The organism is Streptomyces aurantiaciflavus, from assembly GCF_049808595.1.
Classification (GTDB): Bacteria; Actinomycetota; Actinomycetes; order Streptomycetales; family Streptomycetaceae; genus Streptomyces.
In genome coordinates this window covers 172,358-227,901 of sequence record NZ_JBNCAQ010000004.1, presented here as the reverse complement: position 1 = coordinate 227,901, position 55,544 = coordinate 172,358, and the positions used below count along the sequence as shown (strand labels likewise).

Sequence of the window (55,544 nt, the reverse complement as noted above, 5' to 3'; positions counted from 1 at the left end):
GCCGTCCACCTCACCGAGTCCCGCACCTTCGGCAACGGCGTCATCCTGCTGCGTTACGCGGTGCAGGGCTGACGGCACCCCAACCGTCGGCAATCTTGGCTGGATACCTACGGGTTGATGCACCGATCGTCACTACAGCCCCATCGTTTCGTGGATTAAAGTCCGAGCAAAGGGCCCGCGATCTGTTGCGCGTGGCCACCGCTTGCCCAGGCGCGTCACGCGCATCGCAAGCATGGCGGGACGGGGAGCTACGGGAGGGCACGCGCATGGCGTGGGACGAGTGGGAGCAGCTGAAGGCGGACGCGGCTGAGCGCAGTTCGACGCAGATGCGGCTCAATCAATTCCCCGCCGAAGGGGGCGGAGGCGGCGGTGCCCAAGCTGACCTGGTCGTCAACCAGGACGACCTCGGCGCCGTCGGCCATGACGCGCACCGCCTCTACGAGGATCTGCGGGCAGGGGCGGACATCGCCGGCGCCGGCGCCAACAAGGACGGCACAGGGTCCACGGGCCAGGCCGCGGCTGCACTGAAGTCGCACGGCTTTGCAACGGGCAGTGCCCTGGAGACGACGGTCGACATCTGGACGTCGCAGCTCAAGACGGTGCTTCAGGCCTGCGCCCACATCTCTGACCACCTCGACTTCAGTAAGAAGCTGCATGCCCAGGAGGACGCCAAGATCGGGGCTGTGATCCTCGGCAGCGACGGTGGTGCCCTGCCCGTGTCCGAGATCAGCAAGTACTTCAAGTAGGAGCTGGCCGATGGCTCTCACGTACATGGACCTGGTCGAGGTCGACCTCGGCAAGCTCGGCACCGCCGTCTCCGACTGGAAGAAGAGCGTGGACGCGCTCAAGACCGCGGCGGAGAGTGCCCGCGACGGCATGCAGGCCAAGTCGGACAAGGCCCGGTGGGCCGGTGTGAACGCCACGGTGACACGGGAGTTCGTCATCAAGACGGCGAAGGAGATCGCCGACCTGCACACCGAGGCCGACAGCATCCACGCGGTGCTTGTCGACGGCCACACGGAGCTCGTCGCGCTCCAGAAGAAGATCAGGGCCGCCGTCGAGCAGGATGCCCCGAACCTCGGGGTCCGCGTCGAGGACATCGGCGAGGGCAAGGTTCGCTGCTTCTTCCCACACATCCGGGGCGACAGCGACGATCGCACACAGGAACAGCTCGACGCCAAGCAAGAGCTGGAAGGCCGCATCAACCGGCTCGTCGCACACGCCTCCGAGATCGATTCCTCGCTGGCCCGCGCGTTGGGCAAGAGCCACGGGAGTGACAAGCACAACGCAGGTCACAAGTCGTACGAGTCCCTCGACGACGCCCAGGCCGAGCGCGCAGTCGAAATCGCCAAGCTCGGACCGGAGATGAGCGACAAGCAGTACATGGAGCTCAACTCCATCATGAGGTTCAACGCCAGGGACGCGGACTTCTCCACAGACTTCTACAAGTCGCTCGGCGGGCCCAAGGAGGCTTTGGAGTTTTACGGCCGTATGTCGCTGGACGGCACGATGGGGGACGACAAGGAGCGGCTCGCCCTCACCCGGCAGCTCCAGCGGAACTTGGGACTGAGCCTTGCCTCGGCGACCGACCCCGACAACAAGTCTCACCTGCCGGCGAACTGGGCGTCGGAGTTCCGCAAGCTGGGCACGCAGCGGGTCGAGCTCTACCCCGGTGCGGGCATGTCCCCGTACGGCTACCAGCTGCTGGGCGGAATGCTGCGCTACGGCAATTACGACGCGCGGTTCATCAACCCCATCGCCGAGCACATTGTGCAGCTGCACAAGAAGGACCCTTACCGGTTCATGGACAACAAGCCCACGATTCCCGGGTCCGACCTCGACTGGGGCTTCAACCCTTCGGGAAAGAACGGCGCCGGCTACGACCCGCTGACGAGTGTCCTGGAAGGGCTCGGGCACAGTCCCGAGGCCGCGAAGAAGTTCTTCACCGACCCGCCGACCGCTTACAAGGAGGACGGCACGGTCGACACGAGCGCCACGCTTGGTTTTGACTCGTACTTCGATGAGCTGACGAAGAACGACTTCGAGTGGGCTCCTGACAGCCTTGTCCATCCCGGCAGCGACGAGGCGAAGCACGCACGCGAGATGGGGCCCGACGCCCTCGGGCACGCGCTTGAGGCTGCGACGACGGGGGCGGCGTGGGACGCGGATCCACCAGTACTGCATCGTGACGAGCAGACGGCCGATCTCATGCAACGGGTGATCGAGCGCTACAACGTCGCTTCTGAGGGTGGACCGCCGCACGAGGTCATGAAGGACAGCCTCGCCCGTATGGGCGCGGCGTACATCGACGACCTCAACTACTCGATCATGGACTGGGGCGAGACGGGCGACGAGTTGGGTCGTGAACGTATCTTCGGCGAGAGCAGCGACGGTTCGACGCGTCACCCCTTCGGCCAGCAGGAGGCACGGAACTTCATGATGCTGGTTGCTGCGGACGAGGACGGCTACCAGACCCTGTCTGCCGCACACCAGGTCTTCACGGCCAGCGGACTTGCGTCCCTGGAGGACAACCGTGACGACGGAACCGCTTTCGCCCACAACTCGGCAAAGGTGAACGGCATCCTCGACGAGTCCCGGGCGCACCAGATCCGCGAAGACTTCAAGGATGACGAGACCGCCGCCAACCTGGAAATGGCAAAGCAGGGCGAATGGCGAAAATCGCTAATGACTGGTGTGGTCACGGCGGCAGCCGCTGGCGGCACGGCTTTGCTCCTGGGGCCGGCCGCTGGTGTCGTCGCCACCACCGTCGTTCCGATCGTGCTGGAGTCGGGCGCCTCGACGGTCAGCACGGCCTACGGCAACCACACGGCGCAATACCTTCAGGACCACGAGTACAAGAACGACCCCGAGGCACTGAGAGAAGTTCAGGGTCTGGAGGCTGCCGGTGAGCGCGGAGCCTGGGTGCCCGTCTACAACTACGCCGACGCCGTCGGTATGACTCAGGCTGAGAAGCTCGAGCTCAACCGGGAAATCGAGGGTTCGTACTGGGATGGGAAGAATGCCATCTCGAGCGCGGAGAAGGTGTCGTCGTGAAGTTTTCAAGGACGTTCTCGCCCCTCGGAACCGTAGTCGCGGCGGTGGTCGTGCTGTCCGCCTGCTCTGGTTCCGGAGAGGGGGCCAGCAAGGACAGGAACGACGCTCCGATCGGCTGGAGCACGTGCAACGCGCTGTTCGGTGCCGACAGGATCGACGTACTGCAGGACGAGATGGGGGAGGGGACGCTGGAAACCCTGAACTCCTCCAGGCCGGTGGACGAGCTGATGTCCGAGCGGGCAAGTGTCGCAAAGTCGTGGAAGCCCGGCAGTGAACGCCATTACTCCAACAGCGCCCACCCCTGCGATGTGGGCGTCGAAGGAACGAGCGCCAGATTCAACTCCTACGTTCGCTGGTCTGTCGACACTCCTAAAGGCATAAAGGACGGTGTCGCGTCCGTGCCCGGCTGGAAGGCGGCAGGCGGTGATGTCTACGTGGTGCACGAGGATTCCGGATTGCACCTCACTGCCCTGTTCCCCTGCAAGATCAAAGGATCTCATCCGGACCAGGAAGCCGAACTCCCCCTCGAAGTCGAGACCGAGGTCAATAATCTTCCCGACTTCGACACCAAGCTCCTGAGTGAGATGACCGCCCAGCTCGCCCGCAACCTGGCGAAGAAGCTGCCCTGCACGAACAACCCGGAAATTCCGAGCGCACTGTGACGGGCGGCAAGGCACCCACCTTCGAAAACCTCATCGCCGAAGGCGCCGTCTCCTGCGCCACCGCCTCAACACCTCACACCCTTAAACAGGTTGCCCCGCCCACAGGCGCCCGCTAGGAAGACCCCATGACCCGACTCGGCGCCATCTTCCGCCCCCAACTACCCCCCGAGCGCCTGCGCGCCGTCGCCCGGCTCGCCGACTCCACCGGGCTCGACGAGCTGTGGCTGTGGGAGGACTGTTTCCGGGAGGCCGGCATCTCCGCGGCGGCGGCAGCGCTCGCCTGGACCGAGCGGGTGGGGGTCGGTGTCGGCTTGCTGCCGGTCCCGCTGCGCAACGTCGCCCTCACCGCGATGGAGGCGGCCACGCTGCACCGTATGTTCCCTGGCCGCGTCACCCTCGGCGTCGGTCACGGCGTCCAGGACTGGATGGGCCAGGTCGGCGCCCGCGCCGAGTCGCCGCTGACGCTGCTGCGCGAGTACACCCTCGCCCTGCGCGGCCTGCTGGACGGGGAGCGGATCACGACGGAGGGGCGGTACGTGACGCTGGACGACGTCGCCCTCGACTGGCCTCCGGAGGGCGGCGCCGAGGTGCTCGTCGGCGGCATCGGGCCGCGCACCCTGCGACTGTCCGGCGAGGTCGCGGACGGCACCGTGCTCAACGAGGTCTTCTCACCGGACGGTGTGCGCGAGGCACGCCGGGTCATCGAGGAGGGAAGGGCCGCGGCCGGCCGCGACGCAGGCGGCGCCCACAGGATCGTCGTCTACGTCTTCGCCGCCACCGGGCCCGACGGCCCCGCCCGCCTCCAGCGCGAACTGACCGCGACCGGCCTCACCGGCACCCCCGGCCTCGGCGTCGCCGGCGACGCGGCCGAGGTCGCGGACACCGTCCAGCGGTTCGCCGACGCCGGCGCCGACACGGTCGTCCTGCTCCCCACCGCCGACGAGCCCGACATCGAGGGCTTCATACGGTTCGTGGGGGACGACGTACGGTCCCTGGTGAAGTGAGGGGGCAGGCATGAGCGGCCACGACAAGAAGCGGAGCTTCGACGACCTCGTCGCCGAGGGCGTCGCCGTCCCCACCGAGGGGTGGGACTTCTCCTGGTTCGAGGGGCGGGCCACCGAGGCGCGGCCCTCCTGGGGGTACGCCGTTTCCCTGGCCGAGCGCCTGACCACCGCCCGGGCCGCGCTGGATGTGCAGACCGGGGGAGGGGAGGTCCTGGACTTCGCTCTCGGGCGGGCCGCTCCGAAGGCCCCCGGCCTCGCCGTCGCCACCGAGGGCTGGCCGGCGAACGTCGCCAAGGCCACCGCCCTGCTGCGCCCGCGTGGCGTCGCGGTCGTCGCGGCCCCGGAGGACGCGCCGCTGCCCTTCGCGGACGACACCTTCGACCTCGTCTCCAGCCGTCATCCCGTGCGGCCGCTGTGGAGCGAGATCGCCCGGGTCCTGGAGCCGGGCGGCATCTACTTCGCCCAGCACGTCGGGCCGCGCAGCGTCTTCGAACTCGTCGAGTACTTCCTCGGACCGCTGCCGGACGAGGTCAGCGCCGCCCGCCACCCCGACCGCGAACGCGCTGACGCGGAGGCGGCAGGCCTGGAGATCGTCGACCTGAGGGCGGAACGCCTTCGTGTCGAGTTCCATGACATCGCCGCCGTCGTCCACTTCCTGCGCAAGGTGGTGTGGATGGTGCCGGGCTTCACGGTGGCGCGGTACGAGCCACAACTCCGGGCCCTGCACGAGCAGATCGAGTCGGAGGGCCCGTTCGTCGCCCACAGCGCCCGCCACCTCTTCGAGGCCCGCAAGCCGAGCCGACCGGGCTCGCCGTCAACTCCCTGACCTGAATGGGCAGTTCACTAGCGGAAAGCTAGTGGGAAGCTAGTGGGAGGCAGCTGCGGGGTCCCGCGGGCCCATGTCTCCGCACCGGCGACCCGGCCCACAGTCCCGCGCCCCTTCAGGGCCTCCCAGCCTCCCGGAGCCCCACCCGTACGTCCGCCCGTGTCACTCCTTCGGCTCGCACTCCGACACCGGCACCGGCACCGGAACCGGAACCGGAACCTGTGCCGCCTGCGGCACCTGCGTACGGCCCCGAGCATCGCGGCCATCATCTCCGCGGGCGCGCCGGCACCCCCCCTCGGCGGGATTGGCCAGGAACGGTCGCTCCACTCGCCGCGTACTCGCCTCGCGTCGACTGATCCTCCTGATCCTCAAGGTCATGTCGGCGCCGCCAGGAGCACCGCAGGAGCACCGCAAAAGCACTGCAGGAGCGCCGCAGGACGGATCCGCCTTATACGGCCACTCGGGGGAATCGGGCATTCCGTCCCACTCTCCGACAGAACGCCTCGCCATCTCCACGGGGTTTCCACATCGTTATCGCGAACGGCTCGCATCACCCGCCGGCCTCACGTAAGTTCATTGCAGGCAATTCGCGTGAGCAAAGCTGCGCGGGCGTCACCGCGCAGTGGAGGGGGCTGCGCGGTGCCGTCGGCGTCAAGTCGGCGTGTGTCCTGCGGGTAGCCCGTCGGGGGGACGGGTGCCCGGTCGGTCGGCAAGGGGCGAAGTGGCCCGAATGCCTCCGCTTCCACCATCGTGCGGCCCGATTTGCCTGTGAATCCGCTGTCTTTCGGCCATGAATCACCGCAAAACCACGCCCCAGGCGGCCACCAAACCGTCGCCGGGCGACTCCGGAGAGTAATTGTCTCGCGCCAATGCACGCAGCAGCCCTTACGAAGGGTTATGGTGGAAGCCCCCCCTCGGGCCGGTCCGTCTCCCCCCCACGGACCGGCCCGTTTTTTTGTCGGGGTCGGCGCGCTTGAAGTGGGGTGCTCGGGTGACTCGCCCAAGGGGCGTGGTGCTGTCGGCAGGCGGCTCCGCCGCGTGGGCGCGAGCAACTCCCGCAACCCGCACCCGCCACCACACGGGACCAACTTCCGCCTCCCGCGCCCCCGACCCACACCACCCGCACCACCCCCGGAGGGGTAGGCTTGCGGCCCGCGGGGACCGCATCCGCACGGAGGGGCTGACATTCACGTGAACCTGCGCGACAAGCTGCGCGGCCTGTTGGTGAGGCTGTACGCGCGCCGGGTGGAAGGCCACCTGGACCACGCTCAGGTGCCCAAGCACATCGGCGTCATCATGGACGGCAACCGCCGCTGGGCGAAGGCCGCGGGCTCCACCACCGTGCACGGCCACCGGGCCGGCGCCGAGAAGATCGAGGAATTCCTCGGCTGGTGCTCCGAGACGGACGTCGAGGTCGTCACCCTCTGGCTGTTGTCCACGGACAACTTCGACCGCGCCAAGGAGGAGCTGGTCCCGCTCCTCGGCATCATCGAGGACGTCGTCCGCACCCTCGCCGCCGACGGCCGCTGGCGGGTGCACCACGTCGGCACCCTGGACCTCCTCCCGGCCGGCATGCAGCACACGCTGAAGGAGGCCGAGGAGACCACCGCGGACATCGACGGAATACTGGTCAACGTCGCCATCGGGTACGGCGGCCGCCAGGAGATCGCCGACGCCGTGCGCTCGATGCTCGCCGACGCCCAGGACAAGGGCGTGTCGATGGAGGAGCTCGCCGAGTCCGTCGACGTCGACATGATCGGACGGCACCTCTACACCGGCGACCAGCCCGACCCCGACCTCGTGATCCGCACCAGCGGCGAACAGCGGCTGTCCGGATTCATGCTGTGGCAGACAGCCCACTCGGAGTACTACTTCTGCGAGGTCTTCTGGCCGGCCTTCCGCAAGGTCGACTTCCTGCGTGCCCTGCGCGACTACGCGGCCCGGCACCGCCGTTACGGCGGCTGACGCACGGACACCCCGCGTGTCACCACACCCCCGGTGAAACGCTCCCGACTACCCCGTTTGGGGCAGCGGTAACAAGGAGTTCACCGGTGCGCCGTCATATGCCGTGGCATGGCAGCGCTTGTTCGAGGGCATAAGCCAAGCAGGTCGACGCCCGAACCACGGGTGTCGGATCTCAGCGGACGGCACGGGGCCGTCCGCCCGGGAGGCCCTTTGCACCAGCCCGATCGTGCGGTCAGCACGGACGCAGCGGAGGGCCGGTTTTCGGCCCGTGCAGGGCGCCGAATTCCGGTCCAGCTCCACTCCGTCGCTCCCCGACCTCATCCGAGGGGGTACGTCCTTCCGTGGTGACCAGCACAAAGCGCCACAAGCCAGACCGGCGCACCTACGTTCTCGACACCAGCGTCCTGCTGGCCGACCCGAACGCCCTGACCCGCTTCGACGAGCACGAGGTCGTGCTCCCCATCGTCGTGGTCACGGAGCTGGAGGCGAAGCGGCACCATCCCGAACTCGGCTACTTCGCCCGGCAGGCCCTGCGCCTGCTCGACGACTACCGGGTGAAGTACGGCCGCCTCGACGCCCCCATCCCGATCGGGGAACTCGGCGGGACCGTACGTGTCGAGCTCAACCACTCGGACCCCAGCGTTCTGCCGACCGGCTACCGCCTGGGGGACAACGACTCCCGCATCCTCGCGGTCGCCCGCAACCTGCAGGCCGAGGGGTTCGACGTCACCGTCGTGTCGAAGGACCTCCCGCTCAGGATCAAGGCGTCCTCGGTCGGGCTCCTCGCCGAGGAGTACCGTGCCGAGCTCGCCATCACGGACGCCTCCGGCTGGACCGGAATGTCCGAACTGACCCTGTCGGGTGAGCAGGTGGACATCCTCTTCGAGGAAGGACACGTGTACGTCCCGGAGGTCTCCGACCTCCCCGTGCACACCGGCCTGACCATCCAGTCCGAGCGCGGCAAGGCGCTGGGCCGGGTGACGCCCGAGGGCAACGTCCGTCTCGTACGCGGCGATCGCGAGGCCTTCGGCATCAAGGGCCGCAGCGCCGAGCAGCGCATCGCGCTGGACCTGCTGCTCGACCCGGACGTCGGGATCGTGTCCATGGGCGGCCGGGCCGGCACCGGCAAGTCGGCGCTCGCGCTGTGCGCCGGGCTCGAGGCGGTCCTGGAGCGCCGCCAGCACCAGAAGGTGATGGTCTTCCGGCCGCTGTACGCGGTGGGCGGGCAGGAGCTGGGCTATCTGCCGGGCTCCGAGGCCGAGAAGATGAGCCCTTGGGCGCAGGCGGTGTTCGACACGCTGTCGGCGGTCACCAGCCGTGAGGTCATCGAGGAGGTCACCGCCCGCGGCATGCTGGAGGTCCTCCCGCTCACCCACATCCGCGGCCGCTCGCTCCACGACGCGTTCGTGATCGTGGACGAGGCCCAGTCGCTGGAACGGAACGTCCTGCTGACCGTTCTGTCCCGAATCGGCGCCAATTCACGGGTTGTTCTGACCCACGATGTGGCGCAAAGGGACAATTTGCGGGTCGGTCGATACGACGGTGTCGTCGCCGTCGTGGAGAAACTGAAGGGGCATCCGCTCTTCGCGCACGTCACCCTGAACCGGTCCGAGAGGTCCCAGATCGCGGCCCTTGTGACCGAAATGCTGGAGGACGGGCAGATCTGACCGTCCCGACCAAGTTCAGCGGGGTTACGCGGTAGTCGGCGCCGTCCGGCAAAGGCTGTGAGCCTAGCCGGGCGGCGCCTTCCCGTGTGCTCGAACGATGAAATCCCCGGGGTCAAACCGGATGTGAGCTTTCACACGCAACTGGGAATTGCTCTGTGGCGTCGGGTTACGGAATAGTCTCACTCCTGTCAGGCCCCGCATACGACACACCTGTACCCCCAGCGGTACGGCACCACAAAAGCACCACCGCCAACTCCATACCTCCGTCGTATGCCGCCCGAGCACCACGCGGCGCTCCCTTCGCGGGAGTTGCCCACCGGGCCCGCGCTTCCCGTGACCCATCAATGGGGAGGCCAGTGCCAGGGGCACGATTGCGTCCGCCAGGGTCACCGAAGCGGGCGATGCTGGAAGGAAAACCGTGTGAGCCGGATCTCGGTCCGGGGATTCGCAGTGGCCTCGGCCACCGCGGTCACCGCTGTCGGAAGTGTCGTCGGCGTTGCCTCGGGCAGCACCGCACAGACCAACGACGCAGAGACGAAGGCCAGCGACGCGACGCTCCTCGCGGACATCCCCGTCGGCCAGCAGGCCCAGGTGCAGACCGCCTCCCTGACGCAGCAGGCCAGCGCACAGGCGATCGCCGCGGACGAGAGCGCCAAGAAGGACGCCGAGGAAGCGGCCCGCCTGGCCGCCGCCAAGACCGCGGTCGCGAAGAAGGAAGCCGCCGAGAAGGCGGCCAAGGAGGCCAAGGAGCGCGCCGAGGCCAAGGCCGCGGCGAGCCGCAGCGCCTCCGACTTCCCGATCCAGAGCTCCTACAGCATCGCGCAGATCCAGGCGATGGCCTCGCAGATGGTCCCCAGCGGCCAGTTCCAGTGCTTCAGCAACATCGTGGACCACGAGTCCAGCTGGAACTACCACGCGGTCAACGCCTCCTCCGGCGCCTACGGCCTCTTCCAGGCTCTCCCCGCCTCCAAGTACTCCTCCGCGGGTTCCGACTGGCAGACCAACCCGGCCACCCAGATCAAGTGGGGCCTGAACTACATGAACGAGCGGTACGGCAGCCCGTGTGACGCCTGGTCGTTCTGGCAGGCCAACCACTGGTACTGAGCCCCCGCGGCCGAGGCCGCACCTCCTTTCATCTGACGACCCAGTAGTAAGGAAGCCGTGTGAGCCGGATATCGGCCCGGGGATTCGCCGTGGCCTCGGCCACCGCGGTCACCACGGTCGGCGCTGTCATGGGAGTCGCCCAGGCCGGCACCGCCCAGCCCGCAGGTGACGCCGAGGCGACCGCGAACGACTCGAACCTCCTCGCTGACTTACCCGCGGGCCAACAGGCCCAGGTGCAGACCGCCTCGCTGACCCAGCAGGCCGACGCCCAGGCCATCGCCGCGGACGCCACCGCCAGGAAGACCGCGGAGGAAGCGGCCCGCAAGCAGGCGGCCCAGGACGCGGTGGCCAAACAGAAGGAGGCCGCCGACAAGGCGGCGCAGGCCGCCAAGGACCGCCAGGCCGCCAAGGACCGCCAGGAGGCGGAGACCAAGGCCGCCAGCGCCTCGGCCGGCGACGTCGGCAGCTTCCCCCAGCAGTCGTCGTACAGCGTCGCCGAGGTCCAGGCCATGGCACGTCAGATCGTGCCCGCCGGCCAGTTCCAGTGCTTCAGCAACATCGTGGACCACGAGTCCACCTGGAACTACCGGGCGGTCAACCCCTCTTCCGGCGCCTACGGTCTCGTTCAGGCGTACCCCGGCTCGAAGATGTCGTCCGCGGGCGTCGACTGGCGGACCAACCCGGCCACCCAGATCAAGTGGGGCCTGAACTACATGAACGAGCGGTACGGCAGCCCCTGCGACGCCTGGGCCTACTGGCAGGCCAACGGCTCCTACTGAGCCGGCGCCGCCGTGGCCGCTCAACCCCGGCGCAGCCCCTCCCCGTCCTACGGGGTGGGGCTTTCGCCCTGTACGGTCGTAAGCCGACGACTCCAGGGGGAGTGGTGGGGAGCGACGGGGGAAGAGGACGGATCATGTCGCGAGTGCCAGGGTGGCTCGGCCGGCTCGGTGCCGGGCTGACCGAGATGGGGGAGCGGCTCGACGAGCGGCGCGCCGCGGTCCGGCGGGAGGCCGCCGAAGGCACCGACCCCGAACCGGCACCGCCCGACATCACCGCCGTACCCGCCGAGGAACTTCCGCCTCCCGGCCCGCGCCCCGACCCCGCGCAGGTCGTGCCCTGGGGTGTCCGGGTCGCCGCCGAGGCCGGCTGGCGGCTGCTGGTGCTCGCCGGGACCGTCTGGGTCCTGATGAAGGTCATCAGCGCCGTCCAACTCGTCGTCCTGGCCTTCGTGGTGGCGCTGCTGCTGACCGCCCTGCTGGAACCCACCGTCGCCCGCCTCAAGCGCCTGGGCGTGCCCCGGGGGCCCGCGACCGCGCTGACGGCGATCCTCGGGTTCGTCGTCATCGGCCTCATGGGCTGGTTCGTGACCTGGCAGGTCATGGAGAACATCGACAATCTCTCCGACCAGGTCCAGGACGGCATCGAGGACCTGCGACGGTGGCTGCTCAACAGCCCCTTCCACGTCACCGACAAGCAGATCAACGCCATCGCCAAGAACCTGCGGGAGGCGGTCGGCGCCAACACCGACGAGATCACCTCGGCGGGCCTGGAGGGCGTCACCGTCGTCGTCGAGGCCCTCACCGGCATCCTGCTGGCCTTCTTCTCCACGCTGTTCCTGCTCTACGACGGCAAGCGCATCTGGCAGTGGTTCCTGAAGCTGGTCCCGGCCGCCGCCCGGCCGGGCGTGGCGGGCGCGGGGCCGCGCGCGTGGGCGACGCTCACGGCGTACGTGCGGGGCACGGTGATCGTCGCCCTGATCGACGCGATCTTCATCGGTCTCGGCATCTACTTCCTCGACGTCCCGATGGCCGTCCCGCTCGCCGTCTTCATCTTCCTTTTCTCGTTCATCCCGCTCGTCGGCGCGGTGGCCTCCGGGGCGCTGGCGGTCGTCGTCGCGCTGGTGACGCAGGGCGTCTTCAGTGCCGTGATGACCCTGGTCGTCGTCCTTGCCGTGCAGCAGATCGAGGGGCACATCCTCCAGCCGTTCATCCTCGGCCGGGCCGTGCGCGTCCATCCGCTGGCGGTGGTGCTGGCGGTGGCCTCCGGGGGGATGGTCGCGGGCATCGGGGGTGCGGTGGTCGCCGTGCCGCTGGTGGCGGTGACGAACACGGTGGTGGCCTATCTGCACGCGTACTCGCGGGAGCCGGCGGCGCGGATCGCTCCGCGGCCGAGGGGGGCTACGGCGGCGGAGGTGGCACCGGTGAGCGCGCCTTCGGAGGCGGGGCCTTCGGACGCCCCGCCGTCGTGAGCGCGGGGGCGGAGGAAACGGTTGGGCCCCGCTCGCCCGGAAGGCGAACGGGGCCCGTGGTGACCGGAGCTACTCGGCGAGAACCGCCTCCGCGTCCAGCGTCACACCCACCGCCTGAATCACCGAGGCGATCTTGAACGCCTCCTGGATCACCTCACGCTCGACACCCGCCTTGCGCAGCACCTGCTCGTGCGAGTCCAGGCACATCCCGCAGCCGTTGATGGCGGACACGGCGAACGACCACAGCTCGAAGTCGACCTTGTCGACCCCGGGGTTGCCGATGACGTTCATCCGCAGCCCCGCCCGCAGGTTGCCGTACTCGTGGTCCGACAGCAGGTGCCGGGTGCGGTAGAAGACGTTGTTCATCGCCATCACCGCGGCAGCGGACTTCGCGGCCGTGTACGCCTCCGGCGAGAGGTTCGCCTTCGCCTCCGGCTCCAGCTCGCGCAGGACGATGGGGGAGCGCGAGGCGATCGCGGTCGCCAGCACGGTGCCCCACAGCTGCTGTGCGGGAAGGTCGGAGTTGCCGATGACCGAGCCCAGGTTGAGCTTCAGGTCCTTGGCGTAGTCCGGTAGGGCGGACTTGAGGGAGTCGAGGGACATGTCAGCTCACTCCCCGGCCAGCAGCTTGACCGGGTCGAGGGTGTCCTCGCCCTTGGTCCAGTTGCACGGGCACAGCTCGTCGGTCTGCAGGGCGTCGAGGACCCGCAGGACCTCCTTGGGGTTGCGGCCGACGGAGCCCGCGGTGACCATCGTGAACTGGATCTCGCGGTTCGGGTCGACGACGAAGACGGCGCGCTGCGCGAAGCCGTCCTCGCCCTCGATGCCGAGGTCGCGCATCAGCTCGTGCTTGGAGTCGGCCATCATCGGGAACGGCAGGTCCGTCAGGTCCGGGTGGTCCTTGCGCCAGGCGTGGTGGACGAACTCGGAGTCACCGGAGAAGCCGAGGATCTGCGCGTCGCGGTCGGCGAACTCGTCGTTCAGCTTGCCGAACGCGGCGATCTCGGTGGGGCAGACGAAGGTGAAGTCCTTGGGCCACGCGAAGACCACCAGCCACTTGCCCTCGTAGGACTTGTGGTGGATCTGCTCGAACTCCTTGCCCTTCTCCAGCGAGACACAGGCGGTCAGTTCGAACTCGGGGAACTTGTCACCGACAGTGAGCACACGCTCTCCTTGCAGCGAAGAAGCGTCCGGATCGCGGACACTTCCCATGGGTTGGTCCTTCCCGATGCTGGCACAGGGTGCATTGATTGCAGAAATCACTACACTCAGTCAGGTTGATCGGAGGTAGCTATCAGTGACCGTGAGTGATGTCGACGCCAAGGGTGCCGGGGGCGTCAAAGGCGCCAAGGCCGCCGCGGCGACCGGCGGAGTGGGGGTCGGCGTTGGCGTCGGCGCCAAGCGGCGGCTGCCCAGTCTGGCCCAGCTGCGCGCCTTCGCGGCCGTCGCCGAGCATCTGCACTTCCGGGACGCGGCCGCCGCCATCGGCATGAGCCAGCCAGCGCTGTCCGGCGCCGTCTCCGCCCTGGAGGAGACGCTCGGCGTGACCCTGCTCGAACGTACGACCCGCAAGGTGCTGCTCTCCCCGGCCGGCGAGCGGCTCGCCGTACGGGCCAAGGCGGTGCTGGAGGAGGTCGGGGCGCTGATGGAGGAGGCCGAGGCGGTACGGGCGCCGTTCACCGGGGTGCTGCGGCTCGGGGTCATCCCGACCGTCGCGCCGTATCTCCTGCCCACCGTCCTGCGCCTGGCCCACGACCGCTACCCGCACCTCGACCTCCAGGTCCATGAGGAGCAGACCGCCAGTCTCATCGACGGCCTGAACAGCGGGCGACTCGACCTGCTGCTGCTCGCCGTGCCGCTCGGCGTGCCCGGGGTGACCGAACTCCCGCTGTTCGACGAGGACTTCGTGCTCGTGACCCCTCTCGACCACTGGCTCGGCGGCCGGGAGGGCATCGCGCGCGAGGCCCTCAAGGAGCTCAACCTGCTGCTCCTGGACGAGGGGCACTGCCTGCGCGACCAGGCGCTCGACATCTGTCGCGAGGCGGGGAGAGGAATCAGCGGGGCGGGGCGAAGCCCCTCGGCCGAGGGCGGTGGTGGGCGACGGGAGGGCGCGCCGGTGACCACGACCGCCGCCGGGCTCTCCACGCTCGTCCAGCTCGTCGCCGGCGGACTCGGCTGCACGCTGCTGCCGCGCACCGCCGTCACCGTCGAGACCAGCCGCTCCACCCAGCTGCTCACCGGGTCCTTCGCCGACCCCGCGCCCGCCCGCCGGATCGCCCTCGCCATGCGCACGGGCGCGGCACGTGGAGCGGAGTACCGGGAGCTCGCGGAGGCCCTGCGGGAGGCGCTGGGGCCCTTGCCGGTGCGCGTGCTCAGCGGTGACGACTGAGGTCGGTCGATCGGTCAAATGAGCGCCGAACAAAGAGAATTGGCTGCATCGGCGGAGCAACTTCCGTCAGCTGAGAGCAGGTCGGAAATCCGCCGCTGGAATATGCGCCCCGGCTGATACACATTCCCTCCTCAGCGCTACGCGTCAGGCGTATGTGCGACAGGCCAAGGGGAGTGATGTCGGGCTACGAGCTGCTGGCACGCGACCTGGCCGCGTGCGGGCGAGACGGCTTCACCGGGGAAGTGCGGGTGTCCGGCTCGCCCGGGGGCACCGTCCATCTGCGCGGCGGTCTGGTCGTCGCCGTCGAGTCGCCGGGCGCGCCCGGACCGGAGGCGCTGCTGCTGCGCTCCGGGCGGATCGGCGGGGAGGAGTGGGCCGGCCTGGTCCGCGAGTCGGGCGGGGCGCGCTGGCCGGCCGCTGGGCTCATCGCCCACGGCTACACCGGGGCCGCGCAGCTCAGGGTCGTCTGCGCGATGGCCCTCCAGGATGCCGCGTTCGCGGTCGTCGCGGGCAGCGTCGACGGCTGCGAACGCGGTCCGGCCGCCGAACCGCCGCCCGCCGGGGTCGCCGTGGGCGAACCTCCCACCCGGCTCCTGCAGGACGCGGCCCGCAAGCTCAACGCGCTGCTGGCGCTGCCGTGTCCCGTACGCCCGGAGCGGGAACGCCCCGCTCCTGCTCCGCTCTCCCTCGCGGCCGACCGTCTGACCGCGCTGCGGCGCGAGCTGCTCGGCCACGCCGACGGCCGGCGCACCGCCCGTGACCTCGCCTTCCTCACCGGGCGCGGGGTCTACACCGTCACCGTCGAGGTAGCCCGGATGCTCGGTGAAGGGCTCCTGGAGTGCTCCGGCGCGCCCGCCCCTATCCCGGTGCGGTCACCGCCCGACGGGGCCGCGGTCCGTCCGCGGGAACCCGCCCCGCCACCGCCCCCGCCGATCGGCCTGCCTCCGGAACCGGCCGCCCTGCCCCGCCGCAGGCCCGGTGCCAGCGGCATCACCGAGGCGATCGGCGGTGAACGGAACGGGACGAGCTGGAAGGAGTTCTTCCGCCTGCGCAATCCGACGGGGAAGTGAAATCCCCGGCCTTCCTTCGAAACCCCGCTGAATTCCCCCACGTGAAATGCCCCCACAGACGACAGACGGTCATATAGACAGGGGAGTTGCACTCATGGACCATCAAGCCCTCGCGCGGGAAATGCGCGGCCTGCGCGAGCAGGTGACCGGTATCACCGACACCGCGGTCGCGGCGGCCGACGGGCTGCTGATCGCCGCCGACACCGCCGACTCCATCGACCCCGAGGGCCTCGCCGCCCTCGCCGCGGCCGGCCTCGGCCTCGCCCGCCGCACCGCCGAGGCGACCGACCGCGGCGCCCTGCACCGGACGGTGACGTACGGCAGCCACGGCTGCGCCGCCTTCTACGCGGTCGGCGACACGGCGCTCATGGTCGTGCTCGGCGACGAGGGCATGGACGTGGACCGTCTGCACACGGCGACCCAGCCGGCCCTGCGCCGCATCGACCTGATCCTCACCGGGAGGGCCGAGGAGAACGAGAAGTACGAGAACCACGAGAACTTCGAGAACTTCGAGAACTGCGAGAGGGCCGCCATGTCCGAGAAGGCGGTCGAGGGAGTCTGAAGGGATGGCGACGAAGCGTATGACCCCGGGTTTCTCCGACCAGGTGATGGGCCTGGTCAAATCGCTCCGCACGGATGCCCCCGACTGCGTCGCCTCCGGCGTCGTCGACATGTCGACGGGCATGCTCCTGTCCTACGAGACCGTCGACAACCACCCGCCGGAGGTCCTGGACCTGCTGGCGGGCGCGACCCTCGACCTGTTCCAGGGCCGTACGGTCGTGATGATCGAGGACGTCTTCAAGGAGCGGCGCGGGAGCAGCAGTGACAACCACTTCTTCCAGGAGATCCTCGTCAACAGCGACAACCTCACCCACCTGTTCGTGAGGATGACCGAGCAGCAGGACGTCGTCGCGGTGGTCGTGTGCCGCAAGTCGGTGAACGTGGGCATGCTCTTCGCCCAGGTACGGCGGGTGGTGAAGGAGTACAGCCTCTGAAGCGGACGAGGGCCCCTCCCGGCGTCAGCGGGAGGGGCCCTCGGCTCACTCGGTGCGCAGGCCGTCCGGCCGCATCAGCCGCAGCAGCGGCGGCAGGCTGAGCAGCGTCACCGCCAGGACGACGGCGGCGCCGATGCCGGTCATCGACAGCACGCTCGCCCAGTCCACACTCACCGGCGTGTCGGTCATCTTCAGCAGCACCGTGCCCAGCGTCAGGCCGACCGCCGCGGCCAGTGCCAGGCCCAGACCGATCGGGATCGCCGTCTGCCACAGCACCGACAGGCTCAGCGTGCGGCGCCGGGTACCGAAGGCGACCAGCGACGACAGCAGCTTGCGGCGCTCGCGCAACTGCTCCAGCTGCGACACCAGCAGGCTCGCGCCGATCAGCGCCAGTACGCAGGTGGCGCCGACGAAGAGGCCGGTGCGGATCTTGTCGAAGGACTCCGCGCGCGTGCTGGACACCCACATCATCGGTTCGGTGAGCGGGTCCAGCCGCTGGGCCGTGTTGCGTACGTACTCGGGTGCGTCCGCCACCGCCTGGTCGAGAGCGAGGTACATCTGCCCGGTGACTCCCCGCTCGGCCCCCGCGGGCACCGCCTTCGGCGTCAGCAGGAAGCCGCCGCGCTTCATCCCGCTCGGGTCCTCGACGGCCTGCGCCTGCTTCATGTCCGCCGGCAGCGTCCAGGCGGTCGGCTTCTCGTCACCGTCGCCTTCGATCGGGTCGAACCACGCAGTCGAGCCGGGCTTCGCCATACCGGACGACTCCTCCTCGTAGTCGCCGCCCCGCAGGACGAAGGTGTCACCGTCCTCGCACGAGGGCAGGGAGGCCACCTCACGCAGGGACGCGCAGTCGGCGATGGTGACCTGGGAGAAGTGTTCCGGGCCCTTGCGCCGGTCGCCGACGAAGCTCTCGCCGAAGGCGTAGACCTTCCGCACGCCCTTCGTCGTCTCGTACGCGGCCGCCGCCTTGGCGAGCGGCATCCCGTCCGGTGTGCTCACCTGCATCTGGGCGAGGCTGAGGTCGTTGTCGGACTCCTTGGTGTACTGGTCCTGCACCCCGGAGAACAGCATCTGCAGCGCGATGGCGCCCGCCACCGCGACCGCGATGCCGTTGACCATGCGGGCGGCCGTGCCGCTGCTCAGCTGCAGCCGACGGATGGCCAGTTGCCAGGCGACCCCGCCCGATCCCAGCCGGGTGACGACCGCCTCCACGGCCCAGGGCAGCAGCGCGGTGACCCCGACGAGCAGCAGCAGGACGCCACCGATGACCAGGTACTGGTTGAAGTCCCCGTTGTCCCGGCCGTTGCCGATCATCGGGTAGAGCATCCCGATCCCGCCCAGCGGCAGCAGCAGCCGCCACCACAGCCGGCGCTTCGGGGGCTTCGCCGTACGCACCACGCCGAGCGGCTCGATCACCACGCCCCGCAGGGCGAACAGGGTGACCAGGACGGCGGCGGCCGGAACCGCCACCGCGACCAGCAGGGCCAGCGTGGGGGAGGGGTTCAGGTAGCTGGGGAACACGCTGGTGTCCTGAAGCTCCATGGAGCCGGCGGCCTCCCGGCCGATCAGGAAGAAGACCGTGCCGAAGACCAGGCCCAGCACTGCTCCCGCGAGGGCCTCGCCCGCGGCGATCCGCCGGGTCATCCGGCTGTCGGAGCCCACCAGCCTGAGGGCCGCGAGCCGCCGGTCGCGTCGCTCGCCGCCGAACCGCACAGCCGCGGCGATGAAGACGCCGACCGGCATCAGCAGCACCACGAACACCACGAGGATCAGCAGGAGAAGGACGGGATCCATTTCCTGCTTGGTCGGATTCGGGTCACCGAACCGGTCGATGCGGGCGACCCGGTAGGTGTCGTCCGAGAGCACCAGCTTGTCGGTGCCGCGGAAGAAGGTGAGCTCCTGGGAGCCGATCAGGCCGGACTCGCCGATGGTGCCGATGATCCGTTGCGGCAGCCGCTCCCGCAGGAGCTTCCCGTCGTCGGATTCCAGCAGCCGCTTCAGCGCGGGGGAGACCACCATCTCGCCCACCGCCGGGTACTTCGCGACACCCGGCGGCAGGGGCGCCCGGGGCCCCTCGGGCTGAACGTCCCGCCCGCGCACCTCCTTGTCGCGGAAGGTCGTCCCGACGTCGGCGACCAGAAGCGTGTCGTCCGCCTTCGGGATCTTCTTGTTGTTGTACGTGACGTCCGTGCGCGCCTCCTCCCGGTCGTGCCGGACGGACAGCGCGTTCGGGATCGCGGTGGTGAGCAGCAACAGCGCCACGCCGAGCCCCACGCCGACGGCGGTGAGCAGCATCCGCGCCCACCCCTCGCGTCCGCCGGCGAAGGCGAACCTGGCCCCCATGCCCAGGTCCCGGAGCGGCCCCCACGCTCGGCTTCGCTCGCGCGGGAGGTGCCCCCTGCGCAGTTTCATATGACCCGCTCCATGTCCCGCGACTTCCCGTCCCGTACGACGATCTCGCGGTCGGAGTAGGCGGCCACCCGCGCCTCGTGCGTCACCAGCACCACGGCGGCGTTGGCCGACCGGGCCGCCTCGGTGAGCAGCTCCATCACGCGCTCGCCGTTGAGCGAGTCCAGCGCGCCGGTCGGCTCGTCGGCGAACACCACCCGCGGGCTCGTGACCAGCGACCGGGCCACGGCCACCCGCTGTCCCTGTCCGCCGGAGACCTCACCCGGCCGCTTCTTGCCCAGGTCGTCGACCTCCAGCCGCTCCATCCAGGCCAGCGCGGTCCGCTCGGCCTGCTTGCGCGGGGTGCCGTTCAGCCGCAGCGGCAGCGCCACGTTCTCCACGCAGGTCAGCTCCGGCACGAGCTGCCCGAACTGGAACACGAACCCGAATTCCGAGCGCCGCAGCGCGCTGCGCCCCGCGTCGCTCATCGTCGCGAGCTCCTGCCCGTCGTAGAGGATCGAGCCCGAGTCGGGCCTCACGATCCCCGCGAGACAGTGCAGCAACGTGGACTTGCCGGACCCGGAGGGGCCCATCACGGCGACGACCTCGCCGGGGTGGATGGAGAACTCGGCGCCGTCCAGGGCCATCGTCGGCCCGTACGCCTTGCGCAGGTCGTCGGCGGCCAGCAGGGATCCCGCGGGAGCGGTCACGCGGTCACCGCCTCTCGGAGCTTGTCGAGGCGCGCGGCGGTCAGTTCCAGCCAGCGCAGGTCGGCCTCGAGGTGGAACAGGGCGTGGTCACAGATCAGCTGGTCGGCGAGGTCGCCCTTGCGCTTGCGGTCGGTGAGGATGCGCATGCTGCGCAGATGCTCCGAGCGCTGCGTGTCGAGGATGTCGGCCGCGTCGCGGTGGGTGAGCAGCGCGAGGACGACCTTGGTGTAGAGCGTCGACTGCAGGTACGGCTCGGGCTTCTCGGGCGTGGCGAGCCAGCGGGCGACATCGGTGATCCCGGCGTCGGTGATGGCGTACCGCTTCCGCTCCGGGCCGCCGCCGGCCTCGATGCCGTCGACTGCGACGAGCCCGTTCTTCAGCAGCCGGGACATCGTCGAGTAGACCTGGCCGTAGTGCAGGGGCCGGTCGTGACCGAACTTCTCGTCGAAGGCCCGCTTCAGGTCGTAACCGTGGCGGGGCCCGGACTCCAGGAGTCCCAGGAGAGTGTGACCGATGGACATGGAGGGGACTCTACACACCGTGTATACGCCGGATGTATACGCCGAGTGTGGAGTCGGTGGCGCGGGGTGGGGCGCCGCAGGTGGGGGGCGATTGTCACAGGACTGCTACAGGGGTGGCCGGGTGTGTCCGGCCCGCCGTGGGGAGCCCGCGGGCCAGGCCGTTCAGGACGCCGGGGGTCTGGGGCCCGAGCCGCCCGGCGGACGGCCGCGGCGCGGTATCGGGCCGGCCTCGCCGGGCAGTCTCCCCGTCTCCTTCAGTGCCTTGCGCAACAGGAACTCGATCTGCGCGTTCGCCGACCGCAGCTCGTCCGAGGCCCACCGGGCCAACGCGTCGTACACCAGCGGATCGAGCCGCAGCAGCACCTGCTTGCGCTGCTGCGGCCGCCGCCTGGGTGCAGAGCCCTCCGAAGGATCCGCGGGCGAGGTCACTGGTAGAGCGTCCCCGTGTTCAGCACGGGCTGGGGAGCCCGGTCCCCGCACAGCACCACCATCAGGTTGGACACCATCGCCGCCTTCCGTTCCTCGTCCAGTTCCACGATGTCCTGCTCGGCGATCCGGTTGAGCGCCGCCTCCACCATGCCGACCGCGCCGTCCACGATCTCCCGCCGCGCCGCGACCACCGCGCCCGCCTGCTGCCGCTGGAGCATCGCGGAGGCGATCTCAGGAGCGTAGGCGAGGTGGGTGAAGCGGGACTCGATGATCCGCACACCGGCCGCCTCCACGCGCGCGTGCAGCTCGGCGGCGAGCTTCTCGGTGATCTCCTCGGCGTTGCCCCGCAGCGAGAGCCCGTCCTCGTCGTGGGCGTCGTACGGGTACTCGATGGCGATGTGCCGCACGGCCGCCTCGGTCTGGGTGGAGACGAACTCGAAGTAGTCGTCCACCTCGAAGGTGGCCTGCGCGGTGTCCTGGACCTTCCAGACCACGACCGCGGCGAGCTCGATCGGGTTGCCGTAGGCGTCGTTGACCTTCAGGACCGCCGTCTCGTGGTTGCGGACGCGGGTGGAGATCTTCTGGCGGGAGGTGAACGGGTTGACCCAGCGCAGGCCGTCCTCGCGGATGGTGCCGCGGTAGCGCCCGAAGAGCTGGACCACGCGGGCCTCGCCCGGCGCCACCATGTTCAGCCCGCACATCGAGAGGAACGCGCCCGGGGCGACCAGGATGCCGACGACGATCACCGCGGCCTTCGCGGGGCCCGACACCGCCGCCGCGCCGGCCGCGATCAGCCCGACACCGGCCAGCAGTCCGACCAGGCCGAGCAGCAGCGCGAGCCCGCCGCCCACGCTGCGCGCGGGGAACTCGTGCACCCGCGGGGCGGGCATCTCGGGAACGTCGACATCGGCGGAGGCGCCCGGGGTCACCGGCGGGTTCTGCGGGCCGTGCGGGTCGTGTGTGGACATGAGGGTCCCCCGTTTCTCGCGAGTCGTTCTCTCGCGGCGTTAGCTTCGGTCTAGCTAAGTGATATCACTTTATCGGGTGATGGCAACCCTCGGGCCCTTTCGAACGTCGATTCCGGTGGGACGGTGTGCCGGTTCCGCCGAGCGAGGTGCTGATTCTCACGCCCGCCCAGAGCCGGATCGAGAACCCTTCGTCATAGACAGCGGTGTTAGCTTTCTGAGCTGACCTGCCACCGGGCACTGGTGTGACTGCCGAGTAGGAAGCGGAGCGAGCGGACTCATGGGACGAGCGGACGAGAGACGAGCGCGACAGCGCGGTGGCCGCCGCGCGGCGCCCAAGAACCGTTCGTCGCGGGCGGCGGCTCCCGCCTCGCGCAACGAGTCGGTGTCGACGGCCGAGGAGACGACGGCCGCCGCCGTGACCGGCGGCCGCGCGGCGGCCCGCAGGAGCGCGAAGAAGGGCGCCAAGGGCGCCAAGAGCGAGAAGGGCCGCATCCGCAGGCTCTTCACCTGGAAGAAGATGCTCGGCACCTTCCTCGGCCTCGTCGTGCTCACCATCGGCGCCTTCGTCGCGCTGTACATCACGACGCCGATCCCCGACAACGCGAACGCCGACGCCCAACTGCAGAGCAACGTCTACAAGTACAGCGACGGCTCGCTGCTGACCCGCGACGGCAAGCTCAACCGCGAGAACGTGGACCTGGCGAAGGTCCCGAAGCCGGTCCAGCACACCTTCGTGGCCGCCGAGAACAAGAGCTTCTACGACGACGCCGGCGTCGACCTGAGGGGCACCGCGCGCGGCATCCTCAACACCCTCATGGGCAAGGGCGCGCAGGGCGGTTCGACGATCACCCAGCAGTACGTCAAGAACTACTACCTGACGCAGGAACAGACCGTCACGCGCAAGCTGAAGGAACTGGTCATCTCGCTGAAGCTGGACCGGGAGGAGTCCAAGGACTACATCCTGGCCGGCTACATCAACACCAGCTACTACGGCCGCGGCGCCTACGGCATCCAGGCCGCCGCCCAGGCCTACTACCGCGTCGACGCCGAGAAGCTCAACGTCGCCCAGGGCGCCTATCTCGCCGCGCTGCTCCAGGCCCCCAGCCAGTACGACTGGCACGCCGCCTCCGACACCGGCAGGAAGCTGGTCCAGCAGCGCTGGAACTACGTCCTGAACAACATGGTCGAGGAGGGCTGGCTGACGAAGGCCGAGCGCGCCGGCATGACGTTCCCGGTGCCCAAGGAGCCCAAGGCGGCCCCCGGGCAGGAGGGCCAGGTCGGCTACCTGGTGGACGCGGCCAACAGCGAGCTGGAGAAGCAGCTCGTCTCACAGGGCGTCGCGGACAGCCGCAAGGAAGCCGAGGCGATGGTCAACGCCGGTGGCTGGAACATCACCCTCAACATCGACAAGAAGAAGCAGAAGGCGCTGGAGGCCTCCGTCAAGGAGCAGCTGACCAGCAAGCTGGACAAGAAGAAGCGCTCGGTCGACGGCGACGTCCAGGCCGGCGCCGCCTCCGTGGACCCGAAGACCGGCGCGGTCGTGGCGATGTACGGCGGCGTGAACTACGTCGAGCACTACACGAACAACGCCACCCGCACCGACTACCAGCCCGCCTCCACCTTCAAGCCGGTGATCCTCGCCGCCGCCCTCGCCCAGGGCGCCGAGACGCAGGACGGCGAGAAGATCAGCGCGAACACGCTCTACGACGGCACCAGCAAGCGCCCGGTCGTCGGCAGCGACATCGGCTTCGCCCCGGAGAACGAGGACGACGTCGACTACGGCGACGTCACCGTCCAGACCGCGATGAACAAGTCCATCAACTCCGTCTTCGCGCAGATGGGCGTCGACGTCGGCATGGACAAGGTGCTGAAGACCGCGAGCGACCTCGGCATGGACACCGAGGACCTGAAGGCGGTGCCCGCCCAGACCCTCGGCACCATGGGCGCGAGCCCGCTGCAGATGGCCGGCGTCTACGCCACCCTCGACAACCACGGCAAGAAGGTCACCCCGACCCTCATCAAGTCGGCGGAGAACAGCGCCCACACGGTGAAGCCGGCCCAGTCCATCGGCGAGGAGGTCATCAGCCGCGAGGCCGCCGACACGGTCACCTCGGTGCTCACGGGCGTGGTCGACGACGGTACGGCCAAGAAGTCCGTGCGGGACAACCCCCTGCGCAAGGGCCAGAAGGTCGCGGGCAAGACCGGCACCTCCGACAACAACAAGTCGGCCTGGTTCACCGCCTACACCCCCGACCTGGTCACCTCGGTCGGCCTGTTCGGCGAATCCGCCAAGCCCCCGCACCCGCAGGTCACCCTGACCGGCGCGACGACCGGCCTGACCGGCGACGACGGCCGCGTCAACGGCGGTGGCTTCCCGGCGCAGATCTGGGCGGCGTACACCTTCGGCGTCTCCACCAAGGTCACCAAGTTCGACCTGGACACCACCCAGGGCGCCGCGGTCCAGCCGAGCCGCTCGGCCAGCCCGTCGCCGTCGCAGTCGAAGGAGCCGTCGAACGAGCCGAGCTCGGAGGCGCCGACGCCCAGCAAGTCCCCGAAGCCCCCGGTGACCCCGTCCAACACGCCGACGTCGGAGGAGCCGTCGAACGAGCCGAGCTCGGAGGCGCCGTCGCCCAGCAATTCCCCGTCGCCCCCGGTGACACCACCTGAGAACCCCCTGGACCCGCAGTCGGGGCAGTAGGGACGCAAGAGACACACAGAGAGGGGGGGCGGGCCGCCCCCGGGGCGCCCCCCCGGGGGGGGGGGCCGGGGGGGGGGCCCCCCCGCGGGCGGGGGGCCCCCACCCAAACGCCCCCTGGGGGGACTGCGGCCCCCACATACACACCCAGCGGCGCCCCCCGCCCCCCCCCCCCCCCCCTCTCCGTGTGTCTCTGCAGAGGCCGTCAGCCCCGGTTCAGCTCGAACCAGACCACTTTGCCGGTACTCAGCCGAGTGGCCCCCCACCGCCGGGCCAGCCGGTTCACCAGGAACAGCCCGCGCCCGCCCTCGTCCGTGGCCCGGGCCTGCCGGAGCCGGGGCAACTGCGGCACGTCGTCCCCGACCTCGCACCGCAGCACGTCGGTACGCAGCAGCCGCAAGGTGACCGGCCGCGTGGCATACCGCACCGCGTTGGTGACCACCTCGCTCACCAGCAGCTCCACCGAATCGGTGAGTTCCTCCAGCCCCCACCGCTCCAGCGCCCGCCGGGCCAGCCGCCGGGCCTGCCCGGGCGCGGCGTCCTCCGGCTCCAGGAACCAGTACGCCACGTCACTCGGCGCGATCCCGTCGAACCGGGCGGCGAGCAGCGCGATGTCGTCGTCCCGGTCGCCCGGCCCGAGCATGTCCAGCACCTCGTCGCACAGCGCTTCCAGCGGCGGCGGATGATCCGGCCCGGTGAGCTGCGCGGTCGCCTCCAGCTTCTCCCGCAGTTGCTCTATGCCGGTCGCCACGTCCCGCAGCCGGGACTCCACCAGGCCGTCGGTGTACAGCAGCAGCGTCGCCCCGGCGGGCGCGTCCAGCTCCACGGCCTCGAAGTCGACGCCGCCGACCCCGATCGGCGCGCCCGGCGGCACGCGCAGCACCTCGGCCCGGCCGCCCAGATGCAGCAGGACGGGCGGCGGATGGCCGGCGTTGGCGATGGTGATGCGGTGCGAGACCGGGTCGTAGACGGCGTACAGGCAGGTCGCCATGCGGTCGGTGCCCAGGCGCTGGGCCTGCTCGTCGAGGTGGTGCAGCACCTCCTGCGGCGGCAGGTCGAGCCCGGCGAGGGTCTGCGCGGTCGTCCGCAGCTGGCCCATGATCGCGGCGGACGTCATCGAGTGCCCCATGACGTCACCCACCACCAGCGCCACCCGGCTGCCCGGCAGCGGGATGGCGTCGTACCAGTCGCCGCCGACCCGCGCGGTCTCCGCGGCGGGCAGGTAGCGGGAGGCCAGCCGTACGCCCGTGGGACGCGGCAGGGTCTCCGGGAGCATGGTGCGCTGCAGCTCGTCGGCGATGTACGCCTCACGGTCGTACAGCACCGCCTTGTCGATGCCCAGGGCGCTGTGGGTGGCGAGCTGGGCGGCGACCAGCAGATCGTCGTTCTCGAACGGGATGCGGTCCGGGCGGCGGATGAAGACGGCCGCGCCGATCACCCGGCGCCGGCCGCGCAGCGGGGCCAGGATCGCCCGCTTGCCGTCCGGGACGTCCAGCCGGCTGTCCTCGCCCAGCAGCTCGGGCAGCGCGGCGCGGGCGGCCGGGCTGTCGGCGAACACCGGGCGCACCCCGCGCAGCACCTCCGCGAGCGCTCCGCCGGGCCGGACCTCGCACAGCTCGGCGACCACCGCCGACAGCTCCTGCCGGTCCGGCGTCTCCGGGGGCGGCAGGCCCAGCGCCGCGAAACCGGTCTCGGTGTCCCGCTCCTCCGGGATCCGGTCGGTGCGCCGCAGCCGCAGCACGACACGGTCCGCCGCCGGGCGTTCGTCGCCCACCGGCAGCGGGTCGCGCAGATGGACGAGGATCGCGTCGGAGAAGGTCGGCACGGTGGCCCGGCACAGCCCCATCACGATCTCGTCCAGATCCAGACCGCGGGCGATCCGCCGGGTGGCCGCGCCCACGAAGCGCAGCCGGTCCCCGTCCCGCCGCATCGGCGTGGGCCGGCCGGGCGCCGACACCTGTCCGGTACGGCGCTCCTGCCCGTCGGGGCCGTGCTCGGCGCCCGGCTGAACCGGGATGGACTCGGGCACCGGGCGCGGCCGGTGGTCCCCCACGCTCGGCTCCGCCCGCCCGGGAAGCGCTCCCATGGACTCGGCGGACACGGGCTGCGAGTGCTCGGGACCGGAACCGGCCGGATCCTTGCCCTTGCCCACCTCTGCCCCCTTGCCTGCCGTGCCTCCCGTGCTTGCCTTACCGGTCCTGCCGTACGGCGCCGGAGAGCCCGGCGTGCCGATGCCCGGGGCCCCGTCGGTGCGGGCCTGGGCGGCGGGGGACGGTAAGACCGTGGAGTCCGGCACGGGCGCCTGGGAACGCAGAAGCGCCCCGCGGGGGTCCGTGGGGTCGCCGCCCTGGGGGCGCTCGTAGGAGGTGGGCTGCTCCGTCACGCGTGTCGAATCCGTCCGTCCGGGGCTGCGCGCCGCGCGTGCAGTGGGTCCCGCAGAGAACCCGATACCCGGAATACATGTCCCCGGAACGGAGTTCCCGCGTGGTCAGAGTCTGTTCCTGTGCCACCGGTGCACCGGGCGCGGCCCACGGGGCCGGCGTCGAGAATCCCGCCCGCCCCACCAGTGTTGCCCTCGTACCCCTCGCTCACGTCCTGCCGCCCCTCGGTGACATTCGGTCAGACCTGGCGTCTGCTCCGGGAGTTGCTGATTCAAGCCCTTGCGGAGGACGATCCTACGTTTGTCGCCCGGGGGCGCAGCAAGGGTCTCATGTGGACAGGTGCGCGGGCGTGCGGTCCCAGTCCTCCGGCAGCAACGGTACGGCCCATGAGGGATTCGGGCGCCAGTCCTGCCAGCCGTCCGAGAACGGCGGCCCCCAGGCGTGGATCACGTCCACCGCGGACCGGCCCGCCTCCCGCACCCGTTCGGCCACCGACGCGTCCATCAGGCCGTCCTGCTGGGCCTGGGCGAACTCGTCCTCGTCGCGCCAGCCCCAGGTGCGGTCCGGGTACACACAGATGTCCAGAAAGTGGTCCTCGGAGTCCACACCGCCCTCCCAACGGGCCAAGGGCTGCTCCAGGTTGACGTACCAGTTCTTGAACTGCCAGCCCGGCTCCCAGAACAGCCACACCGACCAGGGCTCACCGGGCCGGGCCAGCTTCAGCACGCCGGTGCCGAACCAGCGGTCGCGCACCACGGTCCGGGGCCTGGTGTACCGCGTCCGCAGCGGTTCCTGGTGCAGGGGGGTGCCGTCGGCGAGCACGGGTTTGACGCACTGGGTGCCGGGGGCCATCCACACGGCGAGCAGATCCTCGTCGTCGCGTACGACGGTGACGGGCCGGGCGATGTGGAAGCGCTCGCCGCCGTTCTCCCGGTAGCGCCACAGGATCTGCTCCCCGGGCTCCCAGAAGACCGCCGCACCGCCCGTTCCCACGCGTCTCACCGCTCCACCGTCTGCCATGCACAGATATTAGGTGCCATGGCCATACGACGCTGCGGCAGTCGTCACGGTTCTCGCGCCGGACGCCAAAGGTTACGGGCGCGTCATCCGCAGGACATCCAACGCCTCGTCGAGCTGCTGGAGCGTCAGGTCACCGCGCTCCACGTACCCTCCGTCGAGTACCGCCTCCCGGATGGTCTTCCGCTCCGCCAGCGCCTTCTTGGCGACCTTCGCGGCCTCCTCGTACCCGATGTACTTGTTGAGCGGGGTGACCACGGACGGCGACGACTCGGCGTACTCACGGGCCCGTTCCCGGTGGGCGACGATGCCGTCGACGGTCCGGTCGGCGAGCAGCCGGGAGACGTTGGCGAGCAGCCGGACCGACTCGAGCACGTTCTTGGCGATGACCGGCAGCATCACGTTGAGCTCGAAGTTGCCGGCGGCCCCCGCCGTGGCGACGGTGGCGTCGTTCCCGGTGACCTGGGCGGCGACCATCAGGACGGCCTCCGGGATCACGGGGTTGACCTTCCCGGGCATGATCGAGGAGCCGGGCTGCAGGTCGGGGAGGGAGATCTCGGCGAGCCCGGTGCGCGGCCCGGAGGACATCCACCGCAGATCGTTGGCGATCTTCGTCAGCGACACGGCGATGGTCCGCAGCTGACCACTGGTCTCGACGATCCCGTCCCGCGCGCCCTGCGCCTCGAAGTGGTCGCGCGCCTCGGTCAGCGGCAGCCCGGTGACGCGGGCCACCTCCTGGATGACGGCGGCGGAGAAGCCGGGCGGCGTGTTGATGCCGGTGCCGACGGCGGTGCCGCCCAGCGGCAGCTCGGCGAGCCGGGGGAGGGAGGCCTTCAGCCGTTCGACGCCGTACCGCACCTGCGCGGCGTACCCGCCGAACTCCTGACCCAGCGTCACGGGCGTGGCGTCCATGAGATGCGTCCGCCCGGACTTCACCACGTCCGCGAACTCCTCCGCCTTGCGTTCGAGGGCGACGGCCAGGTGCTCCAGGGCCGGGATCAGGTCCCGGGTGACGGCGGCGGTGGCGGCGATGTGGAGGGAGGAGGGGAACACGTCGTTCGAGGACTGCGAGGCGTTGACGTGGTCGTTGGGGTGGACGTCCCGACCGAGGCGCTCGCTCGCGAGCGTGGCGATGACCTCGTTGGTGTTCATGTTGGACGAGGTGCCCGAGCCGGTCTGGAACACGTCGACGGGGAAGTGCTCGTCCCAGCGTCCTTCCGCCACCTCGGCGGCGGCCTCCTGGACGGCGTCGGCCAGGTCCTTGTCGAGCACGCCCAACTCGGCGTTGACCTTGGCGGCGGCGCCCTTGATCCGGGCGAGGGCCTCGATGTGGGCGCGCTCCAGGCGCTGGCCCGAGACGGGGAAGTTCTCCACCGCGCGCTGTGTCTGCGCCCGCCACTTGGCAGTCGCCGGGACCCGTACCTCACCCATGGAGTCGTGCTCGATGCGGTATTCGCTCATGCCGGGTACAGCGATCGGCACCCGGCGGATGTTCCGCGCGCTGCTCCGTCGGGTGCCTCAAGCAGACGCGGACGCCACTCGGCACCGTCGGCAAGAAGGCCGTCAAGGGCTGCAAGCCGGGCTCGGTGGTCGCGCTGGACCCGCACAGCCCGACGACCGTCAAAGCCGGCGACACGGTCGATCTGACCGTCTGCGCCGGCTGACCCGGCCTGAGGCGACGCCCGCCCCTGCGCCAATCAGGGGCGGGCGTCGCTCACAGGGGTCCTGTGAACCGCTGGACCGGCTCGCCCGGCGGGCACCCCGCAGCCCGTCCCGGGGCGCCCCCTCCGGGGAGCTCCGGGACGAGGCCCGGGCGCTACGCCAGCCCGGGCCCCCGCACCGGGATCGACGTGAACGTCGGCTGCGGCGCCGGGTCCTTGAAGAAGTCGTTGCCCTTGTCGTCGACGACGATGAACGCCGGGAAGTCCTCGACCTCGATCTTCCAGACGGCCTCCATGCCGAGCTCCTCGTACTCGACGACCTCGACCTTCTTGATGCAGTCCTGGGCGAGCCGGGCGGCGGGGCCGCCGATGGAGCCGAGGTAGAAACCGCCGTGGGCGTCGCACGCGTCCGTGACCTGCTGGCTGCGGTTGCCCTTGGCCAGCATCACCTTCGAACCACCCGCCGCCTGGAACTGCTCGACGTAGGAGTCCATGCGCCCGGCCGTGGTCGGGCCGAAGGAACCGGACGCGTAGCCCTCGGGCGTCTTCGCCGGGCCGGCGTAGTACACCGGGTGGTCCTTCAGGTACTGCGGCATCTCCTCGCCCGCGTCCAGCCGCTCCTTGATCTTGGCGTGCGCGATGTCGCGGGCCACGACCAGCGGGCCGGACAGCGACAGCCGGGTCTTGACCGGGTACTTGGTCAGCTCGGCGAGGATGTCGTCCATCGGCTGGTTGAGGTCGATGCGGACCACGTCGGACGACTCGTCCAGATGCTCGTCCGTGGTGTCCGGCAGGAACCGCGCCGGGTCGGTCTCCAGCTGCTCGAGGAAGACGCCCTCGGCGGTGATCTTCGCGACGGCCTGCCGGTCGGCGGAGCACGACACGGCGATGGCCACCGGGCAGGACGCCCCGTGCCGCGGCAGTCGCACCACCCGCACGTCGTGGCAGAAGTACTTGCCGCCGAACTGCGCGCCGATCCCGATCCTCTGCGTCAGCTCGAAGACCTTCTCCTCCAGCTCCTTGTCCCGGAAGCCGTGCCCGAGCGGCGAGCCCTCGGCCGGGATCTCGTCCAGGTAGTGCGCGGAGGCGTACTTGGCGGTCTTCAGCGCGTACTCGGCGGACGTACCGCCGACGACGATCGCCAGGTGGTAGGGCGGGCAGGCGGCCGTACCCAGCGAGCGGATCTTCTCCTCCAGGAACTTCATCATGGAGGCCTCGTTCAGAACGGCCTTCGTCTCCTGGTACAGGAAGGACTTGTTGGCGGAGCCGCCGCCCTTCGCCATGAACAGGAACTTGTAGGCGCCGCCGTCGGTCGCGTACAGCTCGATCTGCGCCGGGAGGTTGGAGCCCGTGTTCTTCTCCTCCCACATGGTGAGCGGAGCCATCTGCGAGTAGCGCAGGTTCAGCTTGGTGTAGGCGTCGTAGATGCCGCGGGAGAGGGCCTCCTCGTCCCGCCCCCGCGTGAGCACGTTCTGCCCGCGCTTGCCCATGACGATGGCCGTGCCGGTGTCCTGGCACATCGGCAGCACGCCCGCCGCCGCGATGTTCGCGTTCTTCAGCAGGTCGAGGGCGACGAACTTGTCGTTGCCGGACGCCTCGGGGTCGTCGATGATGCGGCGCAGCTGCGCGAGGTGGGCCGGGCGCAGGTAGTGCTGGATGTCGTGGACGGCCTCCTCGGCCAGCTTGCGCAGGGCCTCCGGCTCCACCTTGAGGAACGTCCGCCCGTCGGCCTCGAAGGTGGAGACACCCTCGGAGGTCACCAGCCGGTAGGGGGTGGTGTCCTCTCCCATGGGGAGCAGATCGGTGTACTCGAACTCAGGCATCGGTGCCCATTCCTCACTCGACAGACAGCGCGGCTGGCCTCCATTGGCAGCGCCCACCAGCGTAGAACCTGCCTCTGACACCGAGCCTGTGAGGTAAGGCTCAGTTGGACGTCCTTCAGCCACCCGGCGATGGCCGAACGGGGGCTATCGCGATCTATCGTGTTTCGGTACGCTGCTGCCGTGGACCTTCAGAAGCAGACCGAACCGCGCGCCCCCGTCGCCGAGTTGCGCGCCTCGGACGCCGACCGTGACCGCATCGCCGACATCCTGCGCGAGGCCCTCGCCGAGGGGCGGCTCACCGCAGAGGAGCACGCCGAGCGCGTCGAGGGCGTGCTGGCCGCCAAGACGGTCGGCGAACTGGACGTGTTCATCCGGGACCTGCCCGCCGCCCATCACCGGCACGCCCCGCCGCACGCGGCGACCCCGAACCGCCCGGCCCCCGGGACGATCCCCGCCGACCCCGACGACAACCTCGTCGCGGTCTTCAGCAGCGCCGTCCGCAGGGGCCGCTGGCGCACGGGCCGCCGTATCCACGCGTACGCGATCTTCGGCAGTGTCGAGATCGACCTGAGCGAGGCGCTGTTCGAGTACCAGCAGGTCGTCATCAAGGCGTTCACGGTCTGCGGCAGCGTCGAGATCCGCGTCCCGGAGAACGTCTCGCTGCGCGGCGCCGGCGGCGGTGTCCTCGGCAGCTTCGAGGTGGACACCCTCGACTCCCCGGAGCCGGACGCCCCCGTCGTCCACGTCGACGGCTGGGCGGTCCTCGGCAGCGTCGAGGGCCGGCCGAAGCGCGGCAAGCTCGTCGCGGACATCCTCGATCGCGTCCAGCACAAGGTCGACAGGAGTTTGCGCAAACACCTCGACCGTTGACGGTTGTGAATGCCGGTGCGCTTCGGGACTCAGTGCATAGGCGCGCGCACAGCGGGTAGGGCTTGCTGCATCGTCTCTCGCTCGCGAAGCCGTCGTCAGGAGTAGACCGTGCTGCAACCGCCGCATTCGTCCCTGCAGGTAGCCGCTGTTCCGGCCCAGCGGGTGCCAGCGCGCGACAGGGACCAAGACGCTCCCTGGCACACCGAGGCCGTGTGCCGGCGCGACGAGGCAGGCCTGTTCTTCGCCCCCTCCAAGGAACCCACCGCCGCCCGCCTCTCCCGCGAGGAGGCGGCCAAGCGGGTCTGCGCCCGCTGTCCGGTCATGGTGGAGTGCCGCGAGCACGCCCTTCTGCAGCCCGAGCCCTACGGCGTCTGGGGCGGCCTCACCGCCGCCGAACGCCGAGTGGTCCTGGCCCGGCGCCGCCGCCGCGACATGGAACTGAAGAAGGCGGCCAGGGCGGCGAACCGCATAGCCGCGGCCGGCTGACCCACCTCACCGTCGAGCAGGGGCGCCCCCTCCGCACCGGGGGCGCCCCCACTTCGGGTCGCTGCCTGTCCGCGGGCTCCCTGCTCGCCCGTGGGGATCCCTGCCGGGACCTGCCTCTGCGGGCTCCTACTTGGCGCGGTCGAAGTCGATCGCGCTGTAGGCCCGCAGCTTGCTCAGCCGGTGCTCGGAGTCGATCCGCCGCACGGTCCCCGACTTGGACCGCATCACGATCGAGTCGGTGGTGGCGGTCTCCGACCGGTACCGCACCCCGCGCAGCAGTTCCCCGTCGGTGATCCCGGTGGCGACGAAGAAGACGTTCTCGCCGGTCACCAGATCCTCGGTCGTCAGCACACGGTCGAGGTCGTGCCCCGCGTCCAGCGCCCGCTGCCGCTCCTCGTCGTCCTTGGGCCACAACTTGCCCTGGATGGTGCCGCCCAGGCACTTCACGGCACAGGCCGAGATGATCCCCTCGGGTGTGCCGCCGATCCCGAGCAGCAGATCGATCCCGGTGCCCTCACGCAGCGCCAGGATCGAGCCGGCGACATCGCCGTCGGAGATCAGCTTGATGCGCGCCCCGGTCTCCCGGATCTCCTGGATGATGCCCTCGTGCCGCGGCCGGTCCAGGATGACGACGGTGACGTCCTCGGGGGTGCCGCGCTTGGCCTTGGCGACCCGGCGGATGTTCACCTCGACGGGTGCGTCGATGTCGACGAACTCGGCGGCCTCGGGGCCGGTGACCAGCTTGTCCATGTAGAACACGGCGGACGGGTCGAACATCGAGCCGCGCTCGGCGGCCGCGAGGACGGCGATCGCGTTCGGCATGCCCTTGGCCGTCAGCGTGGTGCCGTCGATCGGGTCGACGGCGATGTCGCACTCGGGGCCGGTGCCGTCGCCGACGCGCTCCCCGTTGAAGAGCATCGGGGCCTCGTCCTTCTCGCCCTCGCCGATGACGACCACGCCGTTCATCGAGACGGTGGAGACGAGGGTCCGCATCGCGCGTACCGCGGCACCGTCGGCGCCGTTCTTGTCACCGCGCCCCACCCAGCGGCCCGCGGCCATCGCCGCCGCTTCGGTCACGCGGACCAGTTCCAGGGCGAGGTTGCGGTCGGGAGCCTCGGAAGGCACATCGAGTTCGGACGGCAGATGATGATGCTCGGTCATCGGAGCGCACCTTTCTGATACGACGACGGCCGGATGAGGGTTCGAAGCCCGACTCTATCGTCAGTCCGACAAAATGAGCAGGGGACCCCACGGATGAGCGCGCCGGGTACCTGCGACGATAGGGGGCGTGGCAGGTTCGAAAGGCAAGACGCAGACGGTCCGGGACATGGTGCTCTCCCTGGGCCTGATCATGGTCGCCGGGTTCGTCATGTACCTCTTCATCCCGCACGACGACCAGGCTCCTGACATCAAGCGGGTCGACTACCGCGTCGAGCTCCTCACGGCGCGCCGGGCGGCCTCGTACCCGGTGGCCGCGCCCGAGGGCCTGCCGGCCGACTGGAAGGCGACCTCCGTGCGCTTCGACGGCGCCGACTCCGACGCCTGGCACCTCGGCTTCCGCACCCCCGACGACGAGTACGTCCAGGTCGAGCAGTCCGCTCAGGCCAAACGCTCCGAGTTCATCGACGAGGCGACCCAGGGCGCCCGCAAGACGGACAAGACCGAGCAACTCGCCGGCCGGACCTGGACCCGCTACACCGACGGCCGCTACGACGCCCTCGTGCTGGAGGGCGCCGACGGCTCGACGACGGTGGTGGCCGGCACCACGTCGTGGGCCGAGCTGGCGCAGATGGCGGAGTCGCTGAAGACGGCGTGAGCGGCCCCGGGGGGGGGGGGGGGGGGGGGGGGGGCGGGGGGGCGGGGCCCCCCCCCCCGGGCCCCCCCCCGCCCCGGGGCGGGGGCGCCCCCGGCGATTCCGCCGGGGGCCCCCGTCACGTCCCGGTGTCAGACGGTGGTGACGACGTCGTCGTACGCCAGGCGCGGGGAGCGCGGGTAGGAGGCGTTCTCGCCGGGCTTGCCGATGTTCACGACGACCAGCGGGGTGTGGTCGTCGTCCAGGAACTCCTTGCGGACGCCCTCCGCGTCGAAGCCGGTCATCGGGCCGGCGGCCAGACCCGCGGCGCGGACGCCGACGATGAAGTAGGCGGTCTGCAGGGCGGCGTTCAGGGTGGCGGAGCCCTCACGGGCGGCGCGCTCGCTGAAGAAGACGTCCTTGGCCTGCGGGAACGCCGGGAACAGGGTCGGCAGCTCCTCGTGGAACTCGTTGTCCGCGGAGAGGATCGCGACCAGCGGGGCGGTGGCCGTCTTGGCCTGGTTGCCCTCGGCCATGTGCTGCACCAGACGCTCACGGGCCTCGGCGGAGCGGACCAGGGTGATGCGCAGCGGGGTCTGGTTGAAGGCGGTCGGACCGTACTTGACCAGGTCGTAGATCGCCTGGACCTGCTCGTCGGTCACCGGCTCGTCGGTGAAGGTGTTCGCGGTGCGGGCCTCGCGGAACAGCAGGTCCTGGGCGGCGGAGTCAAGAACGAGAGACATGCGTGAACTTTCCAGAGTGCGCGTCCGGATCCGGAGCACCGGACCGGCTGACGTGCACGACAGTACGCGAAAGAAGTTCAATCTTCAACAAAGCTGGGGTGGGGTGACCCGCTTCACAGCCCACCGCCCCTGCTCCCCCTGCTCTCTTGCTCTCTTGCTCTCTCTCCCTCCCCTAACCCTGTTTCTCCTGCTCCTCCTCCTCGGCCAGCGCCGCGTCCAGCCGCGCCCGCGCGCCCTCCAGCCAGCGCCGGCACACCCTGGCCAGCTCCTCACCGCGCTCCCACAGGGCGAGGGACTCCTCCAGCGTCGTACCCCCCGCCTCCAGACGGCGTACGACCTCGATGAGCTCGTCGCGTGCCTGCTCGTACCCGAGCGCCTCGTCCGTCCTGTCCGTCATGCACCCAATCCTTGAGTAACCGCCGACGACGAACCGCCGGCAGGGGACTGCCGGCAGCGAACCGTCACCGACTAGCCGTCGACTCGAACCGTGAACTCGCCCTCGGCGACCCGCGCCCGCAGCGCCTCGTCCGCGGACACCTCGCCCGGATCCCGCACCACGTGCCCGTCCGCCCTCTGCAGCACCGCGTACCCACGCTTCAGCGTCGCGGCGGGGGAGAGCGCCACCACACGCGCGTGGGTGTGCGTCAACTCGGAGTCGGCGCGGTCCAGCAGGTGGCCGAGCGTGCGCCGGGAACGGTCGACCAGCGAGGCGACCTGCTCCGCGCGCTCGTCGATCATCCGGTGCGGATCCTGTATCACGGGCCGCGCGAGCGCGTGGGCGAGCCCGCGCTCCTCCCGCTCCACGAAGGCCTCCATGCACCGCCGCGCCCGGCCGCGCAGCATCCGCACCCGCTCCAGCTCCTCGCCGACGTCCGGTACGACCTTCTTGGCCGCGTCGGTGGGCGTGGAGGCGCGCAGGTCGGCCACATGGTCCAGGAGCGGATTGTCGGGCTCGTGCCCGATCGCCGACACGACGGGCGTACGACAGGCCGCGACCGCCCGCACCAGCTGCTCGTCGGAGAACGGCAGCAGATCCTCCACGCTGCCGCCGCCACGCGCCACGATGATCACGTCCACGTCCTCCAGCGCGTCCAGCTCCTTCACGGCCTGGACGACCTGCGGCACGGCGTGCACCCCCTGGACCGCGACGTTGCGCACCTCGAAGCGGACGGCGGGCCAGCGGTGCCGGGCGTTCTCCAGGACGTCCCGCTCCGCGGCGGAGGCCCGCCCGCACACCAGCCCGACGAGCTGGGGGAGGAAGGGCAGCGGCTTCTTGCGCTCGGGGGCGAACAACCCCTCCGCCGCGAGGGACTTCTTCAGCTGCTCCAGCCGCGCCAGCAGCTCCCCGACCCCCACCGGCCGTATCTCCACCGCCCGCAGCGACAACTGCCCCCGCGGCGCGTACCACTCCGGCTTGGCGTGGACGACGACCCGGGCGCCCTCGCCGACGACGTCCGCGACCGCGTCGAACACCTGCCGGAAGCACGTCACGCTCACCGAGACGTCGTACGACGGGTCCCGCAGCGTCAGGAACACGACGCCCGCGCCCGGACGCCGCGACAACTGGGTGATCTGCCCCTCGACCCACACCGCGCCGAGCCGGTCGATCCACCCCCCGATGAGCCGGGACACCTCACCCACGGGCAGAGGCGTCTCGGCGGACGTGTTGACAGCCATGCGCTCGAGACTATCGGCCCCGACTGACATGGCGGCCACGTCCACTTTCCAACGCCGGTCACGGCAATGCAGCCCGTCCGGCGCTTGAGGACGAGGCCCCTTCAGGGCCGAAGCGGGGGTCTGGGGGCGGCAGCCCCCAGTGACCCATCGGCGGCCGCACCCGGCCTTACGATGGGACGCATGACCGCTTCGCCTGGCCGCCGTGTCCTGCTCGCCGCCCCCCGGGGCTACTGCGCGGGTGTGGACCGCGCCGTGATCGCCGTCGAGAAAGCCCTGGAGCAGTACGGCGCTCCCGTCTACGTCCGCCACGAGATCGTCCACAACAAGTACGTCGTGCAGACCCTGGAGAAGAAGGGTGCGATCTTCGTCGAGCGCACGGAGGAGGTGCCCCCGGGCAACATCGTCATGTTCTCCGCGCACGGGGTCGCCCCCGTCGTCCACGAGGAGGCCAGGCGCGGCCGGCTCGCCACGATCGACGCGACCTGCCCGCTGGTCACCAAGGTCCACAAGGAAGCCGTCCGCTTCGCCGACGAGGACTACGACATCCTCCTGATCGGCCACGAGGGGCACGAGGAGGTCATCGGCACCTCCGGCGAGGCCCCCGACCACATCCAGCTCGTCGACGGCCCCGAGGACGTCGCCAAGGTCGAGGTACGCGACCCCTCCAGGGTCGTCTGGCTGTCGCAGACCACCCTCTCCGTCGACGAGACCATGGAGACCGTCGACGCCCTGAAGGAGAAGTTCCCGCAGCTCGTCTCCCCGCCCAGCGACGACATCTGCTACGCCACGCAGAACCGTCAGCTCGCGGTGAAGCAGATGGGCGCCGAGGCGGAGCTGGTGATCGTCGTCGGCTCCCGCAACTCCTCCAACTCCAAGCGGCTCGTCGAGGTCGCCAAGCTCGCCGGCTCGCGCCAGGCGTACCTGGTGGACTTCGCCAGTGAGATCGACGAGGCCTGGCTGGAGGGCGTGACCACGGTCGGCGTCACCTCCGGTGCCTCCGTCCCGGAGGTCCTCGTCGAGGAGGTCCTGGCCTGGCTCGCCGAGCGTGGCTACGGCGACGTCGAGCTGGTCAAGGCCGCCGATGAGCACATCACCTTCTCGCTGCCCAAGGAACTCCGCCGTGACCTGCGCGAGGAGGCCGCGGCGCTGGTGGCCGAGCGGGGCGGCAGCGGGCCGGCGGACGCCTCCGCCGAGTGACCGGCGGAGTGACTGTCAGTCGATCGTCGTAACGTAGAGCCATGCAGATCTTCGGCGTGGACATCGGTGGATCCGGGATCAAGGGCGCCCCTGTGGACCTGGACAGGGGCGACCTGGCCCAGGAGCGACACAAGGTGCTCACCCCACACCCGGCGACGCCGGACGGCGTGGCCGACGGCGTCAAGCAGGTCGTCGACCACTTCGGGTGGACGGGACCGGTGGGGCTCACCTTCCCGGGCGTGGTCACCGGCGGCTCCACGATCCGCACGGCCGCCAACGTGGACAAGAGCTGGATCGACACGGACGCGCGGGCCCTGTTCAGCGAGCGGCTGGGCGGCCTGCCGGTGACGGTGGTCAACGACGCGGACGCGGCGGGCGTCGCCGAGGTCGCCTTCGGCGCGGGCCGCGACCGCAGCGGCACGGTCATCCTGCTGACGTTCGGCACGGGCATCGGCAGCGCCCTCTTCGTCGACGGCGTCCTCGTCCCCAACACCGAGCTGGGCCACCTCGAGCTGAACGGCCATGACGCGGAGAAGCGCGCCTCCAGCAAGGCCAAGGAGGACGCCGACCTCACATGGGAGCACTGGGCCCGCCGCGTCCAGAAGTACCTCGCCCATGTCGAGATGCTCTTCTCGCCCGAGCTGTTCGTCATCGGCGGCGGCGTCAGCCGCAAGGCGGAGAAGTTCCTGCCCCACATCCAGGGCATCAAGGCGGAGATCGTCCCGGCCCAGCTGCAGAACAACGCGGGGATCGTGGGGGCGGCGATGCGGGCGGCGAAGGGCAGTTAGGCCCTGTCGTTCGGATCGTCCCGGCGTCGCGGGGACCAGGGCCTTTCGCCGAAAGGCCCGAAAACCTCGGCCCATGGGCCGAGGGGTCAGCGCCGGGCGCCTGCCCGGCCGCGGCGGCGACGCGCCCTGAGCGCCACCCTCACCCGGCGCACCAGCGCCGCCGCCGCCGCCAGGAGCGTCCCCCCGTACAGCCAGCCGGCCTGGGTGGCCAGGGCGGTGAACAGGCCCATCAGGCGGGATCCGAGCCCGTCGCCGCTGTGGGCGACGGGCACGAGCCCCACGGCGAAGGCGATCGGTACGACGACGGGCGCGGAGAACAGTTCGGCCCGGCGCACCCACAGCGCGGTCAGCAGGCACACCGGCAGGAACAGCACGCTGTACACGGTCGGCGAGGCGCCGAACAGCAGCTGGTCCAGCCAGCCGAACGCCAGCATCAGCGCCACGCTGAACAGACCGCCGCCGAGCCCGGTGAGCCGGGGGTTCGGCAGCCGCCGTACGGCGGCCGGCGGGGGCGGGGCGGGAGCCCCGGGGGCGCGGGCGGGCCGGGGGAGCGTCGAGGGGCGGCGGGCCCTCGGAGGCGTACCGGAGCCGGGCCCCCGCCTCGGCGGGTCCGCAGGACCGGCAGCGGCCCATGGCGTGTCCGCCCGCCCGGCGGCCCGCACCGAGCCGGTCCGGCCGGCGCCCCCGCTCCCGTCCCTGCCCCGGCCCTGGGGCGGAAGGTGGGTGCCGCGTCGCGTTCCGTTCTGCGAGGGGCGCGTCCTGTGTTGCTCCATCGGTCCAACTTAGGTCGGTTTATGTGCCGAATCGGGGGCGGGACACGCCGGGGCCGAGACCTGGGCCGCGCGTTCGAGCTGTCCGCCGGGGCGGGTGCGGGCACGCCGTAAACTGGTGGATCGGCCAGCCCTCTGGCCCCCTGGCCCTCTCACTACGGGAAGTCGCAACGTGTCGCTCACGATCGGAATCGTCGGTCTGCCGAATGTCGGCAAGTCGACCCTGTTCAACGCCCTGACCAAGAACGACGTGCTGGCGGCCAACTACCCGTTCGCCACGATCGAGCCCAACGTGGGCGTGGTCGGCGTCCCCGACGCCCGCCTCACCAAGCTGGCGGAGATCTTCAACTCGCAGCGGATCCTCCCGGCGACCGTCGACTTCGTCGACATCGCGGGCATCGTGCGCGGCGCGAGCGAGGGCGAGGGCCTGGGCAACAAGTTCCTGGCGAACATCCGCGAGTCCGACGCGATCTGCCAGGTCATCCGCGCCTTCAAGGACGAGAACGTCGTTCATGTCGACGGCAAGGTCTCGCCCAAGGACGACATCGAGACGATCAACACCGAGCTGATCCTCGCCGACCTCCAGACCATCGAGAAGGTCCTGCCGCGCCTGCAGAAGGAGTCGCGGATCAAGAAGGACATCGCCCCCAAGGTCAAGGCCGTCGAGGAGGCGAAGGAGATCCTGGAGAAGGGCGACACGCTCTTCGCACACGGCGTCGTCCAGGGCAGCGAGCGCGCGGAACCCCTCCACGACCTGCACCTTCTGACGACGAAGCCCTTCCTCTACGTCTTCAACGTCGACGAGGACGAACTGGTCGACGACGCCTTCAAGGACGAGCAGCGCGCCCTGGTCGCCCCCGCCGAGGCGATCTTCCTCAACGCCAAGCTGGAGGCGGACCTCGCCGAGCTCGACGAGGAGGACGCGATGGAACTGCTGGAGTCGGTCGGCGCCGAGGAGCCCGGCCTCGCCACCCTCGCCCGCGTCGGCTTCAACACCCTCGGCCTCCAGACCTACCTCACGGCCGGCCCCAAGGAGTCCCGCGCCTGGACCATCAAGAGGGGCGCCACCGCCCCCGAGGCCGCCGGCGTCATCCACACCGACTTCCAGAAGGGCTTCATCAAGGCGGAGGTCATCTCCTTCACCGACCTGGTGGAGACCGGCTCGGTGGCGGAGGCCCGCGCGAAGGGGAAGGCGCGCATGGAGGGCAAGGACTATGTGATGCAGGACGGGGACGTCGTGGAGTTCCGCTTCAACGTGTAATAGGCCTATTACTGCACGCTAGGTGATCCGTCAATCGTGCAGGTCGAAAGGGGTCGACTCCTTCGGGCGTCGACCCCTTCGTCATCACGGTGCTGGATGGGTGCTGGATATTCTGACGTTGGATCAGCTTGAGTCAGGTGCCGTAAACGGTGGAGCGATGCCCGACGTTACGACCCAGACCACGAGCTCTCCGTTGTCGATCGTGTAGACGACCCGGTAGTCGCCGACTCGCAGTCGACGGCGTTCCGGCTGCGACACGAGCGCGGTGGTGTTGAAGCCGAGGGGGTCGCTCTCCAGCTCGGTCAGCTTGGCGAGGATGCGCAGTGCCATGTCGCGAGGGATCTTCCGAAGCTCGGCCTGCGCCTCGGGTCGGAAGACGGTTCGGTACTCACTCACCGCGCGCCAGCGTCTCCCTCATGATCTCCTCGATCGGGATGCCGGGTGCCGGGCTGGCCATGCGCTCGTCGATGATTCGGTTGATCTCGCGCTCTTCCCACTCCTGGTACCTGCGCAACACCTCGATGGAGACGACGGCGGCGACTTCCTTCCCCCGGCGCGTAATGACCGTGGGCACGTCGTCGCGGTCCGCACGCTCCACGACTTCCGCCAGGTGTGCACGCACGTCGCGGATGGACTCTATGGGCAGCGGCTGCGTCATGCGCCCAAGTGTACCGAGTGTGCCATGTGTACACCACTCCTTTGATGCTGGATGCACTGGATGAACTCGCACCGTGCTGGATGGGTGCTGGATGGCCACGTCCAGAACCGAGTTTTCGCAGGTGGGAGCGCCGTGCTGCAGGTTCCGCTTCAATGTGTAGCGGGTGCGACACGCCGCCGATCAGGTAACAGGCAGATCAGGAGGGGCCGACCGTTCCAGCCGCGCTGGAACGGTGCGACGTTCGCCCCGTTGTCGGCCGGCCGTGTCAGGCCGTGCTGAACGGGCGGTTCACTCGGTCTCGAGTTGGTGGTCGGCCCAGACGTAGCTCTCGGGCAGCAAGTCGGTGATGAGGACGGTTCGGACGCGGTCGTCTGCGCCGACGATGACCTTCAGGCCGGGGAAGTAGTCGAGAAGGACCTGACGGCACCGGCCGCAGGGGGGAACGACCCCGCGGTCGCGGTCGCCCACGGCGACGACGGTGTCCAGCTCGTAGGCGCCCTGGGCGGCTGCCGCGCCGATGAGGACCAGCTCGGCGCAGGGGCCTCCGGTGAAGTGATAGGCGTTCACCGCGGTGACGATCCGGCCGTCCCGGGCACGGGCTGCGGCCGCCATGGTGTGGTTGTCGCCCCGGCAGCGTGTGCGGGCGACTTCGGCCGCGGCCTGGACGAGTTCGTGGTCGACATGCTGGATCTGCGTGGTCATCTTCTCTGCCTTCGTCGGGTGCCAGGCGACGTTGACCCGAGTGACCAGGGTGCGCAAGCGAATATCCGCGCTGGCTCCGGAGTTCGTGCCGCGGGCGGCCGCCCTTCTCCGGAGCACGGGTCGCGACGACCCGCGCCCCATGCCCCACGCCGGGGCAGACGTCGGCACGTACGGCCTCGGCGCCGTCCGCTTGCCGTCCGATCGTCCGCTGGGCGCCGCCAAGGTCCGTCGGGGCCCGTCCGAGCGGTGGGAGGATGCGGGGACGGCGAGTGAGGGGTGGGGACCCGTGGGGCGTGGAGAGCGGGACGTGGTCGCGAGGGGAACGCGACTGTACGAGGCGGCGCGGAACGCGGTCGCTGACCACGGCAGGGCGGTCGAGGCGGTACGGGCGGCACTGACACCGATCCACGACGCGGCGGTGAAGCGGGAACTCGACGCCATTCCCGTCGCCCGGCTGCAGGACGTCACGGAAGGCCGGCTGCGGCTGGGGAGCGTCGAGCACAGCGGACTGCGCACGGTGGGCAGTGTGCTCGAGGCAGGCTCCTATCGGTTGCGGCAGATCCCCGGTGTCGGACAGCGCACTGTCGACCAGATGCTCGCCGCGGCCCGCAGGCTCTCCGAGGCCGTGCGTGAAACCGTGGCCGTCCACATCGACGTGGATCGGCCGGAACTGAGCACCACCGCGCTCGTCGTGGCCTTGCACGTCCTGGCGGAGGCGGGCCCAGACGCCCGGCGCGCCGTCGACCGGGCCGGCGCGGTGCTGGAGCGACTGGATCCGCTGCTGGCCGACGCCCGGCCCGCTGCCGGGCGCTTGCGGATGCTCCTCGCGGGCCGGGAGAAGAAGGCTCGCGCGCTGGCGGCGGTGACCGAGCTCCGCTCGCTGGTGGACGAGGCGGAGCGGGCGCTCCTGCCTGAGCTGTTCGCCCAGGCCTCGGTGGACCTGCTCCGCGGGCCGTCGTCCGACATCGCCGCCTGGGTGGACTTCGAACTCCGCTCCGCCGAGTACTACAGCCTGCTCGCGGAGATCTCCGGACGGTCGCCCGACGCGGCCGCCGCCGAGGGCTTCCTGCCGGACGAGATCGCCGAACGCGTACGGAGCCAACACCTCGACGACGCGCACCGGCGGGTCTCCCTGCGTGGCTACCAGGCGTTCGGCGCGCGTTTCGTCCTCGCCCAGCGCAAGGTGATCCTCGGTGACGAGATGGGTCTCGGGAAGACCATCCAGGCGATCGCCGTGCTGGCACACCTGGCTGCCGAGGGGCAGAGCCACTTCATGGTCGTGTGTCCGGCGAGCGTCCTCGTCAACTGGACACGGGAGATCGAAGCCCGCAGCGCTCTGCGCGTCATGGTGCTCCACGGCCCTGACCGGCACTACGCGTTCGCCGACTGGAAGGGGCGGGGCGGGGTCGCGGTGACCACGTTCGACGCCCTGCGCGGATTGCCCGCACCGGGCGGAGGCGAGGTCGGCCTGCTCGTGGTCGACGAAGCGCACTCCGTGAAGAATCCGAAGGCCAAGCGGTCCCAGGCGGTCGCCCAGTGGGCGGAGCGCTGCGAGCGCGCCCTCTTCATGACCGGAACCCCGATGGAGAACAGGGTCGTGGAGTTCCGCAGCCTGGTCGCAATGCTCGATCGCGACGTCGCGGAATCCCTGGGCGAGCGGGACGCGCTGGCTGGATCGGTCGCCTTCCGCAAGGCCGTCGCACCGGTCTATCTGCGGCGCAACCAGAAGGACGTGCTGACGGAACTCCCGAGCCTCCAGCAGACCGACGAGTGGGAGGAGTTGAGCGCGTCGGACGAGGACGAGTACCGCGAAGCCGTGCGCGCCGGCAACTTCATGGCGATGCGCAGGGCCGCCTACATGCGCCCCGAGAAGTCGGCCAAGCTGGGCCGGCTCCGGGAGATCGTCCAGGAGGCCGGTGAGAACGGGCGGAAGACGGTGATCTTCTCCAACTTCAAAGACGTGTTGCGCGTGGTCGAGGAAGCACTCGCCGCGAGACCCGCCGACGGCACTTTGGTGTTCGGTCCGCTCGCCGGCAGCGTCCCTGCCGGGCGGCGGCAGCAGATCGTCGACGACTTCGCCGGTGTCCCGGGCCCCGCAGTGCTGCTGGCGCAGATTCAGGCGGCGGGCGTCGGCCTCAATATGCAGGCCGCCTCCGTCGTCGTCATCTGCGAACCCCAGATCAAGCCCACCATCGAACACCAGGCAGTGGCCCGCGCCCACCGCATGGGGCAGGTCAGACCGGTCCGCGTGCACCGCCTCCTGGCCACCGGAGGGGTGGACGAACGCATGGTGCGGATGCTGGAGGAGAAGACCCGCCTGTTCGATGCCTACGCCCGCCGCAGCGCCGTGGCCGAAGCCACCCCGGACGCGGTCGACGTGTCGGACACCGAGCTGGCACGCCGGATCGTCGAGGAGGAACAGGCACGCCTGGGCGTGACGGGCGGGAACGGCATCGAGCCGAGTGAGTGAGTCGGGGGATCATCCGCACAGTCGCGCACACGGGCTCCCGTCCGTCGACAGTTCGTCTGCGTTCCCGACCCGGTTCGGTTCGTCGCTCGTCCGGGTCGGCATCGGTTGCTCCGTCACGGCTGGCGGTACACGGAAGGCGGATGCCGCTACGGCCGTGCAGCGGCGCGATGGACCCTCGTGGGCGTGTGCGCGGACGGGGGGCCGGCTCACGCCCACGAGGGGGCTGGGTGGGGTCAGGGCTTCAGCAGCGTCTTGATGGCGCGGCGTTCGTCCATGGCCTTGTAGCCCTCGGCGACCTGCTCCAGGGGCAGGGTGAGGTCGAAGACCTTGCCCGGGTCGATCCGGCCGGTCAGGACCCGGTCGATCAGGTCGGGCAGGTAGCCGCGCACGGGAGCCGGGCCGCCGCGCAGGCCGACGTGGGAGAAGAACAGCTCCTGCCCGTCGATCGCGACGTCGTGCGGGACGCCGACGAAGCCGACGTTGCCGCCGGGACGGGTGGAGTGCAGCGCCTGCCGCATGGACTCCCCGGTGCCGACGCACTCCAGCACGGAGTCGGCGCCGACGCCGTTCGTCAGCTCCTTGACGCGGGCGATGCCTTCCTCGCCGCGCTCGGTGACGATGTCGGTGGCGCCGAACTCCAGGGCGAGTCGCTGACGGTTCTCGTGCCGGCTCATCGCGATGATCCGCTCGGCGCCGAGTTCCCGGGCGGCGATGACGCCGCACAGGCCGACCGCGCCGTCACCGACGACCACGGCGGTGGAGCCGGGCTTGACCTCGGCGGCCCGGGCGGCGTACCAGCCGGTGCCCATGACGTCGGAGAGCGTCAGCAGGCTGGGCAGGAACGTGTCGGCCGGGTGCTCGTCGGTGGCGACGAGCGTGCCCTGGGCGTTCGGGATGCGGACGTACTCGGCCTGGCAGGTGCTCATGAACTCGCGGTGCACGCAGTTGGACTGATAGCCCGCCAGACAGTTCGGGCACGTGTTGTCGGAGGTGGCGAAGGAGCCGATGACGAACTGGCCCGGCGTGACCGAGGTGACCTCGCTGCCGACCTCCTCGACGACGCCGACGTACTCATGGCCCATCGGCTGCGGCTGGTTGACGGGGTCCGTGCCGCGGTAGGCCCACAGGTCCGAACCGCACACACAGGTGACGACGGTCCGGATGATCGCGTCGGTCGGCTTGACGATCTCGGGCTCGGGAACGTCCTCCACCCGGATGTCACCGGGGGCGTGAATCATGGTTGCTCGCATGGCTTCTCTCCTGATCTGGTCTTTCGGTGGGGGGAAGGCCGACGCGCCGGCGTCAGCGGGATGTGCGGGTGCTGACGCGCGGGCCGTCGTACTCGGCGTCGGTGACGTGTTCGAGCCAGGTGTTCTCCGGGCCGCCGTCCGGGCCGGGGCTCTCCCACAGAGCGAGATGGATCATGAACTGGTCGGGCCCGGCGCCGTGCCGGACGTCACCGGAGAACCGCGCCGGGCCCTTGCCGGTCGGCGACTGCTTCAGGAGTTCCATTGCGTTTCTCTTCGTACGGTGCTGCTTTGCCGGGGGTTCAAGGCGCCGGGTGATGTGTTCAGGAGGGTTACGTCTTTCTCATCTCCTCCGCATGCGGCTGCGCAGTACGGAAGCCCGCGACGGGAAATGCCGAGGCCGTGGGAAAAGCACTTCGACTCTGTCACCGTGCGCGGGGCCAGTACAGAGGAGAGTTCCATCCCGGGCGAGACGTATCCAGGGATAAAACTGTCCTACCCTGCCGGCCAGCGCTCCTGTGCGTCCGCGGCCGTTCCGGGTGGCGCCGCGCCGGGTCCGGAGGTCAGTGCAGGAATACCTGGAATCGCCGTGGGATTCCCAGTCTGAATGAGGCCTGCGAAGAGACCTCAATGAGGCCTGCGAAGAGACGTTAATGGCGACCTGTGAAGAGCAGTGTGCCGCTCCGGGTGTCACTCAGCCAGGTACAGATCTTTCCTACCTTCGGCACCGGAATCCCGTGCAATGCTTCAGGAGCACCACTTTCCCAGCCTTTTTTCCGAGGAGCAACACCCCATGTCCTCCACCCCCCGCCCCACTGTCGCCGTCGCGTTCCATTCCGGATACGGCCACACCGCCGTCATGGCCGAGGCCGTGGTGCGTGGTGCGACTCGAGCGGGTGCCTCCGTGGTGTCCATCGCCGTGGACACGATCACCGACGAGCAGTGGGTGCGGCTGGACGCCGCCGACGCGATCGTCTTCGGCGCCCCCACCTACAGCGCTCCTACCTGTACGAGCTCGCGGCCAGGAGTGACTACCGCCCGGTTCGTCGCAGGCCGCGCCCCAAGGTCCAGCCGCAGTTGCAGCGCATGCTCGACGACATGGCGCACACTCCCGCGTTCGTGATCGGGCCGCGTACCGAGATCGTCGCCTGGAACGCCATAGGCGCCGCCCTGATCACCGACTTCGGGAAGATCCCCGAGAAACAGCGCTACTACATCAGGCTGCTCATCACCGACCCGGCGATGCGCGAGCTGTACGCGGACTGGGAGGGCGTCACCCGGCTGGCCGTCGCGCAGATGCGGATGCACAACGCGAAGAATCCCGGTGACGCGCGGCTGGCCGCGCTGGTGGGCGCACTCGGTCCGGGACGACCGGTTCCGCCGGTGGTGGGCCGCCCACGACGTCGCCGTCAGGGACACCGGGACCAAGCACCTGCGCCACCCCGTCGTCGGGGACCTGCGTCTCGACTGGAACGCCGTCACCTGGGCCGCCGACCCCGACCTGCAGATCATCGTCTGGACCGCCGAACCCGGCACACCGTCCCACGACAGCCTGCGCCTGCTGGCGTCCTGGGCGGCGGACCCCAGCGGCACCACCAGCGACAGCCGGGCCTGACCGCCCCCGGCTACGTCACGGGCGGCGCTGCTCCGGCCGCCACGGCCAGGCGGCAGGCCCGCGCGTACGCCCGCACCAGCGGCCGCTGCCCGTCCTCGCGGCGCCAGGCCAGGACGTAGCGGCTGGGGGCGACGCCGCGAACCGGGCGGGTGAGGACGCCGCCGAGGGTCAGGAGCGGGACGTTGCCCGTGGCCACCAGGCAGATGCCGAGGCCGGCGACCAGGGCCTCGTACGTCTCCTCGGTGCCGGCGATCTCGGCGCCGATCACGGGTGGACGGCCGCCCCGGGCATCCAGGGCCAGCCAGTGGTCGCGTAACGGGCCCGAGCTCTCGGGAAGCGCCAGGAACGGCTCGTCCAGGAGGTCGGTGAAGTCGATCTCGGCGCGGGCGGCCAGGGGGTGGGTCTCGGGGAGGGCGACATGGACGGGCTCCTCGGCGACCAGCGTCCAGCCGTAGCGCTCCTGGTCGGGCAGCGGCAGCCAGACGAAGGCCACGTCCGTGTCTTCGCCGGCGAGGCCGGCGGTCGGGTCCTCCCAGTTCACCTGGCGCAGCCGGACGACGGTGTGCGGGTGGCCGGCCGTGAAGCGGGAGCGGATCGCGGGCAGGAGGCCGCCGCGGCCGGGGCGGGTGCTCATGCCGACGACCAGCGTGCCGCGTTCCGCCGCCCGCAGCTGTTCCACCGCCGCCGCGCCCTCCGCCCAGGCGTCCAGCACCCGTCGAGCGTGTGGCAGCAGCGCCGAACCCGCCGACGTGAGCGCCACGCCGTGCCGGTCGCGGCGGAACAGCTCCACGCCCAACTGCCGCTCCAGCGCCCGGATCTGCTTGCTCAGCGCGGGCTGTGACACGTACAGGCGCTCGGCGGCGCGCGTGAAGTGCAGTTCCTCGGCCACGGCGGCGAAGTAGCGCAGGTCCCGGAGATGGACGTCGGTGGTCATGGCCATCGGTTATCACCCTGGGTCTTGGACGGGCAACCGACACCCGCAGCAAGCTCGTGCACAGAGGACCGACGGACTGGGAGTGGTCATGAACAAGGTGTGGCTGGTGACGGGCGCCAGCAGCGGTTTCGGGCGGGCGATCGCCGAGGCGGCGCTGGCCGACGGCGACGTGGTGGTCGGCGCGGCCCGGCGGACCGGGGCGCTGGCGGACCTGGTGGCCGCCCACCCCGACCAGATGGAGGCGCTGTCCCTGGACGTCACCGACACGGCCGCCGCGGAGGCCGCCGTACGGGACGTGGTGGCACGGCACGGGCGGATCGACGTGCTGGTCAACAACGCGGGCCGGACGCACGTCGGCGCCTTCGAGGAGACCACGGAGGCGGAACTGCGGGAGCTGTTCGACCTGCATGTCTTCGGACCCGCCGCGCTCACCCGGGCCGTCCTGCCGCACATGCGGGAGCGGCGCTCGGGCGCGATCGTGCAGATGAGCAGCATGGGCGGGCAGATGTCGTTCGCGGGCTTCTCCGCGTACAGCGGGACCAAGTTCGCGCTGGAGGGCCTGAGCGAGGGGCTCGCCGACGAGGTGCGGGAGTTCGGGATCAAGGTGCTGATCGTGGAACCGGGAGCCTTCCGGACCAGCCTGTTCGAGGCCGCCCGGGCCGGGGCCAGCGCCGACAGCGGGGTGTACGCCAAGGTCAGCGAGACCCGAGGCTTCGTCTCCGGCGGCGACGGCAGCCAGCCCGGCGACCCGGCGAAGGCGGCGGCCCTGATCCGCGCCGCGCTCGACGCGGAGGAGACCCCGCTGCGCCTGGCTCTCGGCGACGACGCGGTCACGGCCGTCCTCGGCCACCTGGACGCCGTACGGGCCGACATCGCGGCCTGGGAGAAGCGGGCGCGGGCCACCGGCTTCGAGGACTGAGGCTCAGCCGACGACCGCCGTGTCGTCGGCCGGTCCTAGTCCTCCTCCCGGAACGGCTCCGGATCCGCCACCCACCCCGCGGCCAGCACCAGACGCGAGTGGCGGTGCAGGGCGAGGAAGGCGAAGGGACGGTCGAAGCGGGCCTCGATGACGGTGGTCATCCAGCGGAGCGGGGGCGGGCCGCTGCCCGGCGCCGCGGCGATCGGCGTCACCGCGGCCGCCTCGAAGCCCAGCGCGCCGAACCTCGCCAGCGCGGACTGCCGGGCCGACCCGATGGCGAGCGGCTGGGCGCTGACGCCGGGAAAGTGGCCGCGAGCGGGGTCCAGGGCGGTCCTGAGCCCGAACAGCTCGGACCGCATCGCGAGATCGTGGTGCCCGGTGATGTCGTACGCCGCCGTCGTCACGTCGAGCAGGGGCGGATCGGGTGTCGTGGAGCGCTTCTTGACGACGCTCAGGCCCGGGCCCACGTCCCCGTAGGGGAGTCGGGGGCCGGGCAGGACCGGGTACCGGCGGGCCAGGATGCCCACGCCCGCCTCCAGGACCTGACCCGGCGCCATGTGCTCCTCGCCGAGCAGCAGATGGACGTCGACGCCGGTGTCGCCGAGGACCTTCAGCTCGGTGACATGGCCGTCCGGGGTGTCCGCCACGCCGATCCGGTCCAGCAGGGCGGACGTACGCCGCAGGCCGAGCCGCTCACGGTCGTTCCAGTGCCGGCTCTCCAGCGGGACCTCGTCGAAGGGCCGCAGCCAGCGTGTCCGCAGCGCCAGCGCGCTCGCCAGCACCACCTCCGTATGGTCCGTCAGCCCGACGGGCATCCGCTCGACCAGCCCGCCCGTCCGCTTCGCCGCCCAGGCGTCCAGCGTCCCGTGGTCGGCTGCCAGGTCCCCGGTGAGGACGCCGTGCGTGTCCATGGGCAGCCCCGCCGTCCACTCCTCCCGCAGCTCCAGCGTGCGTTTGGTCCATACGCCGAGGGCCGTGTCGAGGCCCCGTATGCCCGCCATGGCGGTGAGCAACTGCCGTGCGGCGTCGCCGGCCTGATCCGCCGGCAGTCCCAGCGCCTCGGCCAGTTCCTCGCGCGCCGGTCCCGCCCCGCCGTCCGCGAGGAGCGCCAGCAGCGGCCACACCCCGGCGGCCGAGAAGACGGAGTCGCCCTCGACGATCCCCGCCCACCGCGCGGTAAGCCCGTTCACCGCCCGGATCGTCGCATTCGCGACCCCCATACCGCCCCCGTTCGTCACGCGCTTACCATGCGCCCAGTCGTACGTCAGTTCCCCGACCGTCTGATCCAGGAGCACGGTACTCGTGTCCATACCCCCGCCTCCCGGGCCGCAGCAGCCCCAGGACCCGTACCAGCCTCCGCAGCAGCCGCAGAGCCCGTACGCTCCCCCTCCCCAGGGCACATCTCAGGGAGTGCCTCAGGGGCCGCCGCAGGGACCGTACGGAGGGCCGCCGTACCCGGGCTGGGGACAGGGTTTCATCCCCCTGCAGAACCGGCCCGCGCCGGTCAACGGGGTCGCCATCGCCGCCCTCGTCCTCGGAGTGCTGTGCTTCCTGCCGGCCGTGGGGCTGATCCTCGGGATCGTCGCGCTGGTGCAGATCCGCAGGCGCGGGGAGCGCGGCAAGGGGATGGCGATCGGCGGCGCGGTGCTGTCCTCCGTGGGGCTCGCGCTGTGGGTGCTGGCGATCGCGACGGGTGGCCTGTCCGCCGCCTGGGAGGGCTTCAAGGAGGGCGCGAGCGGCAACTCCAGCCTCTCGCTCGCCAAGGGCGAGTGCTTCGACGTGCCCGGCGCGACCTTCGACAAGGACGTCTACGACGTCGACAAGGTGTCCTGCTCCGGTGAGCACGACGGCGAGGTCTTCGGCACCGTCCCGCTGTCCGGCGGCAGCTACCCGGGCGACGACCGCGTCACCGACACCGCCGAGGCCAAGTGCTGGGAGCTCCGGGACAGTTACGCGATGGACCCCTGGGCGCTGACCGACGAGGTCGACGTCTACTACCTCACGCCCACCCGGGAGAGCTGGAGCTGGGGCGACCGTGAGATCACCTGCGTCTTCGCCCACACCGACGAGCGCGGCACCCTCACCGGCTCGCTGCGCGCCGACGAGACCACCCTCGACGCCGACCAGCTGGCCTTCCTGAAGGCGATGGACGCCGTCGACCAGGTGCTCTACGAGGAGCCCGAGGACTACGCCGAGGAGGACCTGGAGGCCAACCGGACCTGGGCCGGCAAGACCGGGGACGTGACCGGCGAGCAGGCCGACGCGCTGAGCGGGCACACCTGGTCCGCCGGCGCCCGCCAGGCCGTCGCCGGCCTGGTGAAGGACATGAAGGACGCCGGCAAGGAGTGGGCGAAGGCGGCGGACGCCTCCGACGTGGACGCCTTCTACGAGCACTACGACAACGCCTACGACTACGTCGACGGCGACAGCACCGTCACCGCACGCGAGGCTCTGGGCCTGGCCACCACCCCGCCCACGTACGACGAGGACCCGGAGAGCGGGGGCAGCTCCAAGGACGCGGGCGGTCTCGATGTGTGATCGTGTCCATACCGGGGAGAAAGTGCCTGGGTAAAGCCTCTCCCCGGGAGAAGTCATCACATCGAGTGGTTCTCTGGCCTTTGCTTGCATGGCTCAACCCACGGTTGCCAGGCTGTTGCTGTCTGTACAACCTGATGGGAGCGGCCAGTGACATTCGGTGAGCAGCCGGCGTACCTGCGCGTCGCGGGTGATCTCCGCAAGAAGATCGTCGACGGCTCGCTGCCACCCCACACCCGCCTCCCCTCCCAGGCCAGAATCCGCGAGGAGTACGGCGTGTCGGACACCGTCGCCCTCGAGGCGCGCAAGGTGCTGATGGCGGAGGGCCTGGTCGAGGGACGCTCCGGGTCGGGGACGTACGTGCGCGAGCGGCCGGAGCCGCGCCGGATCGCCCGCTCCGGCTACCGCCCGACCGGCGGCGCCACCCCGTTCCGCCAGGAGCAGGCCGACGCCCGCGCGCGCGGGACCTGGGAGTCCAGCAGCGAGCAGACCGACGCGAGCCGGTCCGTCGCCGAGCGGCTCGGCATCCAGCCCGGCGACCGCGTGATGCGCACGAAGTACGTCTTCCGGGAGGCCGGCGAGGCGATGATGCTCTCCACCTCCTGGGAGCCCCTCGCCCTCACCGGCCGCACCCCCGTCATGCTCCCCGAGGAGGGCCCCCTCGGCGGCATGGGCGTCGTCGAGCGCATGCGCGCCATCGACGTCATCGTCGACAACGTCACCGAGGAGGTCGGCGCCCGCCCCGGCCTCGCCGAGGAACTGCTCACCCTGGGCGGAGTCCCCGGCCATGTCGTCCTCGTCGTCCAGCGCACGTACTACGCGTCCGGCCGCCCCGTGGAGACCGCGGACGTGGTGATCCCGGCGGACCGGTACCGGGTCGCGTACCACCTGCCGGTGAGGTAGCCGGAGTTCCCGCTCGCCGACCCGGCGCCCGGCGGGAGTCGCACGCCGGCTGCGTACGCCCGAGCCGCCCGCGGGAGTCGTGTCCGCCCGTCCAATGGTTGCGGTTCGGACGGTCGCTGAGGTGTGGGGCGGTCGTCGGTGAGGTAGCGCATGGAGTGAGACAGCGCACACCCTTCCGGCAGTTGCCTCCGGAAACCGCCCTCCGCGAGGCCGCTCGCGCGCCGTCGGAATCCGGTCGAATCCCGTCGTTCCCGCAGGTCGCCCGCCAGATGTCCGGCAACGCGCCGACCGGAGGCGTCGTGCCCCGCGCACGGCGCGTTCGGTCTCGTGCGCCCCCTCCGTCTTGGCTGGTTGCGTACCTGTTTGTGAAAAGCCGTATTCGCTGCGTAAAGGTTAGGCGTACGCTCGGGCATATGCGGATTGCGGTTTCCTTGGAGGGCGGGGCGCGGAGCGCGCCGCGGACGGGATCCGGGCGGGCCGGGACGAGAAGGGGGCACGGGACGCGATGAACGACAGCACCATCTCTCTGCCCTGGCTCGTCATACGGCAGGACGACAACGGCAATCGCTACCGCGTCGGCCGGTACGCGACACGCGCCGAAGCCCAGAAGATCGCGGACAGCCTCGACCACCGCGGACACAAGCAGCTCTACTGGGTCGAACGCATCGGGCAGAACGGAGACGCCTCCCGGAACTGACCTCCCCGGCACTCCCGTAGGCTCCGGCGCATGACGGAACGGATCGTGGTGGTCGCCGCCGCCCTGCTCGACGGCGACCGCCTGCTCGCCGCGCGCCGCAGCGCGCCCCCCGAGCTCGCCGGGCGCTGGGAACTGCCCGGCGGCAAGGTCGAGCCGGGCGAGCGGCCCGAGGACGCCCTCGTGCGCGAACTGCGCGAGGAGCTCGGCGTCGACGCCGAGGCCGTCGAGCGCGTCCCGGGGGAGTGGCCCCTGAAATCCCCCCACGTCCTGCACGTCTGGACCGCCCGTCTGCGCCCCGGCTCCCCGCCGGCCGCTCCCCTGGAGGACCACGACGCCCTGCGCTGGCTCACCCCGGAGCAGATCTGGGACGTGGACTGGCTCGACCAGGACGTGCCCGCCGTACGGGAGACGATCGCGCGACTGAGGACGAGGGCGCGCTGACCGCCCTTTCCTGAGCGGCGCGGTTCCCTCTTTGAGCGGCACCAAGTTCCCTTTCACCGGGCGGCACCGGATCCCCTTCCCTGAGCGCCGTCGGCGTCTGCGCCGTGGTGCCACAGCGCGCGCTCTCACGCGGTACTGGCCCCGGTATATCGGGTATGTGCCCATTAACCCCACGAAACCGGTCATGGGTGTACGTCGCTGGCCTGGGAAGTGATCGGCGTGAGCGACACCGAAGGCGACTGCGCCGAGTGGACGTTCCCCGCGGACCCCGGCGCGGTGCGTACCGCCCGGAGCGCGGTGCGGGGGCAGCTGCGCGGCTGGGAGCTGGACAGCCTCGGCGACATCGCGGCCCTGCTGGTCAGCGAGCTGGTGACGAACGCCCTCCGGCACGCCACCGGTCCCATCGGCGTCCGCCTGGTCCGCCCCGCGGGTCTGGAGGGCGTGCTGCTGGTGGAGGTCTCCGACCCGCTGCCCGACCCGCCCCGCGAACGCGTCGCCCTGCCCCTGGACGAGAGCGGCCGCGGACTGCAACTGGTGGCCTCCTCCGCGCGCCGCTGGGGCACCCGGCCCGGGAACTCCGGCAAGACGGTGTGGTTCGAACTGACGGTGCCCGGCTGAGTCGGCGTCACCGAAGCGGGAGCGGTTGGCGATTCGCCGTCGTGGGAACCGCTGTTGTCGGATTCGCTGTAGCCGGCGACCAGGTCTGGGAGGCTGAGGGACCAGGATGCACGCCCGTCGGCGGGACTGTCCGCAGACCCGTGCCGGAAGGTGTGGTTCGACGACGTGTCCGCTGGTTAGAAGACTGGAAGTGTTGTCACGGATCGGTCCGGAAAACGCCTGGACCGTGCTGTGATCGTGAACACCGTGCCGCGCGGCGCCGTAGTGCTGGATACTGCGGGCAGCCGCCCCCGGTGACCGATGCCGGGCGCGGTGAGCTGGAGGGGACGGTTCGCGTGAGCGAGATACCAGCGAAGGCCACGGAGTCCGAGGACCCGTCGGACGGCGCGAGGGCTGCGGCCGCGGGTGCGCTCGCGGACGAGGCCGGGCACATCCTGGGTGAGGGCGAGGGTGAGGTGCCGACCGGAGACGCCCTGTGGCAGAGCAGTCCGCCCGGCTCCATCTACGACTACATCAAGGTCGCCTCGTTCTCCATCGGCGCCGACGGGCTGGTCGACCAGTGGAGCCTGCGCGCCGAGCAGATCCTCGGCATCTCCGCCGAGCGGGCCGTCGGGATGGACCCCATCGACGCGTTCATCGACCCG

The 55,544-nt window shown here is 70.5% G+C and carries 53 protein-coding genes and 3 pseudogenes (2 of these 56 running past the window's edge); 33 read left to right on the top strand and 23 right to left on the bottom strand.

The window, feature by feature from the left end; genetic code table 11:
- From ACPT94_RS06010 to ACPT94_RS05960, 11 genes are all read left to right on the top strand, one after another.
- Window positions 1–72, top strand: the final stretch of a protein-coding gene (locus ACPT94_RS06010) for a dihydrofolate reductase family protein (protein WP_425245276.1). The gene continues 492 nt to the left of window position 1, outside the view; 72 of the gene's 564 nt are visible here — the last part of the coding sequence; its start codon lies beyond the left edge, outside the window; the stop codon is at window positions 70–72.
- 194 nt (window positions 73–266) lie between these two features.
- Window positions 267–746, top strand: a complete 480-nt coding sequence (locus ACPT94_RS06005) for a hypothetical protein (protein ID WP_425245275.1) — start codon at window positions 267–269, stop codon at window positions 744–746.
- Window positions 747–756: 10 nt separating this feature from the next.
- Complete coding sequence (locus ACPT94_RS06000; protein WP_425245274.1) at window positions 757–3,054, top strand: hypothetical protein; 2,298 nt, start codon at window positions 757–759, stop codon at window positions 3,052–3,054.
- Window positions 3,051–3,716, top strand: coding sequence for a hypothetical protein (locus ACPT94_RS05995; RefSeq protein ID WP_425245273.1), 666 nt, complete (start codon window positions 3,051–3,053; stop codon window positions 3,714–3,716). Before ACPT94_RS06000 ends, ACPT94_RS05995 begins: the two co-directional genes overlap by 4 nt.
- A gap of 125 nt (window positions 3,717–3,841) precedes the next feature.
- Window positions 3,842–4,720, top strand: coding sequence for an LLM class flavin-dependent oxidoreductase (locus tag ACPT94_RS05990; protein ID WP_425245272.1), 879 nt, complete (start codon window positions 3,842–3,844; stop codon window positions 4,718–4,720).
- A gap of 10 nt (window positions 4,721–4,730) precedes the next feature.
- Window positions 4,731–5,546, top strand: coding sequence for a class I SAM-dependent methyltransferase (locus ACPT94_RS05985; RefSeq protein WP_360348782.1), 816 nt, complete (start codon window positions 4,731–4,733; stop codon window positions 5,544–5,546).
- 1,191 nt (window positions 5,547–6,737) lie between these two features.
- The gene (locus ACPT94_RS05980) at window positions 6,738–7,511 is read left to right on the top strand and encodes an isoprenyl transferase (protein ID WP_360348779.1); all 774 of its coding nucleotides are present in this window, start codon (window positions 6,738–6,740) and stop codon (window positions 7,509–7,511) included.
- Window positions 7,512–7,852: 341 nt separating this feature from the next.
- Window positions 7,853–9,178 carry an RNA 5'-3' helicase PhoH2 gene (gene phoH2, locus ACPT94_RS05975; RefSeq protein WP_360348776.1) on the top strand — a complete coding sequence of 442 codons (1,326 nt, stop codon included), beginning with the start codon at window positions 7,853–7,855 and terminating at the stop codon, window positions 9,176–9,178.
- Window positions 9,179–9,598: 420 nt separating this feature from the next.
- Window positions 9,599–10,282, top strand: a complete 684-nt coding sequence (locus ACPT94_RS05970; RefSeq protein ID WP_360348773.1) for an aggregation-promoting factor C-terminal-like domain-containing protein — start codon at window positions 9,599–9,601, stop codon at window positions 10,280–10,282.
- 59 nt (window positions 10,283–10,341) lie between these two features.
- Entirely contained in the window at window positions 10,342–11,061 is a 720-nt protein-coding gene (locus ACPT94_RS05965; RefSeq protein ID WP_425245271.1) for an aggregation-promoting factor C-terminal-like domain-containing protein, read from the top strand.
- A 134-nt stretch (window positions 11,062–11,195) separates the two neighbouring features.
- A complete protein-coding gene (locus ACPT94_RS05960; protein WP_360348767.1) occupies window positions 11,196–12,530 on the top strand; it encodes an AI-2E family transporter in 1,335 nt (444 codons plus the stop codon).
- A gap of 69 nt (window positions 12,531–12,599) precedes the next feature.
- Here the strand turns inward: ACPT94_RS05960 and ACPT94_RS05955 are convergent, their stop codons facing one another.
- Together ACPT94_RS05955 and ACPT94_RS05950 are read right to left on the bottom strand one after the other, a co-directional pair.
- Entirely contained in the window at window positions 12,600–13,133 is a 534-nt protein-coding gene (locus ACPT94_RS05955; protein WP_360348764.1) for an alkyl hydroperoxide reductase, read from the bottom strand.
- A 6-nt stretch (window positions 13,134–13,139) separates the two neighbouring features.
- Window positions 13,140–13,694, bottom strand: a complete 555-nt coding sequence (locus tag ACPT94_RS05950) for a peroxiredoxin (RefSeq protein WP_264936690.1) — start codon at window positions 13,692–13,694, stop codon at window positions 13,140–13,142.
- Between the two features lie 208 nt (window positions 13,695–13,902).
- Between ACPT94_RS05950 and ACPT94_RS05945 the strand changes: the two genes are divergently transcribed.
- The 4 genes from ACPT94_RS05945 (at window position 13,903) to ACPT94_RS05930 (ending at window position 16,984) form a co-directional block, all read left to right on the top strand.
- Window positions 13,903–14,919 carry a LysR substrate-binding domain-containing protein gene (locus ACPT94_RS05945; RefSeq protein WP_360348886.1) on the top strand — a complete coding sequence of 339 codons (1,017 nt, stop codon included), beginning with the start codon at window positions 13,903–13,905 and terminating at the stop codon, window positions 14,917–14,919.
- A gap of 176 nt (window positions 14,920–15,095) precedes the next feature.
- The gene (locus ACPT94_RS05940) at window positions 15,096–15,989 is read left to right on the top strand and encodes a MarR family transcriptional regulator (protein WP_360348760.1); all 894 of its coding nucleotides are present in this window, start codon (window positions 15,096–15,098) and stop codon (window positions 15,987–15,989) included.
- A gap of 94 nt (window positions 15,990–16,083) precedes the next feature.
- Complete coding sequence (locus tag ACPT94_RS05935; protein ID WP_360348757.1) at window positions 16,084–16,551, top strand: roadblock/LC7 domain-containing protein; 468 nt, start codon at window positions 16,084–16,086, stop codon at window positions 16,549–16,551.
- Window positions 16,552–16,555: 4 nt separating this feature from the next.
- Entirely contained in the window at window positions 16,556–16,984 is a 429-nt protein-coding gene (locus tag ACPT94_RS05930) for a hypothetical protein (RefSeq protein ID WP_360348754.1), read from the top strand.
- Between the two features lie 45 nt (window positions 16,985–17,029).
- Here the strand turns inward: ACPT94_RS05930 and ACPT94_RS05925 are convergent, their stop codons facing one another.
- The 5 genes from ACPT94_RS05925 to ACPT94_RS05905 form a co-directional block, all read right to left on the bottom strand.
- Complete coding sequence (locus ACPT94_RS05925; RefSeq protein WP_360348751.1) at window positions 17,030–19,327, bottom strand: ABC transporter permease; 2,298 nt, start codon at window positions 19,325–19,327, stop codon at window positions 17,030–17,032.
- A 65-nt stretch (window positions 19,328–19,392) separates the two neighbouring features.
- A complete protein-coding gene (locus tag ACPT94_RS05920) occupies window positions 19,393–20,082 on the bottom strand; it encodes an ABC transporter ATP-binding protein (RefSeq protein ID WP_360348748.1) in 690 nt (229 codons plus the stop codon).
- Window positions 20,079–20,603: a PadR family transcriptional regulator gene (locus ACPT94_RS05915; RefSeq protein ID WP_360348745.1), complete on the bottom strand. Its 525-nt coding sequence runs from the start codon at window positions 20,601–20,603 to the stop codon at window positions 20,079–20,081. Before ACPT94_RS05915 ends, ACPT94_RS05920 begins: the two co-directional genes overlap by 4 nt.
- Window positions 20,604–20,765: 162 nt before the next feature.
- Window positions 20,766–21,032: a type II toxin-antitoxin system antitoxin gene (locus tag ACPT94_RS05910; RefSeq protein WP_360348742.1), complete on the bottom strand. Its 267-nt coding sequence runs from the start codon at window positions 21,030–21,032 to the stop codon at window positions 20,766–20,768.
- Window positions 21,029–22,000, bottom strand: coding sequence for an SPFH domain-containing protein (locus tag ACPT94_RS05905; RefSeq protein ID WP_425245270.1), 972 nt, complete (start codon window positions 21,998–22,000; stop codon window positions 21,029–21,031). Before ACPT94_RS05905 ends, ACPT94_RS05910 begins: the two co-directional genes overlap by 4 nt.
- Before the next feature lie 277 nt (window positions 22,001–22,277).
- Between ACPT94_RS05905 and ACPT94_RS05900 the strand changes: the two genes are divergently transcribed.
- Complete coding sequence (locus ACPT94_RS05900) at window positions 22,278–24,698, top strand: transglycosylase domain-containing protein (protein ID WP_425245269.1); 2,421 nt, start codon at window positions 22,278–22,280, stop codon at window positions 24,696–24,698.
- A 202-nt stretch (window positions 24,699–24,900) separates the two neighbouring features.
- Here the strand turns inward: ACPT94_RS05900 and ACPT94_RS05895 are convergent, their stop codons facing one another.
- From ACPT94_RS05895 to ACPT94_RS05880, 4 genes are all read right to left on the bottom strand, one after another.
- The gene (locus tag ACPT94_RS05895; RefSeq protein ID WP_425245268.1) at window positions 24,901–27,078 is read right to left on the bottom strand and encodes a SpoIIE family protein phosphatase; all 2,178 of its coding nucleotides are present in this window, start codon (window positions 27,076–27,078) and stop codon (window positions 24,901–24,903) included.
- Between the two features lie 325 nt (window positions 27,079–27,403).
- Window positions 27,404–28,096 (bottom strand): cytidylyl-2-hydroxypropylphosphonate hydrolase, encoded by a 693-nt coding sequence (gene fomD / locus ACPT94_RS05890; RefSeq protein WP_360348732.1) that lies wholly within the window; start codon window positions 28,094–28,096, stop codon window positions 27,404–27,406.
- A gap of 72 nt (window positions 28,097–28,168) precedes the next feature.
- The gene (locus ACPT94_RS05885; RefSeq protein ID WP_360348880.1) at window positions 28,169–29,554 is read right to left on the bottom strand and encodes a class II fumarate hydratase; all 1,386 of its coding nucleotides are present in this window, start codon (window positions 29,552–29,554) and stop codon (window positions 28,169–28,171) included.
- A gap of 355 nt (window positions 29,555–29,909) precedes the next feature.
- Window positions 29,910–31,577, bottom strand: coding sequence for a fumarate hydratase (locus ACPT94_RS05880; RefSeq protein WP_360348729.1), 1,668 nt, complete (start codon window positions 31,575–31,577; stop codon window positions 29,910–29,912).
- A gap of 180 nt (window positions 31,578–31,757) precedes the next feature.
- Here ACPT94_RS05880 and ACPT94_RS05875 point away from each other — a divergent pair, with 180 nt between their 5' ends.
- The gene (locus ACPT94_RS05875) at window positions 31,758–32,447 is read left to right on the top strand and encodes a DUF1707 SHOCT-like domain-containing protein (RefSeq protein WP_360348726.1); all 690 of its coding nucleotides are present in this window, start codon (window positions 31,758–31,760) and stop codon (window positions 32,445–32,447) included.
- 108 nt (window positions 32,448–32,555) lie between these two features.
- Complete coding sequence (locus ACPT94_RS05870; protein ID WP_189934029.1) at window positions 32,556–32,933, top strand: WhiB family transcriptional regulator; 378 nt, start codon at window positions 32,556–32,558, stop codon at window positions 32,931–32,933.
- Between the two features lie 126 nt (window positions 32,934–33,059).
- Here ACPT94_RS05870 and glpX read toward each other — a convergent pair whose 3' ends face one another.
- Window positions 33,060–34,094, bottom strand: coding sequence for a class II fructose-bisphosphatase (gene glpX, locus ACPT94_RS05865; protein WP_360348722.1), 1,035 nt, complete (start codon window positions 34,092–34,094; stop codon window positions 33,060–33,062).
- A gap of 127 nt (window positions 34,095–34,221) precedes the next feature.
- Here glpX and ACPT94_RS05860 point away from each other — a divergent pair, with 127 nt between their 5' ends.
- Window positions 34,222–34,749, top strand: a complete 528-nt coding sequence (locus ACPT94_RS05860) for a DUF4245 domain-containing protein (RefSeq protein WP_360348719.1) — start codon at window positions 34,222–34,224, stop codon at window positions 34,747–34,749.
- Between the two features lie 128 nt (window positions 34,750–34,877).
- Here ACPT94_RS05860 and ACPT94_RS05855 read toward each other — a convergent pair whose 3' ends face one another.
- From ACPT94_RS05855 to xseA, 3 genes are all read right to left on the bottom strand, one after another.
- Window positions 34,878–35,468, bottom strand: coding sequence for a malonic semialdehyde reductase (locus ACPT94_RS05855; RefSeq protein WP_360336272.1), 591 nt, complete (start codon window positions 35,466–35,468; stop codon window positions 34,878–34,880).
- Between the two features lie 172 nt (window positions 35,469–35,640).
- Complete coding sequence (locus tag ACPT94_RS05850) at window positions 35,641–35,865, bottom strand: exodeoxyribonuclease VII small subunit (RefSeq protein ID WP_360336270.1); 225 nt, start codon at window positions 35,863–35,865, stop codon at window positions 35,641–35,643.
- A gap of 71 nt (window positions 35,866–35,936) precedes the next feature.
- Entirely contained in the window at window positions 35,937–37,145 is a 1,209-nt protein-coding gene (gene xseA / locus ACPT94_RS05845) for an exodeoxyribonuclease VII large subunit (protein ID WP_425245267.1), read from the bottom strand.
- A 171-nt stretch (window positions 37,146–37,316) separates the two neighbouring features.
- Between xseA and ACPT94_RS05840 the strand changes: the two genes are divergently transcribed.
- Together ACPT94_RS05840 and ppgK are read left to right on the top strand one after the other, a co-directional pair.
- Window positions 37,317–38,342 carry a 4-hydroxy-3-methylbut-2-enyl diphosphate reductase gene (locus ACPT94_RS05840; protein WP_360336266.1) on the top strand — a complete coding sequence of 342 codons (1,026 nt, stop codon included), beginning with the start codon at window positions 37,317–37,319 and terminating at the stop codon, window positions 38,340–38,342.
- 41 nt (window positions 38,343–38,383) lie between these two features.
- The gene (ppgK, locus tag ACPT94_RS05835) at window positions 38,384–39,130 is read left to right on the top strand and encodes a polyphosphate--glucose phosphotransferase (protein ID WP_360336264.1); all 747 of its coding nucleotides are present in this window, start codon (window positions 38,384–38,386) and stop codon (window positions 39,128–39,130) included.
- 86 nt (window positions 39,131–39,216) lie between these two features.
- Here the strand turns inward: ppgK and ACPT94_RS05830 are convergent, their stop codons facing one another.
- Entirely contained in the window at window positions 39,217–39,903 is a 687-nt protein-coding gene (locus ACPT94_RS05830; RefSeq protein WP_360336262.1) for a DUF6542 domain-containing protein, read from the bottom strand.
- A gap of 169 nt (window positions 39,904–40,072) precedes the next feature.
- Here ACPT94_RS05830 and ychF point away from each other — a divergent pair, with 169 nt between their 5' ends.
- Window positions 40,073–41,161, top strand: coding sequence for a redox-regulated ATPase YchF (gene ychF / locus ACPT94_RS05825; protein ID WP_360336260.1), 1,089 nt, complete (start codon window positions 40,073–40,075; stop codon window positions 41,159–41,161).
- A gap of 133 nt (window positions 41,162–41,294) precedes the next feature.
- Here the strand turns inward: ychF and ACPT94_RS05820 are convergent.
- The 3 genes and pseudogenes from ACPT94_RS05820 to ACPT94_RS05810 form a co-directional block, all read right to left on the bottom strand.
- Window positions 41,295–41,557: pseudogene (locus ACPT94_RS05820) on the bottom strand (type II toxin-antitoxin system RelE family toxin).
- Window positions 41,550–41,819, bottom strand: a complete 270-nt coding sequence (locus ACPT94_RS05815) for a type II toxin-antitoxin system Phd/YefM family antitoxin (RefSeq protein WP_360336256.1) — start codon at window positions 41,817–41,819, stop codon at window positions 41,550–41,552. Before ACPT94_RS05815 ends, ACPT94_RS05820 begins: the two are co-directional and overlap by 8 nt.
- A gap of 288 nt (window positions 41,820–42,107) precedes the next feature.
- Entirely contained in the window at window positions 42,108–42,521 is a 414-nt protein-coding gene (locus ACPT94_RS05810; protein ID WP_360336254.1) for a cytidine/deoxycytidylate deaminase family protein, read from the bottom strand.
- A 286-nt stretch (window positions 42,522–42,807) separates the two neighbouring features.
- Between ACPT94_RS05810 and ACPT94_RS05805 the strand changes: the two genes are divergently transcribed.
- On the top strand, window positions 42,808–44,991 hold the full coding sequence (locus tag ACPT94_RS05805) for a DEAD/DEAH box helicase (protein WP_425245266.1): 2,184 nt from the start codon (window positions 42,808–42,810) through the stop codon (window positions 44,989–44,991).
- Window positions 44,992–45,224: 233 nt separating this feature from the next.
- Here the strand turns inward: ACPT94_RS05805 and ACPT94_RS05800 are convergent, their stop codons facing one another.
- Both ACPT94_RS05800 and ACPT94_RS05795 read right to left on the bottom strand, forming a co-directional pair.
- Complete coding sequence (locus ACPT94_RS05800) at window positions 45,225–46,241, bottom strand: zinc-dependent alcohol dehydrogenase family protein (RefSeq protein WP_360336251.1); 1,017 nt, start codon at window positions 46,239–46,241, stop codon at window positions 45,225–45,227.
- 52 nt (window positions 46,242–46,293) lie between these two features.
- Window positions 46,294–46,503, bottom strand: a complete 210-nt coding sequence (locus ACPT94_RS05795; RefSeq protein WP_360336249.1) for a cupin domain-containing protein — start codon at window positions 46,501–46,503, stop codon at window positions 46,294–46,296.
- 528 nt (window positions 46,504–47,031) lie between these two features.
- On the opposite strand from ACPT94_RS05795, the pseudogene ACPT94_RS05790 reads away from it, so the two are divergent.
- From ACPT94_RS05790 to ACPT94_RS05780, 3 genes and pseudogenes are all read left to right on the top strand, one after another.
- A pseudogene (locus ACPT94_RS05790) lies at window positions 47,032–47,232 on the top strand (flavodoxin domain-containing protein); the annotation flags it as partial.
- 92 nt (window positions 47,233–47,324) lie between these two features.
- Window positions 47,325–47,537: pseudogene (locus tag ACPT94_RS05785) on the top strand (MmyB family transcriptional regulator); the annotation flags it as partial.
- 25 nt (window positions 47,538–47,562) lie between these two features.
- Window positions 47,563–47,853 carry an MmyB family transcriptional regulator gene (locus ACPT94_RS05780; protein WP_425245265.1) on the top strand — a complete coding sequence of 97 codons (291 nt, stop codon included), beginning with the start codon at window positions 47,563–47,565 and terminating at the stop codon, window positions 47,851–47,853.
- 10 nt (window positions 47,854–47,863) lie between these two features.
- Here ACPT94_RS05780 and ACPT94_RS05775 read toward each other — a convergent pair whose 3' ends face one another.
- Window positions 47,864–48,787 (bottom strand): LysR family transcriptional regulator, encoded by a 924-nt coding sequence (locus ACPT94_RS05775; protein WP_360336292.1) that lies wholly within the window; start codon window positions 48,785–48,787, stop codon window positions 47,864–47,866.
- A gap of 88 nt (window positions 48,788–48,875) precedes the next feature.
- Here ACPT94_RS05775 and ACPT94_RS05770 point away from each other — a divergent pair, with 88 nt between their 5' ends.
- A complete protein-coding gene (locus ACPT94_RS05770) occupies window positions 48,876–49,706 on the top strand; it encodes an oxidoreductase (RefSeq protein ID WP_360336247.1) in 831 nt (276 codons plus the stop codon).
- A 35-nt stretch (window positions 49,707–49,741) separates the two neighbouring features.
- On the opposite strand, the gene ACPT94_RS05765 is transcribed toward ACPT94_RS05770, so the two are convergent.
- Window positions 49,742–50,926, bottom strand: a complete 1,185-nt coding sequence (locus ACPT94_RS05765) for a serpin family protein (RefSeq protein ID WP_425245327.1) — start codon at window positions 50,924–50,926, stop codon at window positions 49,742–49,744.
- A gap of 190 nt (window positions 50,927–51,116) precedes the next feature.
- On the opposite strand from ACPT94_RS05765, the gene ACPT94_RS05760 reads away from it, so the two are divergent.
- The 6 genes from ACPT94_RS05760 to ACPT94_RS05735 form a co-directional block, all read left to right on the top strand.
- Entirely contained in the window at window positions 51,117–52,244 is a 1,128-nt protein-coding gene (locus tag ACPT94_RS05760) for a DUF4190 domain-containing protein (RefSeq protein ID WP_425245264.1), read from the top strand.
- 147 nt (window positions 52,245–52,391) lie between these two features.
- Window positions 52,392–53,144, top strand: a complete 753-nt coding sequence (locus ACPT94_RS05755; RefSeq protein WP_360336243.1) for a GntR family transcriptional regulator — start codon at window positions 52,392–52,394, stop codon at window positions 53,142–53,144.
- Window positions 53,145–53,649: 505 nt separating this feature from the next.
- The gene (locus tag ACPT94_RS05750) at window positions 53,650–53,841 is read left to right on the top strand and encodes an SPOR domain-containing protein (protein WP_189934137.1); all 192 of its coding nucleotides are present in this window, start codon (window positions 53,650–53,652) and stop codon (window positions 53,839–53,841) included.
- 30 nt (window positions 53,842–53,871) lie between these two features.
- Window positions 53,872–54,282, top strand: coding sequence for a (deoxy)nucleoside triphosphate pyrophosphohydrolase (locus ACPT94_RS05745; protein WP_360336241.1), 411 nt, complete (start codon window positions 53,872–53,874; stop codon window positions 54,280–54,282).
- Window positions 54,283–54,492: 210 nt separating this feature from the next.
- Window positions 54,493–54,900, top strand: a complete 408-nt coding sequence (locus tag ACPT94_RS05740) for an ATP-binding protein (RefSeq protein ID WP_360336239.1) — start codon at window positions 54,493–54,495, stop codon at window positions 54,898–54,900.
- A gap of 335 nt (window positions 54,901–55,235) precedes the next feature.
- On the top strand, window positions 55,236–55,544 hold the beginning of the coding sequence (locus ACPT94_RS05735; protein WP_425245263.1) for a SpoIIE family protein phosphatase. The gene runs 2,388 nt beyond the window's last position; only the first 309 of its 2,697 coding nucleotides appear in the window; its start codon is at window positions 55,236–55,238; its stop codon lies beyond the right edge, outside the window.

What these genes read in the sequence shown, in the direction of transcription:
- ACPT94_RS06005 (WP_425245275.1), top strand. Translation starts at nt 267, where the DNA reads ATGGCGTGGGACGAGTGGGAGCAGCTGAAGGCGGACGCGGCTGAGCGC.
- ACPT94_RS06000 (WP_425245274.1), top strand. Translation starts at nt 757, where the DNA reads ATGGCTCTCACGTACATGGACCTGGTCGAGGTCGACCTCGGCAAGCTC.
- ACPT94_RS05990 (WP_425245272.1), top strand. Translation starts at nt 3,842, where the DNA reads ATGACCCGACTCGGCGCCATCTTCCGCCCCCAACTACCCCCCGAGCGC.
- ACPT94_RS05985 (WP_360348782.1), top strand. Translation starts at nt 4,731, where the DNA reads ATGAGCGGCCACGACAAGAAGCGGAGCTTCGACGACCTCGTCGCCGAG.
- ACPT94_RS05960 (WP_360348767.1), top strand. Translation starts at nt 11,196, where the DNA reads ATGTCGCGAGTGCCAGGGTGGCTCGGCCGGCTCGGTGCCGGGCTGACC.
- ACPT94_RS05955 (WP_360348764.1), bottom strand. Translation starts at nt 13,133, where the DNA reads ATGTCCCTCGACTCCCTCAAGTCCGCCCTACCGGACTACGCCAAGGAC.
- ACPT94_RS05940 (WP_360348760.1), top strand. Translation starts at nt 15,096, where the DNA reads ATGTCGGGCTACGAGCTGCTGGCACGCGACCTGGCCGCGTGCGGGCGA.
- ACPT94_RS05935 (WP_360348757.1), top strand. Translation starts at nt 16,084, where the DNA reads ATGGACCATCAAGCCCTCGCGCGGGAAATGCGCGGCCTGCGCGAGCAG.
- ACPT94_RS05930 (WP_360348754.1), top strand. Translation starts at nt 16,556, where the DNA reads ATGGCGACGAAGCGTATGACCCCGGGTTTCTCCGACCAGGTGATGGGC.
- ACPT94_RS05925 (WP_360348751.1), bottom strand. Translation starts at nt 19,327, where the DNA reads ATGGGGGCCAGGTTCGCCTTCGCCGGCGGACGCGAGGGGTGGGCGCGG.
- ACPT94_RS05915 (WP_360348745.1), bottom strand. Translation starts at nt 20,603, where the DNA reads ATGTCCATCGGTCACACTCTCCTGGGACTCCTGGAGTCCGGGCCCCGC.
- ACPT94_RS05905 (WP_425245270.1), bottom strand. Translation starts at nt 22,000, where the DNA reads ATGTCCACACACGACCCGCACGGCCCGCAGAACCCGCCGGTGACCCCG.
- ACPT94_RS05900 (WP_425245269.1), top strand. Translation starts at nt 22,278, where the DNA reads ATGGGACGAGCGGACGAGAGACGAGCGCGACAGCGCGGTGGCCGCCGC.
- fomD (WP_360348732.1), bottom strand. Translation starts at nt 28,096, where the DNA reads ATGGCAGACGGTGGAGCGGTGAGACGCGTGGGAACGGGCGGTGCGGCG.
- ACPT94_RS05885 (WP_360348880.1), bottom strand. Translation starts at nt 29,554, where the DNA reads ATGAGCGAATACCGCATCGAGCACGACTCCATGGGTGAGGTACGGGTC.
- ACPT94_RS05880 (WP_360348729.1), bottom strand. Translation starts at nt 31,577, where the DNA reads ATGCCTGAGTTCGAGTACACCGATCTGCTCCCCATGGGAGAGGACACC.
- glpX (WP_360348722.1), bottom strand. Translation starts at nt 34,094, where the DNA reads ATGACCGAGCATCATCATCTGCCGTCCGAACTCGATGTGCCTTCCGAG.
- ACPT94_RS05855 (WP_360336272.1), bottom strand. Translation starts at nt 35,468, where the DNA reads ATGTCTCTCGTTCTTGACTCCGCCGCCCAGGACCTGCTGTTCCGCGAG.
- ACPT94_RS05850 (WP_360336270.1), bottom strand. Translation starts at nt 35,865, where the DNA reads ATGACGGACAGGACGGACGAGGCGCTCGGGTACGAGCAGGCACGCGAC.
- xseA (WP_425245267.1), bottom strand. Translation starts at nt 37,145, where the DNA reads ATGGCTGTCAACACGTCCGCCGAGACGCCTCTGCCCGTGGGTGAGGTG.
- ACPT94_RS05840 (WP_360336266.1), top strand. Translation starts at nt 37,317, where the DNA reads ATGGGACGCATGACCGCTTCGCCTGGCCGCCGTGTCCTGCTCGCCGCC.
- ppgK (WP_360336264.1), top strand. Translation starts at nt 38,384, where the DNA reads ATGCAGATCTTCGGCGTGGACATCGGTGGATCCGGGATCAAGGGCGCC.
- ACPT94_RS05830 (WP_360336262.1), bottom strand. Translation starts at nt 39,903, where the DNA reads ATGGAGCAACACAGGACGCGCCCCTCGCAGAACGGAACGCGACGCGGC.
- ACPT94_RS05815 (WP_360336256.1), bottom strand. Translation starts at nt 41,819, where the DNA reads ATGACGCAGCCGCTGCCCATAGAGTCCATCCGCGACGTGCGTGCACAC.
- ACPT94_RS05810 (WP_360336254.1), bottom strand. Translation starts at nt 42,521, where the DNA reads ATGACCACGCAGATCCAGCATGTCGACCACGAACTCGTCCAGGCCGCG.
- ACPT94_RS05800 (WP_360336251.1), bottom strand. Translation starts at nt 46,241, where the DNA reads ATGCGAGCAACCATGATTCACGCCCCCGGTGACATCCGGGTGGAGGAC.
- ACPT94_RS05795 (WP_360336249.1), bottom strand. Translation starts at nt 46,503, where the DNA reads ATGGAACTCCTGAAGCAGTCGCCGACCGGCAAGGGCCCGGCGCGGTTC.
- ACPT94_RS05775 (WP_360336292.1), bottom strand. Translation starts at nt 48,787, where the DNA reads ATGACCACCGACGTCCATCTCCGGGACCTGCGCTACTTCGCCGCCGTG.
- ACPT94_RS05770 (WP_360336247.1), top strand. Translation starts at nt 48,876, where the DNA reads ATGAACAAGGTGTGGCTGGTGACGGGCGCCAGCAGCGGTTTCGGGCGG.
- ACPT94_RS05765 (WP_425245327.1), bottom strand. Translation starts at nt 50,926, where the DNA reads ATGGGGGTCGCGAATGCGACGATCCGGGCGGTGAACGGGCTTACCGCG.
- ACPT94_RS05750 (WP_189934137.1), top strand. Translation starts at nt 53,650, where the DNA reads ATGAACGACAGCACCATCTCTCTGCCCTGGCTCGTCATACGGCAGGAC.
- ACPT94_RS05745 (WP_360336241.1), top strand. Translation starts at nt 53,872, where the DNA reads ATGACGGAACGGATCGTGGTGGTCGCCGCCGCCCTGCTCGACGGCGAC.